A 49,451-nucleotide genomic window follows, 5' to 3' on the forward strand; every position below is an offset into this window, starting at 1 on the left:
CAGCCGGACCAGCCGGACCAGCCGGACCAGCCGGACCAGCCGGACCAGCCGGACCAGCCGGACCAGCCGGACCAGCCGGACCAGCCGGACCAGCCGGACCAGCCGGACCAGCCGGACCAGCCGGACCAGCCGGACCAGCCGGATCAGGCTGATCCTCCTCAGGTCACCTGAAGCTCCAGAATCCGGTCGTCCCCGCCCTCCGGGGACCCTCTGCCGTCCGTCTCGCTCGTCACCAGCCACAGCTTGTCGCCGCCCGCCGACACGACGGTACGGAGCCTGCCGTACTCGCCCTCCAGGAACGCCTGCGGGTCGGCCGCGGTCTCCGTGCCCTTCAGGGGGACACGCCACAGGCGCCGGCCCTTGAGCCCCGCCATCCATATCGAGCCCTCGGCGTACGCGATGCCACTGGGGGACGCGTCGTCCGGGTGCCACTGGGCGACGGGGTTCTGGAACGCGGTGTCGTCGCCCTTGCCCTCCGCCTCGGGCCAGCCGTAGTTGGCGCCCGGCTTGATCCGGTTCAGCTCGTCCCAGGTGTCCTGGCCGAACTCCGAGGCGAACAGACGCTGCTTCGAGTCCCAGGCGAGGCCCTGCACATTGCGGTGGCCGTAGGAGTACACCGGGGAGTCGGGGAAGGGGTTGCCCGGGGCCGGTTCGCCCTCCGGGGTCAGGCGCAGGATCTTGCCGCCCAGCGAGGACCTGTCCTGGGCCAGCCCGGTGTCGCCGCTCTCGCCCGTGCCCGCGTACAGCATCTTGTCCGGGCCGAAGGCGATCCGGCCGCCGTTGTGGATATAGCCCTTCGGGATGCCCCGGAAGACCGTGTCCGGGGCGCCCAACTGCTCGCCCGCCGGCTTCTCCTCCTGGTACAGCATCCGGGCGATGCGGTTGTCCGACTCCGTCGTGAAGTACGCGTAGACCATGTGGTCCGACGCGAAGGAAGGGGACAGCGCGAGGCCCAGCAAGCCGCCCTCACCGGCCGCCGAGACGCCCGGCACCTCGCCCACCTCGGTCTTCGCGCCCGTCTCCGTGTCGACCCGGGTGATCGTGCCCTCGTCCCGGGAGGAGACCAGCAGACCGCCGTCCGGCAGCGAGGCCAGACCCCAGGGCGTCTTCAGGCCCTCGGCGACCGTGCGCACCACCTTCACCGAGCCCTTGGCCGGCGGGACGTCCTCGGTGGCCTGCGCGGACGGCGACGAGTCCGGACCCGTACGATCCGGCGATGCGCTGTCGCTGCTGCCGCCCGAGCCGCCGCCGTCCCCTCCCTCGTCGGAGGAGCAGCCGGCCGTGAGCAGGAGCGTGGCCGCGGCCAGTACGGCCGTCACAGCTCTACGTTGCACGATCATGGTCCCTTCGACGCGACGGGTTCTTCTTGTCATACACCGCTCGCGCCCCACGAGTTCCCGATCCCCGCAGGCCGATTCCCCGGAGCCCGATTCCGGCGTCAGTCCCACGACCCCTGTGCCCTGGGCAGTCCCGCCACCTCGGCCAGGTCCTCCGCCGACAGCCGCAGCGGCGCGGCCCCCGCGTTCTGGGCCACCCACCGTTCCTGCTTCGCCCCCGGTACGGGCACCACGTGCCGGCCCTGCGCGAGTACCCACGCCAGCGCCACCTGGGCGGGGACGACGTCCGGACCGATCCGTCGCGCCACCCGGCGCAGGCCCGCCACGATCGGCTGGTTGGCGGCCATCATGTCGGCCGTGAAGCGGGGATGGCGGGCGCGGATGTCCTCCGGTTCGAAGCCCTCGCCCGGGGTCAGCGTCCCGGTCAGGAAGCCGTTGCCCAGGGGCATCGCCGCCAGGAAACCGACCCCGCGCGCCGCGCACCAGGGCAGCAGCGCGTCCAGCGCCTCCCTCGACCACACCGACAGCTCGGCCTGCACCACGCTGACCGGAAACACCTGCTGCACCCGCTCCAGTTGGCGGATCGTCGTGTCGTGCAGCCGCGCCCCCGGCCGGCGCCCGGACCGCGCGCCCATCGCCGACAGCCCCAACGCCCGTACTTTTCCCGCCTGTACGAGTTCCGCCAGCGCGCCCCAGGTCTCCTCGACGGGTACCTCCGGGTCCGCGCGGTGCAGTTGGTAGAGATCGATGACGTCCGTCTGCAGGCGGCGCAGCGAGGCGTCGCACGCCCGTTTCACGTATCCCGGGCGGCCGTTGGCCACGATGTGCTGATCGCCGACCAGCAGACCGACCTTCGTCGACACGAAGGCGTCCCGGCGTCGCTCCTTCAACACCCGTCCCACCAGCAGCTCGTTGGTGAACGGGCCGTACATGTCGGCCGTGTCCAGGAGCGTCGAGCCCTCGTCCAGGGCCCGGTGCACGGCCCGCAGAGACTCCTCGCCCCGCCGCCGGGAGGCGCTGTACGCCCAGCTCATCGGCATGCACCCGAGGCCAACGGCCCCCACTTCGAGCGCCGCCGCGCCGATCGTCCTGCGCTCCACCTGGTCGTGAACCTCTCTCTCCTTGCCCCCCAAACCTAACCTCTGTACGCACAGGGGTTCGCCTACGCTCGTGACCATGACTGCTGACGTGTGGCTCCCCATCCCGCCGGAGGAGATCGCGGGCCTGCCCGAAGGGCCCGGCTACCTCTTCTGGAACGGCGATCACGACTACCCGGGGGACCCGGCCGACTGCGCGTTCTACGTCGTGCCGTACATGAAGCCCGTCGAGGTCTGCGTACGTCCCCTGCCGGACATGACCGGCGTCCAGGTGCTGCAGACGCTGTCAGCGGGCGTCGACAACATCCAGCCCGGGCTCGGGCAGCTGCGCCCGGGAGTGCAGCTGTGCAACGCGCGTGGCGTGCACGAGGCGAGCACCGGTGAGCTGGCCCTCGCCCTGATCCTGGCCTCGCTGCGCGGCATCCCCGACTTCGTGCGGGCGCAGGACAAGGGGGAGTGGCGGGGCGGGTTCCGGCCGGCGCTCGCCGACAAGAGCGCCCTCATCGTCGGCTACGGATCGATCGGCGCCGCCATCGAGGACCGGCTCGCGCCCTTCGAGCTCGCGCGGGTGGCGCGCGTCGCGCGCTCTGAGCGCACCACGGCGCGCGGACCGGTGCATCCGCTCACCGAACTGCCCGCCCTGTTGCCCGAAGCCGACATCGTGATCCTCGCCACACCCCTCACCGATCGGACAAGAGGGCTGGTGAACGCCGATTTCCTGGCCCGGATGAAGGACGGCGCACTGCTCGTCAACGTGGCCCGCGGGCCCGTCGTCGACACCAAGGCGCTGCTGGCCGAGCTGGAATCCGGGCGTCTCACGGCCGCCCTCGACGTCACCGATCCGGAGCCGCTGCCTCCGGGCCACCCCTTGTGGCAGGCGCCGGGCGTGCTCATCAGCCCGCACGTCGGCGGCCCGACCTCCGCGTTCCGGCCGCGCGCCGAGAGGTTGCTGGCGGACCAGTTGAGTCGTTTCATGAACCAGGAGCCGTTGCGGAACGTGATCCTTACTACGGGGACGGTCGACGCGTAGTCCGGTTCGGGCACCCTCCGCATTCCCCCGTATGCGGGGTGTGTCGGCATCGCCGTCGACCGTTACGGAGAGTAGAGGAACTATGTCCCTGAGTGACGAGACTGGTGTATCGTCCCGACAGGGGCTGCGCCGCGTACCGTTCGGCGCCGGGGATGGACATTGCAGACTGTGAGGGGGGCGACGGGCGATGCACGGCCTATGGACGAACGATCCGACGCGGCGGGGCCGCCGACGGCGACCCTGGTGCACGGCAGCGCGCAGACGCGGCCACAGCAGCCATCATCAGCACCGTCGGCACAGCGGTCGCCGGAGGCACACCCACACCGTGCCTCCAGCACCCGGCGCGCACCCGGCGCAGTGGGTCGCGCGGGACACGGTCGCGGTGCGGGCCCGGAGTGTCCGGTGAGTTCCCCCGGGGCACTGCTGGCCCGCCGACCGGATTTCGGCGGCGGGACGAACCTGGTCTCGCAGCTCACGCTGGCCCTGGTGTGCGCGGGATACGCCGTCGGTTCCGCGCTCGGCTGGGGTTCTCCCCGACTTGCCCTGATCATGGGCGACTTCGGGCTGAGTGTCGCGGCGGGTGCCGCGGCCGTGTCCTGCTTCCTCTATGCGCGTCGCCGGATCCGCTTCCGGCCCGCCTGGCTGCTGTTCGCGCTGTCGTCCGCCATGGCCTGCCTGGGCAACCTCGTCTGGGGCTGGTACGAGGTCGTGCTCGACCAGGCCGTGCCCAGCCCCAGCTTCGCCGACCTGTTCTTCCTGTGCTTCGCCCCGCCCGCCATCGTGGGGCTCCTGGTCCTCGCCAAGCGGCCGGTGACGAAGGCCGGCTGGGTCTGCATGGTCCTCGACGCCTGGCTGATCGGCGGCTCGCTGCTCACCTTGTCCTGGAGCCTCGCCCTGGCGCAGGCGGCGAAGGCCGACGGGCCGAGCGTCGCGCACACCGCGCTGTCGCTGGCCTACCCGCTGCTCGACATCGCCCTCGTCAGCATGGTCCTCGCGCTGCACTTCCGGCGCTCCTCCACGAACCGCTCCGCCGCGAACACCGCCATCGGCGCGCTCGCCCTGACCGTGGGCTGCGACGCCCTGTTCACCTCGCCCCTGCTGCACAACAACTACCACTCGGGTCAGCTGCTCGACGCGGGCTGGTTCGCGGGCTCGCTGCTGCTGGCGTACGCCCCATGGGTCGGTTCCGGGCACGGCGGCCAGGGCGAGTCCGTCGGGCACACGCGCGTGGTGCACGAACACCGCCCCGGGCGGCAGCACCCGGGCAGGCCCGAGGGACGCCGGCCCGCACCCCGCCAGGGCCGGGCGCCCGCCCCCGGGCAGGGGCACCCGCCCGTACCGGGAGGCGATCACGGCCGGTATCCGTTCACCCGGCCCATCACCGGCTCCCTGGCCGCGCTCACGCCGTATCTGGCCGCCGCCGTGTGCACGCTGGGCGTCCTCTACAACGTTCTCAACGGCCGCAGCCCCGACCGCGTGGTGCTCATCACCGCGGGCGGCGTCGTCCTCGCGCTGGTCGTGCGCCAGGGCATCATGCTGCTCGACAACATCACCCTCACCCAGGAGCTGGCCCAGAAGGAGAACCACTTCCGCTCTCTGGTGCAGGGCTCGAGCGACGTCATCATGATCGCCGCTCCGAACGGGATGCTCCGGTACGTCAGCCCGGCCGCCGCCGGGGTCTACGGGCGGTCCGCGGAGGAACTCGTGGGCACCGAGCTGGCCCATCTCATCCACCCGGAGGACCTGGGCTGCGTGGTGCACGAAGTGCGCCGCTTCCTCGCCGCCAGCCCGGACGAGGAACCCACCACCCGCATCGAGTGCCGCTTCAAGGCCGGCGGTGGGGGCACCTCCCGCTCCGGGGGCACCTCCCGGCCGGAGGCTGGGGGAGAAGTCGAGAGCGGGGGGGGCTGGCTGAACGTCGAGTCCACCGTCAACCGTCACCACGGCGGCCTCATCTTCAACAGCCGGGACGTCACCGAACGGGTGCGGCTCCAGGCCCAGTTGCAGCACAACGCCGAACACGACCCGCTCACCGACCTGCCCAACCGCGCCCTGTTCACCCAGCGCGTGCAGCAGGCACTGTCCGGCCGCCGCTCCACCGACCGCGGCACGGCCGTCCTGTTCATCGACCTCGACGGCTTCAAGGCCGTCAACGACACGATCGGACACCAGGCCGGCGACGAACTGCTCGTCCAGGCCGCCCGCAGGCTCCAGGACTCGGTCCGGTACGGGGACACCGCCTCCCGGCTCGGCGGCGACGAGTTCGCCGCCCTGATCGTCGGAGACGGCACCCGGGACCGTGCCGCGCGCGAACTCCAGATAGGGGAGCTGGCCGACAGGCTGCGGCTCACCCTCTCCCAGCCGTACGACATCGACGGCAACGATGTCCGCGTCAACGCCTCGATCGGCGTCGCGTTCGCCGAGCCCGGCCTCGGCGCGGGCGAGCTGCTGCGCAACGCCGACCTGGCGATGTACCGGGCCAAGGCCTCCGGCAAGGGCCGCGTCGAGCTCTACGCGCCCCAGATGCAGCAGGACGTCGTACGGAAGGCGGAGCTGGCCACGCGTCTGCGTGCCGCGCTGCACGACGGCGAGTTCGTGCTGCTGCACCAGCCCGTGGTGGCGCTGGACAGCGGCCGGATCACCTCGGTCTCCGCCCAGGCGCGCTGGCGCTCCTCCCAGGGAGTGCTCTTCACGCCCGCCGAGTTCCTGCGCGTCACCGAGGACAGCGACAAGACCGCCGAGCTGGACCGCTGGATGCTGGAGGAGGCTGTCGAACAGGCCGCCGAACGCGCCGCGACCGGGCTCGCCGTACCCGTCGGCGTCCGGATGAGCGCCCGGCGGCTCCTCGACCGCTCCCTGCCCCTCGGGTCGATCGAGACCCTGCTGACCCGCCACGGGCTCCCCACCGGTGCCCTGGAGATCGAACTGACGGACACCGACCCGCGGGTCTCCCTGGACGAGCTGGAGCGCCGGCTGAACGCCTTCAGGTGCCTCGGCGTACGGATCGCGCTGGACGGTTTCGGCAGTGGCTACGCGCCGATCACGGCACTGCGGCGGCTCCCCGTCGACGTACTGAAGCTCGACCGCGGTCTGGTCGAGGGCGTCGTCGAGTCCACGCGGCTGCACAAGATCACCGGCGGGCTGCTCAGAATCGCGGGCGACCTCGGGCTGCAGTCCGTGGCCGAAGGCGTGGACCTGCCCGAGCAGGTGGTCGCCCTGCGCGCGATGGGCTGCACGCACGGGCAGGGCATGGCCTTCTCCGGGCCGCTGGACGAATACCGGCTGCGCCGGGCACTGTCCACCGGACGCTATCCGGTGCCGAACGGTTCGGCCGAGCCCGCGTTCGCGGGCGGCGGTTCCGGGGTGTACACAAGTACAGGTGTGCCCGCTGTTTTCGGAGGCGGAACGGCCCTCCGTTCACATAATGAGACTCCCGTCCCACCCACTTGACAGTCGGTGTGTGCCGGGGAGAGGGTCGACCCCATGCGCACCCGAATTCTCGTACTTGGAAAGCGCGTCGGCTGACGCTGGTGAACGTTTCGGACGGACCCGGAACTTCCAGCGACCGCATCCGGCGCGCTCCCCTCGCTTGCCTCACGGCACGAGGGGTTTTTTGTTGCACCGGCGCAGGTCGGACCGCAACGCACACCGTACAAAACTCGCAAAAACCCTCAGCATCGAGAAGAGAATGCCGATGACCGAGCAGGCCACCGGGGCCCATCACCCGCAGCCGCGGCCCCGTTCCGGAGGACACCAGTCCGCCCCCGAGTACGTGACGGGTGCGAAGTCCCTCATCCGCTCGCTTGAGGAGGTCGGGGCCGAGACGGTATTCGGCATTCCAGGGGGCACCATCCTGCCGGCGTACGACCCGATGATGGACTCCACGCGGGTGCGCCACGTGCTGGTCCGCCACGAGCAGGGCGCCGGCCACGCGGCCACCGGTTACGCGCAGGCCACCGGCAAGGTCGGCGTCTGCATGGCGACCAGCGGCCCCGGCGCCACCAACCTGGTGACCCCGATCGCCGACGCGCACATGGATTCGGTGCCGCTCGTGGCGATCACCGGACAGGTCGTGTCCAAGGCGATCGGTACGGACGCCTTCCAGGAGGCGGACATCGTCGGCATCACCATGCCGATCACCAAGCACAGCTTCCTGGTCACCAAGGCGGAGGACATCCCCCGGGCGATCGCGGAGGCGTTCCACATCGCCTCCACCGGCCGCCCGGGACCGGTCCTGGTCGACATCCCCAAGGACATCCTCCAGGCCCAGACCGTCTTCCAGTGGCCGCCCGTCACCGACCTCCCCGGCTACCGCCCGGTGACCAAGCCGCACGCCAAGCAGATCCGCGAAGCCGCGAAGCTGATCACCGCCGCCAAGCGGCCGGTGCTGTACGTCGGCGGCGGTGTCATCAAGGCCGGTGCCACCGCCGAGCTGAAGGTCCTCGCAGAACTCACCGGAGCGCCCGTCACCACCACCCTGATGGCGCTCGGCGCATTCCCCGACAGCCACCCGCTGCACGTGGGAATGCCGGGCATGCACGGTGCGGTCACCGCCGTCACCGCGCTGCAGAAGGCCGACCTGATCGTCGCCCTCGGAGCCCGCTTCGACGACCGTGTCACCGGCAAGCTGTCCAGCTTCGCCCCGCACGCCAAGATCGTCCACGCCGACATCGACCCGGCGGAGATCGGCAAGAACCGCGCCGCCGACGTCCCGATCGTCGGGGACGCCCGTGAGGTCATCGCCGACCTGGTGCAGGCGGTGCAGAAGGAGCACAGCGAGGGTCACGCCGGCGATTACACCGCCTGGTGGAAGGACCTCAACCGCTGGCGCGAGACCTACCCGCTGGGCTACGAGCAGCCGGACAACGGCTCGCTCTCCCCGCAGCAGGTCATCGAGCGCATCGGACAGCTCGCCCCCGAGGGCACGATCTTCACGGCGGGCGTCGGCCAGCACCAGATGTGGGCCGCGCACTACATCCAGTACGAGAAGCCCGCGACCTGGCTGAACTCCGGCGGCGCCGGAACGATGGGGTACGCGGTCCCGGCCGCGATGGGTGCCAAGGCGGGGCAGCCGGACCGGACGGTCTGGGCGATCGACGGCGACGGCTGCTTCCAGATGACCAACCAGGAACTCACCACCTGCGCGCTCAACAACATCCCGATCAAGGTCGCCATCATCAACAACGGCGCCCTCGGGATGGTCCGCCAGTGGCAGACCCTGTTCTACAACCAGCGGTACTCCAACACCGTCCTGCACTCCGGGCCCGACGACGTGAATCCGCAGGCCAGGGGCACCCGTGTCCCCGACTTCGTGAAGCTGTCCGAGGCGATGGGCTGCTACGCGATCCGCTGCGAGTCCCCCGACGACCTCGACAAGGTCATCGAGGAGGCTAACTCGGTCAACGACCGCCCCGTCGTGATCGACTTCATCGTCCACGAGGACGCCATGGTGTGGCCGATGGTCGCCGCAGGCACCTCCAACGACGAGATCATGGCCGCCCGGGACGTCCGCCCCGACTTCGGCGACAACGAAGACGACTGAGCGAGAGAGACCCCTCAGACATGTCCAAGCACACCCTCTCCGTCCTCGTCGAGAACAAGCCCGGTGTCCTCGCCCGGATCACGGCTCTGTTCTCCCGGCGTGGATTCAACATCGACTCGCTCGCCGTCGGCGTCACCGAGCACCCCGAGATCTCCCGCATCACCATCGTGGTCAACGTGATCGAGGCGCTTCCCCTCGAACAGGTCACCAAGCAGCTCAACAAGCTCGTCAACGTGCTGAAGATCGTCGAACTGGAATCCGGCTCGGCGGTTCAGCGTGAACTCGTTCTGGTGAAGGTGCGCGCGGACAACGAGACACGCTCCCAGATCGTCGAGATCGTCCAGCTCTTCCGCGCCAAGACGGTCGACGTCTCCCCGGAGGCCGTCACCATCGAGGCCACCGGCAGCACCGACAAACTGTCCGCGATGCTCAAGATGCTGGAGCCGTACGGCATCAAGGAACTGGTGCAGTCCGGCACCATCGCGATCGGCCGCGGCGCGCGCTCGATCACGGACCGGTCGCTGCGGGCCCTCGACCGGTCGGCATAGCCGGCGTCAAGCTCTGCGGACTCGGGCGGTCGGGTGATACCGGCCGCCCGTATACCGAGACCCCCGAACCTCACTTCCGCCCGCCGTCATACGGTGGGACGCAACACCTGCACCCAAGGAGAGAACCCAAAGTGGCCGAGCTGTTCTACGACGCCGACGCCGACCTGTCCATCATCCAGGGCCGCAAGGTCGCGGTCATCGGTTACGGCAGCCAGGGCCACGCCCACGCGCTGTCGCTCCGCGACTCGGGTGTCGACGTCCGCGTCGGTCTGCACGAGGGCTCCAAGTCGAAGGCGAAGGCCGAGGAGCAGGGCCTGCGCGTCGTGACCCCCGCCGAGGCCGCCGCCGAGGCCGACGTCATCATGATCCTCGTCCCGGACCCGATCCAGGCCCAGGTCTACGAGGAGTCCATCAAGGACAACCTCAGCCCGGGCGACGCGCTGTTCTTCGGCCACGGCCTGAACATCCGCTTCGACTTCATCAAGCCCCCGGCCGGCATCGACGTCTGCATGGTCGCCCCCAAGGGCCCGGGTCACCTCGTGCGCCGCCAGTACGAGGAGGGCCGCGGCGTTCCGTGTATCGCGGCCGTCGAGCAGGACGCGACCGGCAACGCCTTCGCGCTGACCCTCTCGTACGCCAAGGGCATCGGTGGCACCCGCGCCGGCGTCATCAAGACGACGTTCACCGAGGAGACCGAGACCGACCTGTTCGGTGAGCAGGCCGTTCTCTGCGGTGGTACGGCCGCGCTGGTCAAGGCCGGTTTCGAGACGCTGACCGAGGCCGGCTACCAGCCGGAGATCGCGTACTTCGAGTGCCTGCACGAGCTGAAGCTGATCGTCGACCTCATGTACGAGGGCGGCCTGGAGAAGATGCGCTGGTCGGTCTCCGAGACCGCCGAGTGGGGCGACTACGTCACCGGCCCGCGGATCATCACCGACGCCACCAAGGCCGAGATGAAGAAGATCCTCGCCGAGATCCAGGACGGCACGTTCGCGCGTGAGTGGATGGCCGAGTACCACGGCGGTCTGAAGAAGTACAACGAGTACAAGTCGCAGGACGAGAAGAGCCTCCTGGAGACCACGGGCAAGGAGCTGCGCAAGCTCATGTCCTGGGTCGACGACGAGGCGTAGGTCTTGAGGGACGGGGCCGCGGCGCATGCTGCGGCCTCATTGCCGAACCCCCGGTAAGGCCTTGTCCGGGCTGACCCGTCACGGATGAGTGATCCTTCCGCAGGGGCGGGAGCCGCCCTTCGCCGCGCCACTACACTGCCGTACTACCAACGCGTCAGGCCCACAGCGTCGTGCGTCTTCCACGCGGTAGCACCTCCACCGCCTGCGGCCGTCGGGACGGCCGTCCGCATAGGACTGAGTGAGGACCTCACGTGAGCTCGAAACCTGTCGTACTCATCGCTGAAGAGCTGTCGCCCGCGACCGTCGACGCGCTTGGCCCGGACTTCGAGATCCGGCACTGCAACGGAGGGGACCGAGCCGAACTGCTCCCCGCCATCGCCGACGTCGACGCGATCCTGATCCGTTCGGCCACCAAGGTCGACGCCGAGGCGGTCGCCGCCGCCCGCAAGCTGAAGGTCGTCGCACGAGCCGGCGTCGGCCTGGACAACGTGGACGTCTCCGCCGCCACCAAGGCCGGCGTGATGGTCGTCAACGCGCCCACCTCGAACATCGTCACCGCCGCCGAGCTGGCCTGCGGTCTGCTGCTGGCGACCGCACGCCACATCCCGCAGGCCAACACCGCGCTCAAGAACGGCGAGTGGAAGCGCAGCAAGTACACGGGCGTCGAGCTCGCGGAGAAGACCCTCGGTGTCGTCGGCCTCGGCCGCATCGGCGCGCTGGTCGCGCAGCGCATGTCCGCGTTCGGGATGAAGGTCGTCGCCTACGACCCCTACATCCAGCCCGCGCGGGCCGCCCAGATGGGCGTCAAGATCCTGTCGCTGGACGAGCTCCTCGAGGTCTCCGACTTCATCACCGTGCACCTGCCGAAGACTCCCGAGACCGTCGGTCTCATCGGTGACGAGGCGCTGCACAAGGTCAAGCCGAGCGTGCGCATCGTGAACGCCGCGCGTGGCGGGATCGTCGACGAGGAGGCGCTGTACTCGGCGCTCAAGGAGGGCCGCGTCGCCGGCGCCGGTCTCGACGTGTACGCGAAGGAGCCCTGCACGGACTCCCCGCTGTTCGAGCTGGACCAGGTCGTGTGCACCCCGCACCTCGGCGCGTCCACGGACGAGGCGCAGGAGAAGGCCGGTATCTCCGTCGCCCGCTCGGTCCGCCTCGCGCTCGCCGGTGAGCTGGTCCCGGACGCGGTGAACGTCCAGGGCGGCGTCATCGCCGAGGACGTCAAGCCGGGTCTGCCGCTCGCCGAGAAGCTCGGCCGTATCTTCACCGCGCTCGCGGGCGAGGTCGCGGTCCGTCTCGACGTCGAGGTGTACGGCGAGATCACCCAGCACGACGTGAAGGTGCTCGAACTGTCCGCGCTCAAGGGCGTGTTCGAGGATGTCGTCGACGAGACCGTGTCGTACGTCAACGCCCCGCTGTTCGCCCAGGAGCGCGGCGTCGAGGTGCGGCTGACGACCAGCTCGGAGTCCGCGGACCACCGCAACGTCGTGACCGTGCGCGGCACGCTCAGCAGCGGCGAGGAGGTGTCGGTCTCCGGCACCCTGGCCGGCCCCAAGAACCACCAGAAGATCGTCGCGGTCGGCGACTACGACGTCGACCTCGCGCTCGCCGACCACATGGTCGTGTACCGGTACGCGGACCGGCCGGGCGTCGTCGGCACGGTCGGCCGGATCTTCGGCGAGGCCGGGATCAACATCGCCGGGATGCAGGTTTCCCGGTCGGTGGCGGGCGGCGAGGCGCTGGCCGTCCTGACCGTCGACGACACGGTTGCCCCCGGCGTATTGGCGGAAGTGGCCGAGGAGATCGGGGCGACGTCGGCTCGATCGGTGAACCTGGTCTGAGGTGAGCGTGTCTCTGGGGGCTCCGCCCCCAGACCCCCGTTCGCCCTGAACGGGCTTGTCCTCAAACGCCGGACGGGCTGAAAACGCCTGGGCGCTGCTCGCACATCGACGCGGGCCGACTGAGAAACCTCAGTCGGCCCGCGTGTTTCGTTGCCCTCAGGCGCAGCAGCCCTCCGTCTCCGCCTCCTTCGCGACCGTCTCCCGCACAGTCACCCCGCGGAGCGCCCGCGCCGCCAGCACCGCCGCCCCCAGGAGCAGTACCACCCCCGCGATCGCAGCCGCCTGCATTCCGTGGGTGTACGCCTCCCTGGCTGCCGTGGCCAGCGCGTCTCCCGTGCGCGCCGGGAGCTGCTGGGCCACCGCCAGCGCACCGCCGAGGGTTTCCCGGGCCGGGGCGGGCGCCGAGGCCGGGATGTCGTGGCGGTAGACCGCCGTACCGATCGAGCCCAGTACGGCCATGCCCAGCGCGCCGCCGAACTCCGCGCCCGTCTCCAGCAGGGAGGCGGCGGCGCCCGCCTTGTCGAGGGGGGCGGTGCTCAGGCCCAGGTCCATCATCTGGGACATCACGACGACGATGCCGGCCGCGAGGACGCCCGCCCCGGCCAGTACCAGCCACAGCGAGTCCGTGCCGACCAGGGCCAGCAGCCCGTATCCGCAGGCCGCCGTGACGAAGCCGCCGGCGACGACATGGGCGCGCTGCGCACCCCGCTGGACGAGGGCGGCGGCGACGGGGGCCGCGATGCCGACCAGGACCGTCGGCAGCAGGCCCCACAGCGCCGCCTCGATGGAGCTCTTGCCGAGCACCGACTGGAGGTACTGCGTGGTGAAGTACGCCGAGCCCATCATCGCGAACGCCGAGAGCAGGTTCAGGGTGACGGCCGGGCCGAAGCCGCGGCCCCGGAACAGCGCGGGGGAGATGAGGGGCGAGGCCGTCGTGCGCTGGCGCTGGACGAAGAGGTACGCGAAGAACAGGCCGACGGTCACCGAGAGGACGTACTCCGTGTGCCAGCCCTCCGACGGGATCTCCTTGAGGCCGTAGATCACGGGGAGGACTGCCGCCATCGAGAGCGGGACGCTGAGGAGGTCGAAGCGGCCCGGGTCCGGGTTTTTCGACTCGGGGAGCAGGACCGGGCCGAGGACCAGCAGCAGTGCCATCGCGGGCAGGTTGACCAGGAAGACCGAGCCCCACCAGAAGTACTCGACCAGCAGTCCGCTCATGACCGAGCCGAGGGCGATGCCGCCGGTCATCACGCCGGACCACATGGCGATCGCCTTGGCGCGCTGGCCGGGGTCGCGGAACATCGTGCGGACCAGGGCCATCGTCGACGGCATCAGGGTCGCGCCGCCGATACCGAGGACCGCGCGGGCCGCGATCAGGGTCTCGGCGCTGTTCGCGTAGGCGGCGAGCAGCGAGCCCGCGCCGAAGGCGGCGGCGCCGATGAGAAGGAGCCGGCGGCGGCCGATGCGGTCGCCGAGCGAGCCCATCGTCATCAGCAGACCGGCCAGGACGAAGGCGTAGATGTCGAAGATCCACAGCTGCTGGGTGCCGGTCGGCTCCAGGTCCGCGCTGATCGCCGGAACGGCGAAGTAGAGGACGGAGACGTCCATCGAGACCAGCAGCAGCGGCAGCATCAGCACGCCCAGCGCGGTCCATTCGCGGCGGCCGGCACGGGTGCCGGGGGAAACGGTCGTGCTCGTCGGGTTCGTCATGCCAGGGAATATACGGCTGTGTTAAACGACTGTCTAGAACGCTCGTGTAATTCGTCTGTCTAGGACGGTCGTATGGATCGCGGGTAGGGTGGCCGCATGGGACATCGCGAGGATCTGCTCGAAGGCGCCAAGCGCTGCCTGCTGGAGAAGGGCTTCGTGCGCACGACCGCGCGCGACATCGTCAAGGAGTCGGGGACCAATCTGGCGTCGATCGGCTATCACTACGGCTCGAAGGACAAGCTCCTCGCGGATGCGTACGTCTCCCTGGTGGAGGGGCTCTCCGACGACTTCACCCCCGCCGTGGAGACGGCCGGCGGCACCGGGCCCGGCTCGCTCGACCGGTTCCAGGAGGTCTGGTCGAACATCATCGCCACCATGCGGCAGCCGGGTTCGCTGTGGCGCCTGAGTGTGGAGATCGTGGCCATGGGAGACCAACTGCCCACCGTCCGCGACCACTTGGCGCAGGCCCAGCGCGAGGCGGCGCGCGGCCTCATCCCGCTGTTCCTCGGGGGCAGGGAGGAGGACGTGTCGGAGGACGACGTCGACTCCGTCGGCCAGTTCTACAACGTCCTGATGACCGGGCTCATCTGCCAGTACGTCTTCGACCCGACGAAGGCACCGACCGCGGACCAGCTCACGGAAGGGCTCCGCCGGGTCATCGGGGAAGCTCAGGCCTAGGGATTGCGCTGAAGTCGCGCACCCTTCAACGCCATGTGCAGCAGCAGGCGGTCCTCGCCGTCGTCCAGGTCCAGGCCCGTCAGCTGCTCCACCCGGGACAGGCGGTAGTACAGCGTCTGGCGGTGGATGCCCAGCTCGGCCGCGGTGCGGCCCGCCTGGCCGGCCCGGTCGAGGTAGACCTCGGCGGTGCGGGCCAGTTCCTGGTGGGCGGGGGCGAGCAGGGTGCGTACGGCGGGGTCCTGGGCCGTGTCCGACGGGAGCGCCGTAAGGAGACGGTACGGGCCGATCGCGCCCCACTCCGCGACCGGGCCGAGGTGCGGTTCCGCCAGGGCCGCGCGGGCCGCCGCCGAGGCCTCCTGCCAGCCGGTGCCCAGACCGGCGAGGCCGGTGCGCGGGGCGCCGACACCGGCCGCTGCCCGACCCTCCGTCTCCTTCAGCAGCCGGGCCGCCGCCGTCAGCGCCGGGACGGGTACGTCCGTCGCCCGCAGCCTGATCAGCAGCGCCAGACTCTGCGCCGCCGTGCCCCACGGCACCGTGCACACCGCCGTCGCGTGCGGCACCGTACGGGCCGACGGAGCGTCGTCCGGATCCGCCGACGGCCACGGCGCCACGCACACCACCGCGTGCGGGCCCTCGCCGCGCGCTCCCAGAGCCGAACGCAAGGCCGCCACCGCCATGTCCCGCTGCCAGCCGCGCTCGGCGGTCAGCACCGACCGGAACTCGCGGGTCAGATCGGCCCCCGCCTGCGCCTCGTCCGCGAGCAGCGCGCCGATCCGGTCCGCCACCTCCATGGCCGCCGCCAACTGCTCCGCCGGGGGCCCCGGATCGTCGTCCAGCAGCCAGACGTAACCGAGTACGACACTCCGATGGCGTACGGGGAGACAGATCCGCCCCCGGAACACCCCCGCCTCCGGGGTGGGCGGGATACGGACCGGGCCGGTCGCGCGCGTGATGCCGAAGCCCTCGAACCACGCGCGCACCGCCGCCGTCGAGCGGCGGGTCAGGATCGAGCGGGCGCGCACCGGGTCCAGCGCCGACGCGTCCAGTTCGCCCTCGCTGTCGTACGTGCCGAAGGCGAGCAGTTCGAAGTCGCGGTTCTCCAGCGTCGCGGGGGCGCCGAGGAGCTCCGAGATGTCGTCCACCAGTTCCTGGTAGTCGCCGTGATGGTCGCCGCTCGCCTGGCTCATGGGGGCATTCTCGCGCATTCCGGCACCGTCTTCAGACATCTGTATGAGATCTGGGGCACGGATGCGTGACAGCTGTCGATGGCCCACGATCGGAAGGATCCCTAGGTTTCACGGTGGTTCTCCGGTTGTCCGGTTCTCCGGTTCTTCGTTTGCCGGCCTTTTGTGGAGGTGCCCCGTGCTGGGTCCCGTGATTCTCGCCGCCTCGCGCAGCGACCGGCTGCGCCGACTGATCTCGGCCGCCCCGGTGACCAGGCCGGTCGTCGACCGCTTCATCCCCGGCGAGACGGTCGACGACGTGGTGCCGATCGTCCAGGACCTCACCGACCGGGGCCTGGAAGTCACCCTGGACGTGGTCGGCGAGGACATCACCAACCCCGAGCAGGCCGCCGCCGCCCGGGACGCCTATCTGGAGCTGGTCGAGCGGCTCGGGGAACTCGAGCTGGGCACCCGCGCCGAGATGTCCGTCAAGCTGTCGCTGTTCGGGCAGGCGTTGGACGGTGGCCACGAGCTGGCCCTCGCCAACATCCGGCCCGTCGTCGAGGCAGCCGCCGCGATCGGTACGACGGTCACGCTCGACGCCGAGGACCACACCACCCTCGACTCGATGTTCGCGATCCACGAGGAACTCCGGAAGGACTTCCCGCAGACCGGCTGCGTCATCCAGGCCTACCTGTACCGCACCGAGGCCGACGCCCGCCGCCTCGCCGACAGCGGCAGCCGCGTACGGCTGGTGAAGGGCGCGTACAAGGAGCCCGCCGAGGTCGCCTACCAGCAGAAGGCCGAGACGGACAAGGCGTACGTCCGCATCCTGCGGATCCTGATGGAGGGCGAGGGGTACCCGATGATCGGGTCCCACGACCCACGCCTCATCTCCATCGCCCAGGAACTCGCCCGGCGCGCGAGCCGCAAGCCCGACGAGTACGAGTTCCAGATGCTGTACGGGATCAGGAGCGACGAGCATCTGCGCCTCGCCGCCGAGGGACACCGGATGCGTGTCTACACCGCGTACGGGACGGACTGGTACGGGTACTTCATGCGGCGGCTGGCCGAACGCCCCGCCAACCTGCTGTTCTTCGGCCGCTCGATCCTCACCAAGGGCTGAATCGTTGATGGCGAGCGGTAGCTGTCGGCACCCGGGTGCTCCCTGGGTAACGGCAGCTACCGCCCATCGGCCGGCTGTGCCGACCCGTGTCCGGAAAGGAGATTCGGACACAGTGACTCCGCCCCCGTGGGGGCTTCTCACTCGCCCGCCGCAGCGAGTTGATGACGGTCAAGCCCTGACCGCCGCCAAACATACGTAGACGGCTTTGGCTCGCGCGGGCCGAAGCCAGATACTCACTCGGAAGAGGTAGCTCATGGACGCCGTCACCCAGGTCCCCACCCCCGTCAACGAGCCGGTGCACGGATACGCCCCCGGGTCGCCCGAGCGGGCCCGCCTGGAGGCCAGGCTCAAGGAGCTCGCCGAGAACCCCGTCGATCTGCCGATGACCATCGGCGGCGCGCGGCGCATGGGCGGCGGCGAGCGATTCGACGTCGTGCAGCCGCACCACCACAAGGCCCGCCTCGGCACCTACGCCAACGCCACCCGGCAGGACGCCCAGGACGCGATCGACGCGGCCCTCGCCGCCGCGCCCGCCTGGCGCGCGATGGCGTTCGACGACCGTGCCGCGATCATCCTGCGCGCCGCCGAACTGCTGGCAGGGCCCTGGCGCGAGACCCTCGCCGCCTCCACGATGCTCGGCCAGTCGAAGACCGCCCAGCAGGCCGAGATCGACTGTCCGTGCGAGCTGGTCGATTTCTGGCGCTTCAACGTCAAGTACGCGCGCGACCTGCTCGCCGAGCAGCCGCCCGCCAACTCCCCGGGCGTCTGGAACCGTCTCGACCACCGCCCCCTCGAAGGGTTCGTCTACGCGATCACCCCCTTCAACTTCACGGCGATCGCGGGCAATCTGCCCACCGCGCCCGCCCTCATGGGCAACGTGGTGGTGTGGAAGCCGTCGCCGACGCAGACCCACTCCGCCGTGCTTCTCATGCAACTGCTGGAGGAGGCCGGGCTGCCCAAGGGCGTCATCAACCTCGTCACCGGTGACGGCATCGAGGTCTCCGAGGTGGCTCTGGAGCACCGGGACCTGGCCGGCATTCACTTCACGGGTTCCACCAAGACCTTCCAGTACCTGTGGAAGACGGTCGGCGCGAACATCGAGAAGTACCGCTCGTACCCGCGTCTCGTCGGTGAGACCGGCGGCAAGGACTTCGTCGTCGCCCACCCGAGCGCCGACCGGGCGGTCCTGAAGACGGCCCTCACACGCGGTTCCTTCGAGTACCAGGGGCAGAAGTGCAGCGCGACCTCCCGCGCCTACATCCCGGCCTCCATCTGGAACGACGGGTTCCGCGAGGAGTTCGCAGCCGAGGTCGACCACCTGACCATGGGTGACGTCACCGACCTCACCAACTTCATCGGCGCGGTCATCGACGAGCGTGCCTTCGCCAAGAACAAGGCCGCCATCGACCGCGCGCAGTCCGACCCGACGTGCACGATCGTGGCGGGCGGCTCCTACGACGACTCGGTCGGCTGGTTCGTCCGCCCGACGGTCGTGGAGTGCACGGACCCGGCCAACCAGGTCTTCACCACCGAGTACTTCGGCCCGCTCCTCGCCGTGTACGTGTACGACGACAGCTCGGCCGACACGTACGACGCCATGCTGACCCAGATGGAGTCCGTGTCCGACTACGCGCTGACCGGCTCGGTCATCTCCGGCGACCGCGCGGCAGCCGCGTACACGATGGAGAAGCTGCGCTACGCGGCCGGCAACTTCTACATCAACGACAAGTCGACCGGCGCGGTCGTCGGGCAGCAGCCGTTCGGCGGCGGGCGCGCGTCCGGCACCAACGACAAGGCGGGCGCCCCGCAGAACCTGATGCGCTGGACCCTGACCCGCGCCATCAAGGAGACCCTGGTCGCGCCGACCGACTACCCGTACCCGCACATGGGCTGACCTCCACCCTTGAGGTTCCGGGCCAGGAAGTCGCCGATCAGTTCGGCGGCTGCCTGGCCCGCGGCAGCTCGTGCGAGAGGGCAAGAGGGCGAGCGGGCCCACCGCGTCCGGAGTCGCGTTTCAGCGGGTCGACGCGTGGACGCCGGGCAGGTCGTCGAAGGCCGCCTTGCCGTCCGTGGTGAGCAGGATCCGAGCCGTGGTGGCGGCGGTGGCAGCGATGATCAGGTCGTGGGCATCACGTGGCTTGCCTTCCTTGCGCACATGGGCAAGGAGACGCGCGTGGACCCGAGCCACGTCTGCCGTGTAGTCCTCGACCGGGATCAGCGCAGGGTTCTGAGGCTTGATGTAGGGGTGTGACTCAGTCCACCGTCTCAGATAGTAGGAAGTCCGAGTAAGTGTGGAGACAGATGCCCTGTCCTCACCTAGCTTGGTAGGAGCCGAACGTCTCGCTGGACCAAGCGAATGACGGTCTTGAGCCGGTACCCCGTGCAGGCAACCCCTGCGGTACCGCCGCTCCCCGTCCCACCCGGCGTCTCGAATCCCCCTGCCGTACTCCCGGATTCCTTGAAGGAGTCGATTTCCCATGGCCGAGACGACCGTCCGCCGCCGAGTCCGCCACGTCTCCCCGACGAGCGAGTCCGACCGCAAGAACGCCGCCGCAGCCCTCCAGCGCGCCCTCGACCGCCGGGACAACGGCGGCCAGACGGGTCACTGAGGACCCTCGTCGGGTCATCGCGGGTGAGGTCGCCTCACCCGCGCCGCACCTCGAAGTGGTCGATCCGCTCCCCGCTCTGCGCAAGTGCCGACACCGTGAGCCGGGGAGCCGTGCCCGGCACGCCCGCCTCCGCCTCCACGGAGAGGAACGAGTAGCCGGTGTAGCGCACCCGTGACCACTCCACCGTGTCCTCGTGCCGTTCCTGCGACCTCGTCCAGTGGTAGGTCTCCACCGACTCCCGGTCGGCGGCCTTCCCCTCGAAGCTGTCCTTCACCCCGTAGGGGAAGCTGTACAGGCTCTGGCCCGCGCCTCCCGCCGTGACGTACACGGTGCCGTCCCGCGTCGGGTCGGTCGCCGCGCCGACCGGCACCTGTCGGCCCACCCGGCCGCCCCTGAGGGCGTCCGTCCGCTCGTACACGTGGTTGTGGCCGTTGATCACCAGGTCCACCTGGTGCTTGTCGAACAGCGGCAGCCAGGCGTCCCGTACGCCGCCGTCGGAGGCGTGGGCGGACGTCGTCGAGTACGCGCAGTGGTGGAAGAAGACCACGACGAAGTCGATCGCGTCCGACGCCCGCAGCTCGGCCAGCCGCCGGTCCAGCCACGCCGTCTGGCGGCCGTCCGTGTGGCCCAGGTTGGCCGGGATCTCGTACGACACGTCGTTCGCGTCGAGTGCCACGATCCCGACATTGCCGTACGTGAACGAGTAGGCGCCCGGTGTGTTCCGGGCGTCGAAGCCGTTGTCCGGGAGTGACCAGCGGGCCGACTGGCCGCCGTACCCGTTCGGCGAGTACCAGGCCTCCATGTCGTGGTTGCCGGTCGTCACCATCCACGGCACCGACCTCGCGACCGTCTCCGTCTGCTTCAGGAACAGGTCCCAGGCGGTCGGGTCGTAGCTGTCCGACTTCTCGCCGTGGCCGGTGACGTCCGCATAGCAGATGTCACCCGCGTGCAGGTGGAAGGCGGGGTTCCGGCCCAGGAGCACCTTGTCGTTGGCCAGCGCGTCGGGCGTGACGCCCTGGTCGCCGAAGGCCGTGAACACGAAGCTCGCGGGGGCGGTCGCCGGGGCTGTGCGGAACGAGTTGAGGGTCGACTTGTGCGCGCCGGACGTCGGGTCGAAGCCCTCGTGGCCGACGCCGTAGTAGTACGTCGTCCCGGGGCGCAGGCCGTCGAGCGCCGCGTGCACGTAGTACTGGTCCAGGTCGAGGCGTACGCCTGTCACGCCAGGCGTGTGCAGCGGGCGGACCTCGGCCTCGATGCGGCGGCTCAGGTCGCCGGGCGTCGGCCCGACGCGTACGTACGGCTTCCGCACCGCGAACGGGACCTGCCAGGAGATCCGCATCTGCGTCTTAGGGTCGGCGCCGAAGGCGAGGTGGCGGCCGAAAGGGGTGACGGCGGAGCCGGGGACCTTGCTGGTCGCCGGGTTCGCCGTACCCGTGCCCGACGAACAGCCGGTGAGCAGGCCGCCGCCGGCCAGCGCGCCCGCCGTCACCAGCGCGCGGCGCCGGGTGAGGCGCGCCCGCAGGTACTCGTACTGCTCCGCCATGCTCATCCGGCGGGCCAGCCGCGGCGGGATGCCGACGTCGGGGGTGTCCGGGGGACTGTCCATGGGAGGGAACTTCCCAGCAAACCCCAACGTCCGCCATACATACAGGTGAACGCCGGTCGAAGAGCGGTGGCCGTCCGGCGCCCCATGTCCGTATCGCGGACACGGCGTGTCATCCCATGGGACCCGGAGTACGGTGCCGGTATGTCTCGCAGCATCAATCTCGCAGTGATTCCCGGTGACGGCATCGGCCAGGAGGTCGTGGCCCAGGGGCTGAAGGTGCTCTCCGCCGTCCTTCCGCAGGATGTGAAGCTGGAGACCAAGGAGTACGACTTCGGCGCCCGGCGTTACCGCGCCACCGGTGAGACCCTCACCGAAGCCGACCTGGACGCGCTCAAGAAGCATGACGCCATCCTGCTCGGCGCGATCGGTGACCCGAGCGTGCCCTCCGGTGTCCTGGAGCGCGGCTTCCTGCTGAAGCTCCGCTTCGCCTTCGACCACCACGTCAACCTGCGTCCGTCGAGGCTGCTCCCCGGGGTCGCGACCCCGCTGGCCGGGCAGCCGGAGATCGACTTCGTGGTCGTCCGCGAGGGCACCGAGGGCCCGTACACCGGCAACGGCGGCACCATCCGGCAGGGCACCCCGCACGCGGTCGCCACCGAGGTGTCGCTGAACACCGCCTTCGGTATCGAGCGGGTCGTCCGCGACGCCTACGCCCGCGCCCAGGCCCGCCCCCGCAAGAAGCTGGCGCTCGTCCACAAGAACAACGTGCTCGTGCACGCCGGTCACCTGTGGACGGACATCTTCAACAAGGTGGGCGAGGAGTTCCCCGACGTCACCACCGAGTACATGCACGTGGACGCGGCGACGATCTACCTCGTCACGCAGCCCGAGCGCTTCGACGTGATCGTCACCGACAACCTGTTCGGCGACATCATCACCGACCTCGCCGCGGCCGTCTCCGGCGGCATCGGCGTCGCCGCGAGCGGGAACATCAACCCGTCCGGCGAGTTCCCCTCGATGTTCGAGCCCGTGCACGGCTCGGCCCCGGACATCGCCGGTCAGGGCAAGGCCGACCCCAGCGCCACCGTCCTGTCCGTCGCCCTCCTGCTGCGCCACCTCGGCTACGAGTCCGAGGCCGCCCGCATCGAGGAAGCCGTCACCGCCGACCTCGCGGAGCGCGGCACCACGGCCCGTACGACCGAAGAGATCGGCGACGCCCTCGCCGTACGAGTAGCCGGCTGACCCGCGGCGCTCCACTCGAAAACTTTCGAAGCCGCCGGGTCGCTTACGCACCCGGCGGCTTCTCTTATGTCCCCGCCGGGTGTCACCATCATCCCCTGGGTCGCATTCACGCCCTTTTCGTCCGTGGCCCCCTTCGCGCGATAATCGAACGCGGAGCCGCGGACCGAGGGAATGCTCGGACGTCCTAACACCGGCCGCCAGTCAGTCACTGGCGACCGGTCACGGGCAGTCATGGGCGTGGGTCGCGGCCCGTCACACACAAAACCGGTGAAGGACACCCACTCATGACGACGCCCACGATCGAGCTCAAGCCCTCGGCCTCGCCACTTTCCGGCGCGGAGCGCGAGGCGATCCTGGCCAGCCCCGGCTTCGGCCGCCACTTCACCGACCACATGGTGACGATCAAGTGGACCGAGGGCCGCGGCTGGCACGACGGACAGCTCGTCCCGTACGGCCCGCTCTCCATCGACCCCGCGAACATGACCCTGCACTACGCGCAGGAGATCTTCGAGGGCCTCAAGGCCTACCGCCGGCCCGACGGCTCCGTCGCCACCTTCCGGCCGGAGAAGAACGCCCTGCGTTTCCAGCACTCCGCGCGCCGTCTCGCGATGCCCGAGCTGCCCGTCGAGACGTTCATCGGCGCGATCGACGCGCTGGTGAGCCAGGACCGGGACTGGGTGCCGGCGCACGGTGGCGAGGAGTCCCTCTACCTGCGCCCCTTCATGATCGCCACGGAGGTCGGCCTCGGCGTCAAGCCGGCCAACGAGTACCTGTTCCTGGTGATCGCGTCCCCCGCCGGCGCCTACTTCCCCGGTGGCGTGCAGCCCGTCTCCATCTGGCTCTCCGAGGACCGCGTCCGCGCCGTCCCCGGTGGCATGGGTGACGCCAAGACCGGCGGCAACTACGCGGCCTCCCTCCTCGCCCAGGCCGAGGCCGCCGAGCACGGCTGCGCCCAGGTCTGCTACGTCGACGCCGTCGAGCACAAGTGGATCGAGGAACTCGGCGGTATGAACCTGTACTTCGTGTACGGGGACCGCATCGTCACCCCCTCCCTCACCGGCTCCATCCTGGAGGGCGTCACCCGCGACTCCCTCCTCACCGTCGCCCGCGATCTCGGCTACACCGCCGAAGTGGGCCGCGTCTCCGTCGACCAGTGGCAGCGGGACGCCGAGAACGGCACGCTGACCGAGGTGTTCGCCTGCGGTACGGCGGCCGTCATCACCCCCGTCGGCACGGTCAAGCGCACCGGCGTCGAGTGGCAGCAGAGCGGCGGCGAGCCCGGCGAGGTCACGCTGCGGCTGCGCGAGGCACTCCTCGACATCCAGCGCGGCACGGCCGAGGACAAGCACGGCTGGATGCACCTGCTGGGCTGAGTCCAGTCCGCCCAGAGCGTTGCCCCGTCGCGCGTAGCGCGTTCCCCCGGTGGGTATCCACTCATTCCACCGGGGGAGGGGAACACATGACCGCACGGCCGCCGCGCCGCTCACGTCTGCGCGGTCTCCTGCGTGAACTACGCAAACCCCGGCGCCCGCAGAGCCTCTCCGTCCTCGTCCTGCTGGCCGCCCTGGCCGGATTCCTGCTCTGGAACAGCTCAGGCATGGACAACTACGGCCAGAACCTCGCGCTCAACCTCGGCACCGACATCCTGGGAGTCGCGGTCACCGTCTTCGTGATCGGTCCGCTGATCAGCCGCGCCCAGGAGGGCCGGGTCCGCGAGCACACCCGTCTCGACTACGAGTGGTTCAGCGCCCAGGTGCACGGTTCGAACTCCAACGTGAAGATCCTCGACACCTTCTCCAACGTCTTCGGCCCCCAGTTCTCCGAGCGCCTCTTCCGCGGCATCCGCTCCGCCACGGCGCACGGCGCCCGCGTACAGATCCTGCTCCTCGACCCCGACTCCCTCGCCGTCATCCTGCGCGGCCAGGAACTGGGTGAACGGCATGCCGACATCCGCCGGGACATCCTGCGCAATCTCCGCACCCTGCACTCCTTCCGGGACCGCCTCGACGACCACGCCCGCACCCTGCTCGACGTACGGCTGTGCTCGACCTCGCCCGGCGTGACCCTCTACCGATGGGACGGCCACTCCCTCGTCTCCTTCCTCACCGTCGGCCGCCTCTCCGGTGAGGGCGTCCAGCTGGAAGTCGCCGTCCGCTCACCGCTCGGCGCGTTCATCGAGCAGCGGTTCGACGAACTGTGGCAGCAGAGCAAGCCCATGGAGCGCTTCACCCACATGCCGGTCATCCTGGTCGACGAGGCCGCCACCCGGCGGGAGTTCACCTGCCGGTTCGTGATCGTCGACGAACGGTGGTACGTCGCCGGACACGACCTCGTGTCCTACCTGGCCCGCCACCGCCTCGACCAGCTCGCTGCGTACAGCGACGCCTTGGGAACGCCCTCGGCCGCGTACGAGGTCATCGTGGTCGACGACGAGACCGAGCTGCACACGCAACTCACCACGTTCTACGCGGAGAAGTACGATGCACCAGCGGCGGCATTTGTCTGGCTGCGACCGCCGGCCCTGGTCACGGAATAGAGGCCCCAGCACAGCATGAGCTCAGCGCACGACCCGGCCCCGCGCGGCGGCCCGAGATTCCGCGCCCTCACCCCGCGTGACCTGGACGGCCTGCTCCAGCGCGTCGGCTCCTTCTCGCCTGCCGACCGGCTGGCGCTGCGTGCGGTCGCGACGGTGCTGCCCTTCCGTACGAACTCCTACGTCGTCGACGAGTTGATCGACTGGTCGGCCGTACCCGACGGCGACCCGATCTTCCGGCTCACCTTCCCGCAGACGGGAATGCTCCCCGCGCCCGACGTGCGGGAGATCGCGGACCTGCTGGCGACCGCCGCCCCGGCCCGCGAACTCCAGCGCGCGGCCCATGAGATCCGGATGCGCCTCAACCCGCATCCCTCCGGCCAGTTGGACGCCAACGTGCCCGTGCACGAGGGCGTCCGGTTGCCCGGCCTCCAGCACAAGTACCCCGAGACGGTGCTGATCTTCCCGCGTCAGGGCCAGACCTGCCACGCCTACTGCACGTACTGCTTCCGCTGGCCCCAGTTCGTCGGCGAGTCCGAACTCCGCATCGCCACCGACGACATCGCCACCACCACGGCCTACCTCCGCGCCCACCCCGAGGTCAGCGGCGCGCTCATCACCGGCGGCGACCCGCTGGTGATGAGTACGGAGGTACTGAGCCGGTACGTCGACCCGCTGCTGGAGATCGATCACCTCCGCTCGATCCGCGTCGGCACCAAGTCCCTCGCCTTCTGGCCCTACCGCTTCACCACCGACCGGGACGCCGACGACCTGCTACGGCTGTTCGAGAAGGTCGTGGCGAGCGGTCGTCACCTCGCCCTGATGGCCCACTTCACGCATCCGCAGGAACTGCGCCCGGCCGTCGTACGCGAGGCGATGCGGCGGGTGCGCGACACAGGCGCGGTGATCCGCTGCCAGGGGCCGCTGGTGGCCGGGATCAACGACAGCGCCGACGCCTGGGCCGAGTTGTGGGAGGAGACGACGACACTGGGCGCGGTGCCGTACTACCAGTTCGTGGAACGGGACACGGGCCCGCAGGGCTACTTCGGAGTCCCGCTGGTCCGCGCCCACCGGATCTTCCGGGACGCCCACTCCCGGGTCTCCGGCCTCGCCCGTACCGTGCGCGGCCCGGTGATGTCGGCGATGCCCGGCAAGGTGAGCGTGGACGGTGTCGCGGAGGTGGCCGGGGAGAAGGTCTTCGTGCTGCACCTGATCCAGGCGCGCGATCCCGCCCTGGTCGACCGCCCGTTCTTCGCCGCGTACGACGAGGACGCGACCTGGTTCACCGACCTCAAACCGGCGTTCGGGGCGGGGGAGTTCCTGCCCGGGCTGGAGGCGGGGTGAGGCGTGGCGACGCCGTCCGCCGCCCGCAGGTTCCCGGGTCCGACGAGGACCACACGGACGCGTGAACTCCCGTCCAGGTTGTACGTAATAGGACTGATTGACCCGTACCGTGAGATGCGTTTGCATCGAGGTGAGCCCTCGGTACGGGGCCGGGGGAGCAGTGCACAGGGGGAACGGGGAACACATGACCAGCAGAGCCATGCGGTTCGTGCGCGCGACGACCATCGCCGCGCTCGCCGCCGGCACACTCGCACTTCCCGCGACCACGGCGTCGTCGGCGCCCGGGAAGGCGCCGCGACCGGGCGTCACCGAGCGGGTCACCGTGTCGGCCGCGGGCGTGCAGTCCGACGGCGACTCGGGCGGGCCGACTCTCAGCGCCGACGGCCGCTTCGCCGCGTTCGCCACCTACGGCACCACCATCGTGCCGGGCGACACCAACGGGGACGTGGACGCGTTCGTGCGCGACCTCCGCACCGGAAAGGTGACCCGCGTCAGCGTCGCCTCGAACGGCACCCAGTCCGAGGGCGGCGACACGCAGGGCGCGACCATCAGCGGCAACGGCCGGTACGTTGTCCTCACCTCCGACGCGACGAACCTCGTCGACTGGGGCGGAAAGCCGCCGACCGGCTACTCCCACACGGACGTGTACGTCCACGACCGCCGCACCGGCCGCACCGAACGGGTGAGCACGACACCCGACGGCGGGACCGCCAACGCGTACGGCAGCGTCGGGATCTCCGACGACGGCCGGTACGTCGCCTTCAACGCACCGATCGCCCGGATGGAAGGCGGGACGAGCTACTACCTCGCCGCGTACGTCACGGACCGCCGCACCGGCAAGGTCACGCGGATCAGCCACGACCACCCGGAGTGGACGGTCTACAGCACCGGAATCAGCGGCAACGGCCGCTACGTCGAGTACGTCATCCGCCACCCGCGCGGCGGGCGGAGCGAGTTGATGGTCTTCGACCGCCGGACCGGCAAGGAGGAGCAGGCCAACGTCGACAACGCCGGCGCACCGTCGCAGGCCGACGCCGGCCTCGTCGGCGGGTCGCTCTCGGACGACGGCCGGTACATCGCCTTCAGCTCCCTCACCGACCTGGTGGGCGACCCGACTCCGAACGGCTTCCACCTCTTCGTACGGGACCTGCGCAAGGACGTCACCCGCCGCGTCCACCACGAGGGCCCGGGGGAGCGGAACCTGAGCGGCAACGTCCTCAGCGGCGACGGCCGGTACCTGGCGTACAACTTCCCGGTGCGGACGCCGGGCGGCGACTACGTCGACAACGTCTATCTGCACGACCTGCGCACCGGAGCCACCCGGCTCGTCAGCAGGACGATCACGGGAGGCATCGCGACGGAGCCGGAGGGCTACAGCGCGCCCTCGGCGCTCAGTCGCGACGGGAGGATCGTGGGCTTCCTGTCGTCCGCGACCGACATCGTGCGGGGCGACACCAACGGTCACTCCGACGGGTTCGTGCGCCGTATGCGCTGAGCACCCGGGGTTCGCATACTGAGACACCTGTGAGCGCGGGGGCAGTGCTGTGCAAGACTGCCTCCGTGCTCTCGTTCGCCACGATTATTGGCAGCAGGCGCGCCGGTCCGCAGTGACCGCCTCGTACTACCAGGTACGGGCGGCCATCGTCGTCTTCGACCCGCGCGCAGACCTCTCGCACCCGCGAGGGGTTTTTCGCTTTTCTGGCCCACCTTCAGCCGGAGAGCGAGTGCGAGGGATCATTGGGGGACGGTGGAGCCGGTCATTCCGGTACAGACCGAGATCGACATCCTCAGGAGCCTTGAGATCATGACGGAACCCAGCGAACCCAGCGAACTCGACGACTCGTTCCACGTCTTCGACACCACCCTGCGCGACGGCGCCCAGCGCGAGGGCATCAACCTCACCGTCGCCGACAAGCTGGCGATCGCACGGCACCTGGACGACTTCGGCGTTGGCTTCATCGAGGGCGGCTGGCCGGGCGCCAACCCGCGCGACACCGAGTTCTTCGCCCGCGCCCAGCAGGAGATCGACTTCAAGCACGCCCAGCTGGTGGCCTTCGGCGCCACCCGCCGGGCCGGTGGCAAGGCGAGCGAGGACCCGCAGGTCAAGGCCCTCCTCGACTCCGGTGCGCCGGTCGTCACCCTGGTCGCCAAGTCCCACGACCGGCACGTCGAGCTGGCGCTGCGCACGACCCTCGACGAGAACCTGGAGATGGTCCGCGACACCGTCGCCCACCTGCGCGCCCAGGGCCGCCGTGTCTTCGTCGACTGCGAGCACTTCTTCGACGGCTACCGCGCGAACCCCGAGTACGCGAAGGCCGTCGTCCGGGCGGCGTCCGAGGCCGGCGCCGATGTCGTCATCCTCTGCGACACCAACGGCGGCATGCTGCCGGCCCAGGTCCAGGCGGTCGTCGCCACGGTCCTCGCCGACACCGGCGCCCGTCTCGGTATGCACGCCCAGGACGACACGGGCTGCGCGGTCGCCAACACCCTCGCCGCCGTCGACGCGGGCGCGACCCACGTCCAGTGCACGGCGAACGGCTACGGCGAGCGCGTCGGCAACGCCAACCTGTTCCCGGTGGTGGCGGCCCTGGAGCTGAAGTACGGCAAGAAGGTCCTGCCCGACGGCGCGCTGCGCGAGATGACCCGCATCTCCCACGCCATCGCCGAGGTCGTCAACCTGACGCCGTCCACGCATCAGCCGTACGTGGGAGTCTCGGCCTTCGCCCACAAGGCGGGCCTGCACGCCTCGGCCATCAAGGTCGACCCCGACCTCTACCAGCACATCGACCCCGAGCAGGTCGGCAACACCATGCGGATGCTGGTCTCCGACATGGCGGGCCGCGCGTCGATCGAGCTCAAGGGCAAGGAACTCGGCGTCGACCTCGGCGACGACCGCGAGCTGGTCGGGCGGGTCGTGGCGCGAGTCAAGGAGCGCGAGCTGCAGGGCTACACGTTCGAGGCGGCCGACGCGTCCTTCGAGCTGCTGCTGCGCGCGGAGGCCGAGGGCAGGGCCCGCGTGTACTTCGAGGTCGAGTCCTGGCGTGCGATCGTCGAGAACCGCCCCGACGGCAGCCACGCCAACGAGGCCACGGTCAAGATCTTCGCGAAGGGCGAGCGGATCGTCGCGACGGCGGAGGGCAACGGCCCGGTCAACGCCCTCGACCGCGCGCTGAAGGTGGCCCTGGAGAAGATCTACCCGGCGCTCGCCAAGCTGGAGCTGGTGGACTACAAGGTCCGCATCCTGGAGGGCAAGCACGGTACGCAGTCCACGACCCGCGTCCTGATCTCCACCACGGACGGCAAGGGCGAGTGGTCGACGGTCGGCGTCGCCGACAACGTGATCGCCGCGTCCTGGGAGGCCCTGGCGGACGCCTACACGTACGGGCTGCTGCGGGCGGGCGTGGAGCCCGCCGAGTAGAGGACCGGTTTCGGGCAGAGTGGCGCGAGGCGGTTTCGCACCTTGACGGCTCAAAGGGGCACTTGTTGACTCGCGGCGTGTTCCCAGCCGTGAGTACACGCGAGGTGTTCAAGTGGACTCAAGGACTCAAGGACTGATTTCACCCCGAGAGCCGAGGGAAGGTCCATGCGACGAACCGCCCTGCTCGTCTGCGCCACTTTGCTGACCGGGCTGCTGCCCCTGGCCGCCGCGGGCACGGCGGCCGGGGCGGACGACCCCGCCCCCGTCCCGGTGGACCGCTTCGAGGGCGAGGTCCCCTTCGCCTCCCCGCCCGCCGGATCCATCTTCACCTGGGGCGGCGACAGCGACGACCCACCCCAACTCGCCCTCACCGAAAGGGCGGACGCCCCCGAGGGCGCCAAGGTCCTCACCGGCACCTACGACATCAGCGGCTACGGCGGCTTCACCCATGACTTCGCCTTCGCCGAGCCCGCCCACGACTGGTCGGCGAGCAAGGGCGTCCGCTTCTGGTGGGAGGGCCGGAACAACGGCAGGAAGGTCAGCTTCGAGCTGAAGGACGGCGGCGCCAACGGCGAGGCCTCCGAACTCTGGACGACCTCCTTCACCGACGACTTCACCGGCTGGAAGCGGATCGAGATCCCCTTCACCGACTTCGTGTACCGCACGGACTACCAGCCGGTCGGCAGTATCGACCAGATCCTCGGCCTCACCGAGACCTGGGGGTACGCCCTCACGCTCCCCGTCGGGATCAGCGACCGGTTCGCCATGGACGGCGTCGAGTTGTACGGCAAGGCGGACCAGTCGCTGCGCGCGTCCGTCACCACCGACGCCGCCGTGTACCCGGTGAAGGAGGGCGGCCCGGCGAAGGTCGGCGTCACCCTCGGCACGACCGGTTCCGCCCCGCTCACCGACCCCGTGACCGTCACCTACGAGACGACGACCGGCGGTACGGCATCGGACGGCGCCGACTACACCCCCGTCCGGGGCGAGTTCACCTTCCCCGCGGGCACCGCCTCCGGCACCTCCCGCACGATCCAGGTCCCCACCCGCAAGGACAGGGCGGCGGAGTCCGCGGAGACGATCCCCCTCAAGCTCACGGTCACCGGAGCCAGGGCCCCGGCCGAGACCCCGCAGATCGTCATCGACGCGCACGGACTCCCGTATCTGAACGGCAAGTTGCCGGTGAAGCAGCGGGTCGCCGACCTCGTCTCCCGGATGTCCCTCGCGGAGAAGGTCGGCCAGATGACCCAGGCCGAGCGCGGCGCGGTCGCGGCGACGCCCGGTGACATCGCCTCCTACGACCTCGGCTCACTGCTCTCCGGCGGCGGTTCGACGCCCACGCCCAACACCCCGGCGGCCTGGGCGAAGATGGTCGACGGCTTCCAACTCCGGGCGCAGGCAACGCGATTCCAGATCCCGTTGATCTACGGGGTGGACGCGGTGCACGGCCACAACAACCTCACCGGCGCCACGATCCTGCCGCACAACATCGGCATCGGGGCTGCCCGAGACCCCCAACTCGCTTACGGAGCAGGGAAGGTGACGGCGGCCGAGGTCCGGGCCACGGGCATCTCCTGGGACTTCGCACCCTGTCTCTGCGTGGCCCGTGACGAACGCTGGGGGCGGACCTACGAGTCGTTCGGTGAGGACCCGGCGCTCGTCGAGTCGATGGAGACGGTGATCCAGGGCCTCCAAGGGCGCGCGAACGGGACGGAGTTGAAGAGGAACGACAAGGTCCTCGCCACCGCCAAGCACTTCGTGGGCGACGGAGGCACGACATACGGCTCCTCCACCACCGGCTCGTACACCCTCGACCAGGGCGTCACCGAGGTCACCCGGCAGCAGCTGGAGGCGGTCCACCTGGCCCCCTACCAGGACGCCGTCGACCGGGGAGTCGGCTCGGTCATGCCGTCCTACTCCTCCCTCGACATCGCGGGGGACGGACAGGGCCCGGTGAAGATGCACGCCCGCGCCGACATGATCAACGGCGTGCTGAAGGGCCGTATGGGCTTCGACGGCTTCGTCATCAGCGACTGGCAGGCCATCGACCAGATCCCCGGCGACTACGCCTCCGACGTCCGTACGTCCGTCAACGCGGGCCTCGACATGATCATGGTCCCGTACGCCTACAAGGACTTCCGCACCGCGCTCGTAGCCGAGACGACCGCCGGCCGGATCACCGGGAAGCGGATCGATGACGCGGTCTCCCGCATCCTCACCCAGAAGTTCAAGCTCGGCCTGTTCGAGCACCCGTACGCCGACACGAGCGGCGCGGCCGACATCGGCTCGGCCGAACACCGTTCGGTGGCACGGCAGTTGGCGGCGAAGTCGCAGGTGCTGCTGAAGAACGCCGACAGTGTGCTGCCCCTCGGCAAGTCCCAGAAGGTGTACGTCGCCGGGTCCAACGCCGACGACATCGGCAACCAGACCGGCGGCTGGACCGTCACCTGGCAGGGCTCCTCCGGCGACATCACCGAGGGCACGACCGTCCTTGCGGGCATGCGGAAGGCCGGCGGCGACCTCACCTACTCCAAGGACGCCTCCGCCCCGACAGCCGGTTACGACGTGGGTGTGGTGGTCGTCGGCGAGACCCCGTACGCCGAGGGCGTCGGAGACGTCGGCAACGGCAACGACCTGGCGCTGAGCGACGCCGACAAGGCGGCGGTCGACAGGGTGTGCGCGGCGATGAGGTGCGCGGTACTGGTGGTCGCCGGGCGCCCCCAGCTCATCGGCGACCGGCTCGGTGACATCGACGCCCTGGTCGCCTCCTGGCTGCCGGGCACCGAGGGTGACGGCGTCGCCGACGTGCTCTACGGCAGGCGCGCGTTCACCGGTCAACTCCCGCTGACCTGGCCGAAGTCGGAGGCCCAGCTGCCGATCAACGTGGGTGACGCGACGTACGATCCGCAGTTCCCGTACGGCTGGGGTCTGACGACGGGGACCAAGATCCCGGAGGGCGGCGAAAAGACCCTGAAGGCGCTGACGGCCGCGGCGGCCGTGGCTGAACGGGTGCACGACGGGAAGGCGGGACGCGCCCTCGTCACCAGGGCACGGTTGATCGTGCAGCAGAAGATCGGGCAGGCCATCACGTCGGCCGCCGCCAAGCCCTTCGCGGACGCCGACCATCTGCTGCTGACCGGGCGGTACGGCGCGGCCGTGGAGAAGCTGAGGGCCGCGTACCGGGCGGCCTGAGTGGTCCGGGAGCGATGCTGGTGAGGGCAAACCCTCACGGGCACGGGGGTACGGGGTACGGGCACGGGCCCGGCGCTGGATGCGCCGGGCCCCTGCCCGTCGTACGGAGGGTGCTGCGGAGACACGTCAGAGAGTTGACGCCGCCGAGGCGATGGCCGAGGCGAAGGTCGAGACCTCGGAGTAGACGCCGGGGGCGTTGGCGCGGGCGCAGCCGTCGCCCCAGCTGACGATGCCGACCTGGACGAACGCACCGGCGTTGTCCTTGCGGAACATCGGGCCGCCGGAGTCGCCCTGGCAGGTGTCGACGCCGCCCGACGCGAAGCCGGCGCAGATCTCGTCGCCGGCGACGAGCCCGCTGTAGCTGCCGCCGTACGCCTTACAGGTGGCGTCGCTGATGAACGGCACCGTGGCCTTGAGCATGTAGCGCTGCTGAGCGCCGCCCTCACGGGCCGCACCCCAGCCCGCGACGGTGAAGTCACCGGTGTTGTACTGCGTGGTGGTGGCGATCTTCAGCGTCGGCAGGTTGATCGGCGTGGCGAGCTTGATGAGAGCCCAGTCCTTGCCGGTGCCGGTGTAGCCGGGAGCCTGGAGCACCCGGGTGGACTTGACCTGGACCCGGCCGGTGGTGGACTGGAGGTCCACGACACCGGCGGTGGCCGTGATGCTCGTGTTGGCGCCCGAGCCGCTCACACAGTGCGCGGCGGTGAGCACGATCTGCTGCGTGTACAGCGCGCCGCCACAGCCCATGGAGAGCCGGACCATGAACGGGAACTCGCCCTGCGCCGCACGGGTTCCGCCGACGACGGGCGCCGGAGCGGCCTGCGCGGAGGTGAGGGGCTGCAGGCTGATGATCGCGAGCGCGGCGGCGCCGGCGGCCGCGGCTCTCTTGAACGCGGTGATGAGCTTCTTCAACGTGATGCCTTCCGTGGGGGGTTGGACATACGCAGAAATGTCAGGCCCATGCCAAATCAACAGAAAGAACTCGTGCTTTTGCTGGCATGAGCTGGTCAAAATCTGTTGAAGGATTATGAGAACGCTGTGAGTGCGTCCACAAGGGGCGAATTCAGGCCGCCCCTAACAAGCCGCAGGGTCGGATCGGGGTCGAAAGCCGGTGCCCGGTGCCCGGTGTCCGGTGTTATTCGGCGGCGTCGGGCAGCCGCAGCCACTCCGCCCAGGACAGTTCACGCCCGATGTACCGAGGCTTCACGAAGGGCCAGTCGTCGGCGATCCACTGCGGTACGAGAGCGTCCAGGGCCTGCTCCACCGCGCCCCCCACGGCGCTGTCCACGACCCACCAGGAGATCTCGGCGTCGGCGCCGGCCTTCTCGGGCGGATCGATGTAGACACACCCGAGTTCGACGGTCTCGTCGTCGTTGAGCAGCACGTAGTTGAAGGACTCGTGAGCGTCGGCCTCGGCGGCGTGCCGCTCCAGATCGGCGAGATTCGCCTCGTACGTGATGGTGTCGGCGGGCCACCCCCAGGCCTCCCCGAAGATGCTCCACAGCCGCTCGCGCGAGCCCATGACCGTCGGGTGGTCGAGGTCGGCGTCGGCCCCGCGAATCGGCCGCAGGTGAAACCCGCCGGGCACGTCGACGTGCAGCGGGTGGGCGAAATCAGGGGGGAGCCAGGTCATGGACGGAGGCTAACTCGCGGGCGGGGGCCCCGCATCGGGTTATTCACACCGGGTTGTTCTGGGGGAAGCGGGCCACCGGCGGCCGTACCGTTCCCCGGCGGCGTGCCACCAGCCGGGCGGTGAGACGCCGTTGCCGCGTACGCCTTGCCCGCGACTTCACCCGCGAGACCCTCACCGACTGGGGCACCCCCGAGCGCACTGACGACGTGCTGCTCTGCGTGAGCGAACTGACCATGAACGCCCTCCTGCACGGCGTACCGCCGGGCCGTGGCTTCCTCCTCCAACTGGCCCTGGCCACCGACCGGGTACTGCGCGTCGAGGTCCACGACAGTGGTCCGGGCGAGATCCGCACGCCGGACCCCGGTCCGGAGGCCGAGGAGGGGCGGGGGCTGCTCATCGTGGCGCGGCTGGCGGACAGGTGGGGGGTGGGGGAGCGGGGGCCCGGGAAGGTGGTGTGGTGCGAGTTCGGATTGTGGCGTGACTCACCAGGTGCCGGTTCGTTAAGGGAAACGTACTTCCGGGAAACGTAGTTCCTTAAGTGACCTCGCTGGAGGCCCGCCATGCCCCGCCCGACCCGTGAACTGCCCAAACCCGCCGACATGTTCGACCGCGACTGGGAGTGGAGCGAACTGACGGCCTTCGCGTCCGACACCGGCCCGGAAGCCACCCTGGCCGTCGTCTCCGGGCGTCGCCGCCAGGGCAAGTCCTTTCTCCTCGACTCGCTCGCCCGTGCTGCCGGTGGCTTCTACTTCTGCGCGTACGAGGCGACGGAGGCCGAGTCGCTCCGTCGGTTCGGCGAGGAGCTGGGCCAGCACACCGGAACCGTCGCCCCCATGCGCTTCGACCGCTGGGAACAGGCGATCGACGCTCTCCTCGCCCTGGGCAGGGAACACCCCCTCCCCGTTGTCATCGACGAGTTCCCGTACCTGGCCCGGGCCACTCCCGCCCTCCCCTCCATCATTCAAGTCGCCTACGGACCACGCCGACCGGAGCGACTGAACTCCCGTACCCGCCTGCTCCTCTGCGGCAGCTCGCTCTCGTTCATGGGCAAGCTGCTCAGCGGCACGTCACCCCTGCGCGGCCGAGCCGGGCTCGAACTGGTCGTCCATCCCCTCGACTTCAGGCAGGCAGCCGCCTTTTGGGGCATCGAAGACCACCGCCTCGCGCTCCTCGTGCACAGCGTTGTCGGCGGAACTCCCGCCTACCGAAGGGAGTTCGTACGCGACGACGTTCCCGTCGACCTGGCCGACTTCGACGCCTGGGTCTGCCGTACGGCGCTGTCCCCGCGCTCCCCGCTCTACCGCGAGGCCCGCTATCTCCTCGCCGACGAGTCGGATCTGCGGGACCGGGCCCTCTACCACTCCGTCCTCGCCGCACTCGCCTCAGGGAACGCGACGGCAGGCCGGATCGCCGGTTGCCTGGAGCGCCCCATCAGCGACATCACGCATCCCCTGACAGTTCTCCAGGGCTGCGGACTCGTACGGAAGGAGGCGGACGCGTTCCGAGGCAACCGCAGCGTCTACCGGGTGGGCGAGCCGCTCATCACCTTCGATCACGCCGTCTCCCGGCCGAAGCTCGCCCTCCTGGACCGGGGGATGGCCGAGTACGTCTGGGAGACCGCCCGGCCGCGTTTTCTCTCCGCAGTCGTCGGCCCGCACTTCGAACAGATCTGCCGTGAGTGGGTGGCCCACTTCGCGGCGCCGGACACCTTCGGCGGCATGCCGATCGACGTCTCGTACGGGACGGTTCCTGACCGGACGGCCCGTACGAGCCATGAGATCGACGTGGTCGTACGCGGCGCGGTGGGGCAGGACAACGGCGTACTCCTCTCCCTGGGAGAGGCCAAGTGGGACCAGGTGATGGGGATGGGGCACCTTGAGCGCCTGCGGCAGGCCGAACGGCTGCTGGCGGAACGCGGAGTCGACACGACCGCCGTGCGGCTCGCCTGCTACAGCGGGGCCGGATTCACCGGCGATCTGCGGGCTGCCGAGGGGCGGGGAGAGGTGCTTCTGGTGGATCTGGCGCGGTTGTACAGCGGGGAATGACCCCGCGAAAGGGCGACGCGGCCAGGGTTGCGACCTGCTGGTCCATCTCACAGAACACCCCGTCGGCCCCGGGCCGACGGTTAGGATCACGCGTGAGGTGCGGGGACTTCGGAGAGGGCGCCTGTGGGTGGGATGGTGGGTCTTGGACGCCGGGAGATCCTCGGGCTCGGAGCGGCGGTGACGCTGCTCGCGGCGTGTACGGCATGCACGGGAACCAAGAAGGGCGAAGAGGCGGACGCGGACGGCGCCAAGGTCCGCACCGATCTGGAGCCCCTTGAGCGCAGGTTCGCCGGACTCGGCCCGCTGTCGGGTGCGCACTGGCTGGGCATCGGACTGGGCGCCGATACGCGGGGGTCGGTTCCGGGTCCCACCGATGTGCGTGTCGTCGGGACCGCCCAGCTGAAAGCGGGTGCGGTCGCCGCCATCACCGGGGTGTCGCTGCAGAGCTTTCAGCCGGAGACGCCGCCCCGACTCCCGGAGGAAATCGCCGAGTTCGTGCCCGAAGGCGCACGGTGGGTTCGGAGTGACGCCTTCGACCGCGGCATGACGGCCGGGACCTACACCGGCGGGTTCTACCTCGACCCAGGCACGGACACGGTCTACTTCGACACCACCAATCCAAGTGTTCCCGCCGACGGCTAAGGGCCTCCTCCGACCGCTGACACGGGACCCGGCCATCTAGGACAGATTCCGTCCTATTCCCTGCCTACTGTGTCCCCATGACCACCCCCGACAAAGCAGCCCACGAACTCGACGCGCCCGATGCGCCCGACGTACTCGGCGGCCTGCCGGTCGAGTCCTTCGCCGACGCGCCCGCCCTCGACGCCTGGCTGACCGCGCACCAGCCTCCGGACACCCTCGGCCTCTGGGTGAAGGTCGCGAAGAAGGGCTCGGGTCTGGCCTCCGTCACAGCCGGCGAGGTCAACGACATGGCCCTCTGTCACGGGTGGATCACCGGGCAGCGCAAGAGCCTCGACACCGCACACTTCCTGCAGAAGATCACCCCGCGTCGGCGGGGCAGCGTGTGGTCGATGGTCAATGTGCGGAGGGTGCCGGAGCTCGCGGCGGCCGGGCTGATGCGGCCCGGCGGCTTCGCGGAGGTCGACTCGGCCAAGGCGGACGGGCGTTGGGAGGCGGCGTACGAGTCGCAACGCAACGCCTCCGTCCCGGACGACCTCGTCGCCGCGCTGGAGCGTGACCCTCGCGCCAAGGCGGCCTTCGAGGCGCTCGGCAGGACGGACCAGTACCAGGTCGTACTGCCGCTGCTCAAGGCCCGTACGCCGGACGTCCGGACCGCGCGCATCGCGGCGGCCGTCGCCGCACTGGCGGAAGTGGCGTCAAGTCCGCGAGCGTGAAAGGGAGTTGGGGAGGAAGTCGGGGCGGGAGTCGTGGCGTCGACACACGTCCGCCCGCCTGGTCGGGGAACGACCGGCGGGCGGTTCGTCTCCGCTCCGTGCCGGCGTCGCGGCATCCGGAGCGGCACGCTTCGTGTCACGCGTTCCTGATGGCCGAGATGTCGAAGTTCAGCTTGATCTTGTCCGACACGAGTACCCCGCCGGTCTCCAGCGCCGCGTTCCACTTCAGGCCCCAGTCCGAGCGCAGGATCTCCGCCTTGCCCTCGAAGCCCACGCGCTCGTTGCCGAACGGGTCCTTCGCCGCGCCGTTGAACTCCAGGTCGATGGAGATCGGCTTGGTGGTGCCGAGGATCTCCAGGTCGCCGGTGATGCGGTAGTCGGCGCCGCCCAGGGACTCCGCCTTGGTGGAGCGGAACGTCATCGTCGGGAACTCGTCGGTGCGGAAGAAGTCCGCGCTCTTCAGGTGACCGTCACGGTCGGCGGAGCCCGTCTCGATGCTGTTCATCGTGATGTCGAGGGAAGCCGTCGAGTTGGCGGGGTCGGTGCCGTCGAGGTGCAGGGTGCCCTCGAACTCCTGGAAGCTGCCCTTGACGTTCGTCACCATGGCGTGCCGGGCGACGAAACCGATGGTCGTGTGGGACGGGTCGATCGTGTAGTCGCCGGTCAGCGCGGCGAGTTCGGGGGCCACCGCGGTTGCCACGGACGAGGTGGCGGCGTCGCTGTCGGCGGTGGTCTTGCGGCCGAAGATGCTCATGACGGGACTCCTTGGGGACGGGTTATTGAATCTTTAATCAGTCCAACGAGATGAACCGTAGCCCTATTCCGTTCAATGTTCAACATTATCCGCAGGGTGTTCACGACGTTACTTCGAGTGGCGTAGTCCCGCTCGGTGAGCTCCGGAGGGCCGTTACGCTGCTCGCGCCCGACTCGGCGTTCGCTCGATGGCTTTGTGGAATCCCTACAACGCGCATGCCCTCTGAGCAGTCGGGTCGCCTGCATGCCGAGGTCGTTCTGTTCAGGGGTACCAGGAAAACGTGCCGGAGACTGTACGGAGTCGACGGCCCGGTTTTGCGGCTCGGCTTCGTATGGTCGCTACATGACCGTTTTGGATGAGGCGCAGGGTGAGTCCACGGGCGAGCCGACGGGGGAGCCGACGGACGCACGCGGGCGCGTGGCCGAGCTGCACCAGATCCGTGCGCAGGCTCTGGCCGGGCCCAGCGAGAAGGCCACCGAGGCACAGCACGCCAAGGGCAAGCTGACCGCCCGGGAGCGCATCGACCTGCTCCTCGATCCGGACTCCTTCAACGAGGTCGAGCAGCTGCGCCGGCACCGGGCGACCGGCTTCGGCCTGGAGGCCAAGAAGCCGTTCACCGACGGTGTCATCACCGGCTGGGGCACGGTGGAGGGCCGTACGGTCTTCGTGTACGCCCATGACTTCCGTATCTTCGGCGGCGCGCTGGGCGAGGCCCACGCCACGAAGATCCACAAAATCATGGACATGGCCATCGCGGCCGGGGCCCCGCTGGTGTCGCTCAACGACGGCGCCGGCGCCCGTATCCAGGAGGGCGTCTCGGCCCTGGCCGGGTACGGCGGCATCTTCCAGCGCAACACCAAGGCCTCCGGCGTCATCCCGCAGATCAGCGTGATGCTCGGCCCGTGCGCGGGTGGCGCGGCCTACTCGCCCGCTCTCACCGACTTCGTCTTCATGGTCCGCGAGACCTCGCAGATGTTCATCACCGGCCCGGACGTCGTCAAGGCGGTCACCGGCGAGGAGATCACCCAGAACGGCCTCGGCGGCGCCGACGTCCACGCCGAGACCAGCGGCGTGGCGCACTTCGCGTACGACGACGAGGAGACCTGCATCGCCGAGGTCCGCTACCTCCTCGCGATGCTCCCGCAGAACAACCGTGAGAACCCGCCGCGCGTCGATTCCGAGGACCCCGCCGACCGGCGCGGCGACATCCTGCTGGACCTCGTCCCGGCCGACGGCAACCGGCCGTACGACATGACCAAGGTCATCGAGGAGCTCGTCGACGACGGCGACTACCTCGAGATCCACGAGCGTTGGGCCCGCAACATCATCTGCGCGCTCGGCCGGCTCGGCGGCCAGGTCGTCGGCATCGTCGCCAACCAGCCGCAGAGCCTCGCCGGGGTCCTGGACATCGAGGCATCGGAAAAAGCTGCACGTTTTGTCCAGATGTGTGACGCTTTTAACATCCCGATCGTCACGCTGCTGGATGTCCCCGGCTTCCTGCCGGGCGTCGACCAGGAGCACGGCGGAATCATCCGGCACGGCGCGAAGCTGCTCTACGCCTACTGCAACGCGACCGTTCCGAGGATCTCGCTGATCCTGCGCAAGGCGTACGGAGGCGCGTACATCGTCATGGACAGCCAGTCCATCGGCGCCGACCTCACCTACGCCTGGCCGACGAACGAGATCGCCGTGATGGGCGCCGAAGGTGCCGCCAACGTCATCTTCCGCCGCCAGATCGCGGATGCAGAGGACTCCGAGGCGATGAGGGCTCGGATGGTCAAGGAGTACAAGTCCGAGCTGATGCACCCCTACTACGCCGCCGAGCGCGGTCTGGTCGACGACGTCATCGACCCGGCCGAGACCCGCTCGGTGCTCATCAGGTCGCTGGCGATGCTGCAGACCAAGCACGCCGACCTGCCCTCGCGAAAGCACGGCAACCCCCCTCAGTGATCCCCGCCCGGTAACCCGGCGGATCCTTCGCGGTACATCCGCGGAAACCTCTCTCACGGAGACTGTGACCTATGAGTACCTCTGACATTCGCGTCGAGAAGGGCCACGCCGAGCCCGAGGAGGTCGCCGCCATCACGGCGATCCTGCTGGCCCGTGCGGCAGCGGCACCGACGGCGGCCCCGGCCCACCGCGGACGCCCGAAGGCCGGCTGGCGCCGCCTGGAGCGCGAGGGCGGCTTCCGCGCCCCGCACAGCTGGCACTAGCCCTACAGCACGACAAGAAAGAAGGGCCCCTCTCAAGAGAGAGGGGCCCTTCTGCGTGCCTGGGGGCGCGGGAAGCGCGAACGGCCACCGAATCTGCCCGCAGACGGCCTACGACCGTCAGAGGCAGCCCAGTGGCCGCACAAGCACCTGCCTACCGCAGACGAGCCATCAGCGCGTGCTCCACAAGCGTGATCAGCGCCGACTTCGCGTCCGCACGGTGACGCGCGTCGGTCGTGATGATCGGCGTGTCCGGCCCGATCTGCAGAGCCTCCCGCACCTCGTCCGGGTTGTACGGCTGACTGCCGTCGAACCCGTTCAGCGCGATCACGAACGGCAGGCCGCTGTTCTCGAAGTAGTCGACCGCCGGGAAGCAGTCCGCGAGGCGCCGAGTGTCCACAAGGACGATCGCGCCGATCGCGCCACGCACCAGGTCGTCCCACATGAACCAGAAGCGGTCCTGGCCGGGCGTACCGAAGAGGTACAGGATCAGGTCCTGGTCCAGGGTGATACGGCCGAAGTCCATGGCGACGGTCGTCGTCGTCTTGTCCCCGGTGTGCGTCAGGTCGTCGATGCCCGCGGACGCGGACGTCATGACGGCCTCGGTACGCAGCGGATTGATCTCCGAGACGGCCCCGACGAACGTGGTCTTGCCCACGCCGAAGCCGCCCGCTACCACGATTTTCGCGGACGTGGTGGAGCGGGAAGGCCCTCCGCTAGAGCTTGCGAAGTCCACTGAGCACCCTTTCGAGCAAAGTCACGGCTGGCTGCCCGCCGGCGCTCTCGTCGCCGCCGGGCTGATGAATGGCGACCAGGCCTGCCTCCGCCAAGTCGGCGACGAGGATCCTGGCCACGCCGAGGGGGATGGTCAGCAACGCCGAGATCTCGGCCACCGACTTGATCTCTCGGCAGAGGTTGCAGATGCGCTGATGCTCGGGCAACTGGCCCTGCATCTGGTGCGGCTGCGCAGTGGTGTGCACCAGCGCCTCGATGGCGAGCTGGTAACGCGGGCGCGTCCGGCCGCCGGTCATGGCGTAAGGACGCACCAGGGGACTACTCGCGCCCCCGGCGGGCGACGGCTCCGGATAACGGCGCTGCGGCTTCACGGGCTGGATGCGCGGCGCCGGCGGCTGGTCGTACGGCGACGGCCCGGGACCCTGCGGGTTCTGGGGCGCGTACGGCTGCTGCCGACGGTGGCTCGGTGCGGAGGGGAAGTTGTACCGGTTCTGGTCACCCTGGTCCTGACCCTGGCCAGGGCCGTACGACCAATTGCCCGAGGGCGAACCGCCTGGGGGTGTTGCCACTTTCTTCTCCTCCTCCGACTGCGCCGGGCACCGCATCACTGTGGCGCCGCGTCCGAAACCTACCGCCCCGGGACGCCAAAACGCACCGTCTGACTGTTAGTTGAGAATGCTCCCTTGGAGCTCCGCACGCAGATCGGGTGTCAGGACCGTGCCGGCACGGTCGACCAGAAGTGCCATCTCGTACCCGATGAGACCGATATCGGCCTCGGGGTGAGCGAGCACAGCGAGGGAGGAACCGTCGGAAACGGACATGAGGAAGAGGAACCCCCGCTCCATCTCCACCACTGTCTGGTTCACACTCCCGCCCTCGAAAATACGCGAGGCACCCGCGGTGAGGGAGGTCAGACCGGAGGCGACAGCGGCGAGCTGGTCCGCACGGTCTCGCGGAAAGCCTTCGGACATCGCCAGAAGGAGTCCGTCGGCGGAGACCACCACTGTGTGCGACACCCCGGGGGTGTTGTCCACGAAGTTGGTGATCAACCAGTTCAGGTTCTGCGCCGCCTGGCTCATCGGACTCACACTAACGCTCCTGGTTGTAGGTGCTGTCAGGCCCACCGTGATGGTTCCTGGTGGCCTGGCCGTTCGTCTCACTGCCTGCCGTGCGTCCCCGTTGGACGCCCCGGCGCAGGTTGCTCAACCTGCCCCGGATGTCCTCGGGAGCGCGCGAGACCGACGGGCCGCCCTGGAGAGTCGCTTCCGCGGCACCCTCGATCAGGTTGGCCTTCGGTACCCGGCGCGGCAGGCCTGAGGAGGTCACTCCGCCCGCCTTGGGCTTGCGGAGCTGTGCGGCCTGCTGCCAGCGCTCGTCGTTGGCCGAGCGCCAGTCGTCGGGACCCGTTCCGTTCCCGTTCGCGGTGCCGTTCTGCTCCGCGGGGACGGAAACGGGGGCCGGTGCTTCCTGGCCCACGTGCTGCCGGGAGACGCCGTTTCCAGTGCCGTTGCTGGTGCCGCTCGTGGTGGATCCACGCCGGGGGAGCCCGGCATCGGTGAGCGCATGGGCGGCGGAGGGCGCCGGTCCCGGACGCTCGAAGCCTACGTGATTTCGCTCACTCACGTCAGCGGCCTGCGCGGATTCCGTTTCCGGAGCGTACTCGGAGCTGTGCCCGTTCTGGTAACCGTCCGGCTGCGGCCAGTCGTCCTGGTACCGCCGCTCCTCGAAGGCCGAGAAGCTCTCCGGGGCGGAGGCGTGGGCCGGGGCGGGCTCTTCCTGGACGGGCTCCGCGTACGCGGGCTCCGGGTAGCCGCCGTTCGTCGACGGGTACTCGCTGCCGGTCGACGTGAAGTCGTCCGTCCGCTGGAAGCCGTTGCTCCCGTTTCCGTTCCCGTTCCCGTTGAAGTACGGCTGCTCCTCGTACGACGGCTGCTGCCGCTCCTCGTACGCGGTCTGCTGGTCGTAGCCCGCGAAGGGCTCCTCCAGGGCCGACGGCCGGCCGTTCGGCGCGCTGAAGTCATCGCCGTACGCGGGGACCTCGTTGGCCTCCTGTGGGCCCGACTCGGGGTGCGCCTGGGCCTCGAGCTGCGCCCTGCGCTCCTCACGCATCAGGGAGCGGCCCACCGGGTCCAGCTCGCGGATGTCGTCGGGGACCTCGGTGTAGCGGCTGTCGTCGAAGCCGAGCTCGGCCGCCGTACGCATCGGCTGCATCTGGGCGCTCTGGAAGTTCTCGCCGACGTACTGCTGTTGCTGCTGCTCGGGGATGATCTGCGAGACGGTGAACTCGTCGCGCTGCATCTGCTGCTCGCCACCGCCACCGTGGGTGATGGCGTCCGGGAGCATGACCAGCGAGGTCGTACCGGCCTGCTCGCCCGAGGGGCGGAGCTGGACGCGGATGCCGTGCCGGTCGGACAGGCGGCCGACCACGAACAGGCCCATGCGCTGGGAGATCGCGGCGTCCACGGTCGGCGGGTTGGCCAGCTTGTGGTTGATGTCCGCGAAGTCCTCGGCCGTGAGGCCGATGCCCTTGTCGTGGATCTCGACCATGATGCGGCCGTCGGGGAGACGGGTCGCGGTGACGCGGACCTTGGTCTGCGGGGAGGAGAACGTGGTGGCGTTCTCCAGCAGCTCGGCGAGCAGGTGCACGAGGTCGGTGACCGCGCGGCCGTGGATCTCGGCCTCCGGTACGCCCGACAGCTCGACGCGCTCGTACTGCTCCACCTCGGAGGAGGCGGCGCGCAGGACGTCGACCAGCGGGACCGGCTGGTCCCAGCGGCGGCCCGGCTCCTCGCCGGCGAGGACGAGGAGGTTCTCGCCGTTGCGGCGCATACGGGTCGCGAGGTGGTCCAGGCGGAAGAGGTTCTCCAACTGGTCCGGGTCGGCCTCGTTGTTCTCCAGGTCGGTGATCAGGGTCAGCTGGCCCTCGATCAGGGACTGGTTGCGGCGCGACAGGTTGGTGAAGATCGCGTTGATGTTGCCTCGGAGCATGGCCTGCTCGGCGGCCAGCCGGACCGCCTCGCGGTGGACCTGGTCGAAGGCGCGGGCGACTTCGCCGATCTCGTCCGTGGTGTTGATGGGGATGGCGGCGACACGGGTGTCGACGCGTCCGGGGTCGGTGCGCGAGAGCTGGTCGACCAGCATCGGCAGGCGCTGCTCGGCGATACCGAAGGCGGCGTTGCGCAGCTGGCGCATCGCGCGGCTCATCTGGCGGGCCACCATGCCGGCCAGGATGAACGCGGCGAGCAGGGCGACCACGACGGCCGCTCCCACGATGAACGCGTCGCGCTTGGCGTCGTCGGAGATGGTCGCCGCCTCGTCCACCGCGCTCTGCGAGAGGTTCGTCTCCAGCTTCAGGTACATGTTGTATTTGAGCGTGTTGACCGCCCACCAGTTCTGCGGCGTGATCCCGCTCGCCGCGAGGTTGGCGCGGTCACTGGCGTCGGTCGAGGACAGCGCGGCGAGGCCGGCGATCATCTTGCTGGGGTCGGAGGGCGGCGCGACATACGTCTCGCCCTTGGCCGCGGCGGCCTGGGTGGCCTGCGCGGCCATCTCCTTGCCCTGGGCGGTGACCTGTGCGCTGGCGTCCTGAAGCTTCTTGGCGTCCGCTTCGGTACCGCCGCCGATGTACTCGGCGATGGCGATCCGCTCCAGGTACGCGTACGAGGAGAGGGCGATGCGCTGGCCCTGGAAGCTGGCCGGGTCGGGGCCGGGCTTGATCAGCAGGTGCATGCCGATGGCACGCTCCAGCGACAGCGCGGCCTTGGTGAGCGAGAGGGCGTAGACGACACGGCCGTAGGAGGTCGAGTACGTCTTGTTGCCCGTGCCCAGTCCCAGCTCGTTGGAGAACTCGCTCAGGGTGTGCGTGAGGGCGGTGTAGCTCTCCTCGGACTGCACACCGGTGAGCTTCGAGGTGTAGGCAGCGGCCCGGATCGCTTGCAGCTGGGGCTCGACCTCGCGGAACAGCTCCAGGCGGCGCTCCAGGCTCGCCCGCTGCGGGATGTTCTGCGCGGCGGCGTCGAAGGCGTCGGCGGCCTTGTCGGTGACCGCGCGGGCCTTGACGACCGTCTCGTCGTCCTCGCCCTTGCCCTGGAGCAGGGGGGCCGCGGTGATGTCGCGCTCCTGGTAGAGGGCGTCGCTGTAAACCAGGGCGGCCTGAACGATGCGCGCGGTCTTCTCGGCGTCCTCGGCCTGCTGCCAGGTGTCGATCGAACTCTTCACCTGGAAGCCGCCCATGATCAGGCCGACGACCACGGGTATGAGCAGGATCGCGTTCAGCCTGGTCGGCACGCGCCAGTTGCGCGGAGAGAAACGGCTGCCGCTCGGGGGGAGTGGCGCCATCGGCTCCGAGCCGGGCACAGGGCCGGACGTCACTCCGCGCGGCGGCGGGGTGAAGTTGCCCCGCGCCGACGGCTCGGGACCGTTCTTGCTTCGCCTCACTCGACCAACAACCTCTCGGCGGAAGGCACCAACGTTGTGCCGCAGTCTTTCAGAGCCGGTAAGTCAAAGCCCCTCCGTGGAGGTACGTCTTTGACTATTAGGCAGTTCAGGCATTCCAGCACGTGAGCCTTCGCTCTTCCAAACGTCGGAATGCGAAGATCCATAACGATGTAAGCCCCAGATAAAACGGTCATAAAGAACGAGCCCCGTCAAAAGACGGGGCCTATGTGAGCGCAGCGAGACCAGGCGACCGCGACGCGTGGCCATACCACCAGATATCTCTGTCGAAACGTTATGAACACCAGGGCCGACCGTGTCAAAGGCCACAGTCGGCTCCGGTGTATCTACGACAACTGCCGTAGGGCATGGTTGTTCCGGCTACCGCAGGCGTGCCATGAGCGCGTGCTCGACCAGCGTGATCAGCGCACTCTTCGCATCCGAGCGGTGCCTGGCGTCCGTCGTGATGATCGGAGCGTCCGGCCCGATCTGCAGAGCCTCACGCACCTCTTCGGGGTTGTACGGCTGGTGCCCGTCGAAGCCGTTGAGGGCGATGACGAAGGGCAGGCCGCTGTTCTCGAAGTAGTCGACCGCGGGAAAACAGTCCGCGAGCCGACGGGTGTCGACCAGGACCACGGCACCGATCGCGCCGCGCACCAGGTCGTCCCACATGAACCAGAAACGGTCCTGACCCGGCGTACCGAAGAGGTACAGGATCAGGTCCTGGTCCAGGGTGATACGGCCGAAGTCCATGGCCACCGTGGTGGTGGTCTTGTCCCCGGTGTGGGTGAGGTCGTCGATGCCCGCCGAGGCCGATGTCATGACGGCCTCGGTACGCAGCGGGTTGATCTCCGAGACGGCGCCCACGAACGTGGTCTTGCCGACGCCGAACCCGCCCGCGACCACGATCTTCGCGGAGGTGGTCGCCCGGCCCCCGTCAGAGCTTGCGAAGTCCACTGAGCACCCTTTCGAGCAGTGTCACCGCTGGTGCACCGCCGTTGTTCTCGTCGCCGCCCGGCTGGTGGATGGCGACCAGTCCGGCCTCGGCGAGGTCCGCGACGAGGATGCGGGCCACACCGAGGGGCATGGCCAGGAGCGCCGACACCTCGGCCACCGACTTGACCTCACGGCACAGGTGGCAGATGCGCTGGTGCTCAGGCAGCAGACCCATCAGCTGGGCCGGGTCGGCCGTCGTGCTGATCAACGCCTCGATGGCGAGCTGGTAGCGCGGCCGGGTCCGGCCGCCGGTCATGGCGTACGGCCGGACCAACGGCTGGTCGCCCTCGTCCTCGTACGTATGAGCGTACGGATCATGAGAGGCGGTGGGCGGGGTCATGAATCCTCCGGGCGGGACAGCGTCGGTCAGTCGTGCCGTCTGACAGGGCCGGTGGGGGAGATGTGGCGGCCGGACGGTGTTTTGGTGAGGCGGGTGGATCAGAAGCGGTCAGTGGAGCAGACTGCCCTGCAGTTCGGCACGCAGGTCGGGGGTGAGCACTGCGCCCGCCCGGTCGACCAGAAGCGCCATCTCGTAGCCGACAAGGCCGATGTCGCACTCGGGGTGGGACAGGACCGCCAGCGACGATCCGTCCGAGACGGACATGAGGAAGAGGAAGCCCCGCTCCATCTCGACGACCGTCTGGGCCACCGTGCCGCCCTCGAAGATGCGCGAGGCACCCGCGGTGAGCGAGGTGAGCCCGGACGCCACGGCGGCGAGCTGGTCGGCGCGGTCCCGGGGGAACCCCTCCGACATCGCCAGAAGGAGGCCGTCGGCGGACACGACGACGGTGTGGGACACACCGGGGGTGTTGTCCACGAAGTTGGTTATCAACCAGTTGAGGTTCTGTGCCGCCTGGCTCATCTGGCTCAACTATCGCTCCTGCTGGTGAGTGGGGCTGGGGAAGCTGCCCGTCTGGTCGGGGCCGGAACCGGCCTGTCGACCTTGGGCGATGCCCCTACGGAGATTGGTCAGTCGGCCGCGCACGTCATCGGGCGCACGCGAGACCGCCGGACCGCCTTGGTGCTGTTGCTGCTGAGCCGTACCCGGTACGAGGTTCGCACGCGGGACCCGGCGCGGAAGGCCGGAAGTAGTGACGCCACCGGCGGCCGGCTGGCGGACGCCGGCGGCCTGCCGGACCAGCTCGTCGTTCGGCGAGGTGCGCCAGGAGCCGGTCGTCGAGGCCGGCGAGGTCGCCGGACGCGGGGGAGCCGGCACGGAGGACGGCTGCGAGAGCACCGAACCGTTGCCGTTGGTGCTGCTCCCGTTACCGCTGCCGTTGGACGGCGGCTGACCCTGCCCGTGGAACCAGTTGGTCTCCAGGGTGTCGTACAGCGGTGTCCGTCCGTCACCGGGACCGCTCGCCGGCGGCAGTGCCTCCGGCTGCGGCGGGCGCGGCGGGACCGGCGGACGGGAGACGCCGAAGTCGGCGGGACCACGGCCCGCGCCAGGCTGCGGGCGCTCGAACTGGCCGGTGGACGACGGGTCCTGCGGACGGCGGGGCACCGGGCCCCGGCCGTCGAGCCCGGAGGGCGCGGGGAACTGGCCGGTCGAGCCGGAGTCGTACCCGGTCGGCGCGGGGAACTGCCCCGTCGAACCGCTGTCGTACGACGACGGCGTGAACTGCCCGTTGTTCTGCGGGTTCTGGGGGCTCTGCGGTCCGCCGGGCGGGGTACCGAAGACGTCCGAGCGGACGTACGACCCGTTGTTCTGCTGGCCGTTGGTGTCGCCGGAGCCGTTGTAGCCGGGCAGCGGGAACTGGCCGGTGTCCGAAGGACCGCCAGGACGGGGCGCGTTGAAGTCGGGGCGGGCGAACTCGGAGGTGACACCCGGGTTCTGGAGATCGTCGAGGCGGGGAATCCGTGAAGTGGAGTCCGGCTCCTCGTGACCGCGCGGGGTGTCCAGCGAGGCACGCGGCACCGGAGGCTGCGCGTTCTCGTCGCTCCAGCTCGGACGCGACGGCGCGTTGCCACCGGGCAGCTCCGGACGCGTCGCACCGCCACGCGGCGGGAGCTGCGGACGGCGCCCGCCGCCCTGTCCCTCCCCGCGCTGCGGCGGTACGGGGCCACGCGAGCCCCCGAAGCCGTCCTGACGGCCTGCGTTGTTGCCGAAGGCGTCCTGGCCCTGACGGGCGCCGGCGCTGTCACCGAAGCCGCCGGCGGCCTGCAGGCCCTGCGGGGCACCCGGCGCCTGACCGCCGAAGCC

Annotated in this window: 39 protein-coding genes and 1 pseudogene; 23 read left to right on the forward strand and 17 right to left on the reverse strand. The window is 69.7% G+C overall.

What is annotated here, in order from left to right; translation table 11 throughout:
• Positions 1–158: 158 nt before the first annotated feature.
• Together G3I71_RS40170 and G3I71_RS40175 are read right to left on the reverse strand one after the other, a co-directional pair.
• The gene (locus tag G3I71_RS40170; protein ID WP_239149638.1) at positions 159–1,340 is read right to left on the reverse strand and encodes a sorbosone dehydrogenase family protein; all 1,182 of its coding nucleotides are present in this window, start codon (positions 1,338–1,340) and stop codon (positions 159–161) included.
• Positions 1,341–1,438: 98 nt separating this feature from the next.
• The gene (locus G3I71_RS40175; protein ID WP_164323008.1) at positions 1,439–2,437 is read right to left on the reverse strand and encodes an aldo/keto reductase; all 999 of its coding nucleotides are present in this window, start codon (positions 2,435–2,437) and stop codon (positions 1,439–1,441) included.
• Positions 2,438–2,513: 76 nt separating this feature from the next.
• On the opposite strand from G3I71_RS40175, the gene G3I71_RS40180 reads away from it, so the two are divergent.
• The 6 genes from G3I71_RS40180 (at position 2,514) to serA (ending at position 12,525) form a co-directional block, all read left to right on the forward strand.
• Positions 2,514–3,464: a 2-hydroxyacid dehydrogenase gene (locus G3I71_RS40180; RefSeq protein WP_164323010.1), complete on the forward strand. Its 951-nt coding sequence runs from the start codon at positions 2,514–2,516 to the stop codon at positions 3,462–3,464.
• A gap of 402 nt (positions 3,465–3,866) precedes the next feature.
• On the forward strand, positions 3,867–6,914 hold the full coding sequence (locus G3I71_RS40185) for an EAL domain-containing protein (RefSeq protein WP_343243221.1): 3,048 nt from the start codon (positions 3,867–3,869) through the stop codon (positions 6,912–6,914).
• A gap of 244 nt (positions 6,915–7,158) precedes the next feature.
• A complete protein-coding gene (locus tag G3I71_RS40190; RefSeq protein WP_203732615.1) occupies positions 7,159–9,006 on the forward strand; it encodes an acetolactate synthase large subunit in 1,848 nt (615 codons plus the stop codon).
• Positions 9,007–9,026: 20 nt separating this feature from the next.
• A complete protein-coding gene (gene ilvN / locus G3I71_RS40195) occupies positions 9,027–9,554 on the forward strand; it encodes an acetolactate synthase small subunit (RefSeq protein ID WP_164323015.1) in 528 nt (175 codons plus the stop codon).
• 131 nt (positions 9,555–9,685) lie between these two features.
• Entirely contained in the window at positions 9,686–10,684 is a 999-nt protein-coding gene (gene ilvC, locus G3I71_RS40200; RefSeq protein ID WP_164323017.1) for a ketol-acid reductoisomerase, read from the forward strand.
• Between the two features lie 251 nt (positions 10,685–10,935).
• Positions 10,936–12,525, forward strand: coding sequence for a phosphoglycerate dehydrogenase (gene serA / locus G3I71_RS40205; protein ID WP_164323018.1), 1,590 nt, complete (start codon positions 10,936–10,938; stop codon positions 12,523–12,525).
• 156 nt (positions 12,526–12,681) lie between these two features.
• Here serA and G3I71_RS40210 read toward each other — a convergent pair whose 3' ends face one another.
• Positions 12,682–14,235, reverse strand: a complete 1,554-nt coding sequence (locus tag G3I71_RS40210) for an MFS transporter (RefSeq protein WP_164323020.1) — start codon at positions 14,233–14,235, stop codon at positions 12,682–12,684.
• A gap of 96 nt (positions 14,236–14,331) precedes the next feature.
• Here G3I71_RS40210 and G3I71_RS40215 point away from each other — a divergent pair, with 96 nt between their 5' ends.
• Entirely contained in the window at positions 14,332–14,913 is a 582-nt protein-coding gene (locus tag G3I71_RS40215) for a TetR/AcrR family transcriptional regulator (protein WP_164323022.1), read from the forward strand.
• On the opposite strand, the gene G3I71_RS40220 is transcribed toward G3I71_RS40215, so the two are convergent.
• Positions 14,910–16,118, reverse strand: coding sequence for a CdaR family transcriptional regulator (locus tag G3I71_RS40220; protein WP_164323024.1), 1,209 nt, complete (start codon positions 16,116–16,118; stop codon positions 14,910–14,912). The two genes, G3I71_RS40215 and G3I71_RS40220, sit on opposite strands and share 4 nt — an antisense overlap.
• A gap of 157 nt (positions 16,119–16,275) precedes the next feature.
• Between G3I71_RS40220 and G3I71_RS40225 the strand changes: the two genes are divergently transcribed.
• Together G3I71_RS40225 and pruA are read left to right on the forward strand one after the other, a co-directional pair.
• Positions 16,276–17,202, forward strand: coding sequence for a proline dehydrogenase family protein (locus G3I71_RS40225; RefSeq protein WP_164323026.1), 927 nt, complete (start codon positions 16,276–16,278; stop codon positions 17,200–17,202).
• Positions 17,203–17,455: 253 nt separating this feature from the next.
• Positions 17,456–19,096 (forward strand): L-glutamate gamma-semialdehyde dehydrogenase, encoded by a 1,641-nt coding sequence (gene pruA / locus G3I71_RS40230; RefSeq protein WP_164323027.1) that lies wholly within the window; start codon positions 17,456–17,458, stop codon positions 19,094–19,096.
• 120 nt (positions 19,097–19,216) lie between these two features.
• Here pruA and G3I71_RS40235 read toward each other — a convergent pair whose 3' ends face one another.
• Complete coding sequence (locus G3I71_RS40235) at positions 19,217–19,390, reverse strand: hypothetical protein (RefSeq protein ID WP_239149639.1); 174 nt, start codon at positions 19,388–19,390, stop codon at positions 19,217–19,219.
• Between the two features lie 289 nt (positions 19,391–19,679).
• Between G3I71_RS40235 and G3I71_RS52445 the strand changes: the two genes are divergently transcribed.
• Entirely contained in the window at positions 19,680–19,811 is a 132-nt protein-coding gene (locus tag G3I71_RS52445) for a hypothetical protein (RefSeq protein WP_006374903.1), read from the forward strand.
• 34 nt (positions 19,812–19,845) lie between these two features.
• Here G3I71_RS52445 and G3I71_RS40240 read toward each other — a convergent pair whose 3' ends face one another.
• Positions 19,846–21,417: a metallophosphoesterase family protein gene (locus G3I71_RS40240; RefSeq protein ID WP_164323029.1), complete on the reverse strand. Its 1,572-nt coding sequence runs from the start codon at positions 21,415–21,417 to the stop codon at positions 19,846–19,848.
• A gap of 141 nt (positions 21,418–21,558) precedes the next feature.
• Between G3I71_RS40240 and G3I71_RS40245 the strand changes: the two genes are divergently transcribed.
• The 7 genes from G3I71_RS40245 (at position 21,559) to G3I71_RS40275 (ending at position 33,086) form a co-directional block, all read left to right on the forward strand.
• Entirely contained in the window at positions 21,559–22,599 is a 1,041-nt protein-coding gene (locus G3I71_RS40245) for a 3-isopropylmalate dehydrogenase (protein ID WP_164323030.1), read from the forward strand.
• A 284-nt stretch (positions 22,600–22,883) separates the two neighbouring features.
• Positions 22,884–23,972, forward strand: a complete 1,089-nt coding sequence (locus G3I71_RS40250; protein ID WP_164323032.1) for a branched-chain amino acid aminotransferase — start codon at positions 22,884–22,886, stop codon at positions 23,970–23,972.
• A gap of 86 nt (positions 23,973–24,058) precedes the next feature.
• Entirely contained in the window at positions 24,059–25,135 is a 1,077-nt protein-coding gene (locus tag G3I71_RS40255; protein WP_164323034.1) for a hypothetical protein, read from the forward strand.
• A gap of 15 nt (positions 25,136–25,150) precedes the next feature.
• Positions 25,151–26,476, forward strand: coding sequence for a KamA family radical SAM protein (locus G3I71_RS40260; protein ID WP_164323035.1), 1,326 nt, complete (start codon positions 25,151–25,153; stop codon positions 26,474–26,476).
• Between the two features lie 184 nt (positions 26,477–26,660).
• Positions 26,661–27,971 (forward strand): PD40 domain-containing protein, encoded by a 1,311-nt coding sequence (locus tag G3I71_RS40265; RefSeq protein WP_164323037.1) that lies wholly within the window; start codon positions 26,661–26,663, stop codon positions 27,969–27,971.
• A gap of 309 nt (positions 27,972–28,280) precedes the next feature.
• On the forward strand, positions 28,281–29,894 hold the full coding sequence (gene cimA / locus G3I71_RS40270; RefSeq protein ID WP_164323038.1) for a citramalate synthase: 1,614 nt from the start codon (positions 28,281–28,283) through the stop codon (positions 29,892–29,894).
• A 165-nt stretch (positions 29,895–30,059) separates the two neighbouring features.
• A complete protein-coding gene (locus tag G3I71_RS40275) occupies positions 30,060–33,086 on the forward strand; it encodes a glycoside hydrolase family 3 N-terminal domain-containing protein (protein WP_164323040.1) in 3,027 nt (1,008 codons plus the stop codon).
• A 126-nt stretch (positions 33,087–33,212) separates the two neighbouring features.
• On the opposite strand, the gene G3I71_RS40280 is transcribed toward G3I71_RS40275, so the two are convergent.
• Positions 33,213–33,998 (reverse strand): trypsin-like serine protease, encoded by a 786-nt coding sequence (locus G3I71_RS40280; protein WP_164323042.1) that lies wholly within the window; start codon positions 33,996–33,998, stop codon positions 33,213–33,215.
• Between the two features lie 223 nt (positions 33,999–34,221).
• A complete protein-coding gene (locus G3I71_RS40285; protein WP_164323043.1) occupies positions 34,222–34,719 on the reverse strand; it encodes a GNAT family N-acetyltransferase in 498 nt (165 codons plus the stop codon).
• Between the two features lie 119 nt (positions 34,720–34,838).
• Here G3I71_RS40285 and G3I71_RS40290 point away from each other — a divergent pair, with 119 nt between their 5' ends.
• The 4 genes from G3I71_RS40290 (at position 34,839) to G3I71_RS40305 (ending at position 38,119) form a co-directional block, all read left to right on the forward strand.
• Positions 34,839–35,249: an ATP-binding protein gene (locus tag G3I71_RS40290; protein ID WP_164323045.1), complete on the forward strand. Its 411-nt coding sequence runs from the start codon at positions 34,839–34,841 to the stop codon at positions 35,247–35,249.
• 30 nt (positions 35,250–35,279) lie between these two features.
• On the forward strand, positions 35,280–36,764 hold the full coding sequence (locus tag G3I71_RS40295) for an ATP-binding protein (RefSeq protein ID WP_239149640.1): 1,485 nt from the start codon (positions 35,280–35,282) through the stop codon (positions 36,762–36,764).
• Between the two features lie 132 nt (positions 36,765–36,896).
• A complete protein-coding gene (locus tag G3I71_RS40300) occupies positions 36,897–37,406 on the forward strand; it encodes a hypothetical protein (protein ID WP_164323047.1) in 510 nt (169 codons plus the stop codon).
• Positions 37,407–37,483: 77 nt separating this feature from the next.
• The gene (locus G3I71_RS40305; RefSeq protein WP_164323049.1) at positions 37,484–38,119 is read left to right on the forward strand and encodes a YdeI family protein; all 636 of its coding nucleotides are present in this window, start codon (positions 37,484–37,486) and stop codon (positions 38,117–38,119) included.
• Positions 38,120–38,255: 136 nt separating this feature from the next.
• Here G3I71_RS40305 and G3I71_RS40310 read toward each other — a convergent pair whose 3' ends face one another.
• On the reverse strand, positions 38,256–38,873 hold the full coding sequence (locus G3I71_RS40310; RefSeq protein WP_164323051.1) for a YceI family protein: 618 nt from the start codon (positions 38,871–38,873) through the stop codon (positions 38,256–38,258).
• A 342-nt stretch (positions 38,874–39,215) separates the two neighbouring features.
• Between G3I71_RS40310 and G3I71_RS40315 the strand changes: the two genes are divergently transcribed.
• Both G3I71_RS40315 and G3I71_RS40320 read left to right on the forward strand, forming a co-directional pair.
• Positions 39,216–40,823 (forward strand): acyl-CoA carboxylase subunit beta, encoded by a 1,608-nt coding sequence (locus G3I71_RS40315; RefSeq protein WP_164323053.1) that lies wholly within the window; start codon positions 39,216–39,218, stop codon positions 40,821–40,823.
• A gap of 71 nt (positions 40,824–40,894) precedes the next feature.
• A complete protein-coding gene (locus G3I71_RS40320) occupies positions 40,895–41,086 on the forward strand; it encodes an acyl-CoA carboxylase epsilon subunit (protein WP_164323054.1) in 192 nt (63 codons plus the stop codon).
• A 151-nt stretch (positions 41,087–41,237) separates the two neighbouring features.
• Here G3I71_RS40320 and G3I71_RS40325 read toward each other — a convergent pair whose 3' ends face one another.
• The 8 genes and pseudogenes from G3I71_RS40325 to G3I71_RS40360 form a co-directional block, all read right to left on the reverse strand.
• Positions 41,238–41,819: an ATP/GTP-binding protein gene (locus G3I71_RS40325; protein ID WP_006375305.1), complete on the reverse strand. Its 582-nt coding sequence runs from the start codon at positions 41,817–41,819 to the stop codon at positions 41,238–41,240.
• Positions 41,800–42,387 carry a DUF742 domain-containing protein gene (locus tag G3I71_RS40330; protein WP_164323056.1) on the reverse strand — a complete coding sequence of 196 codons (588 nt, stop codon included), beginning with the start codon at positions 42,385–42,387 and terminating at the stop codon, positions 41,800–41,802. The genes G3I71_RS40325 and G3I71_RS40330 overlap by 20 nt, the downstream gene beginning before the upstream one ends.
• Before the next feature lie 96 nt (positions 42,388–42,483).
• A complete protein-coding gene (locus G3I71_RS40335; RefSeq protein WP_164323062.1) occupies positions 42,484–42,897 on the reverse strand; it encodes a roadblock/LC7 domain-containing protein in 414 nt (137 codons plus the stop codon).
• A 10-nt stretch (positions 42,898–42,907) separates the two neighbouring features.
• Positions 42,908–46,255 (reverse strand): nitrate- and nitrite sensing domain-containing protein, encoded by a 3,348-nt coding sequence (locus G3I71_RS40340; protein ID WP_164323058.1) that lies wholly within the window; start codon positions 46,253–46,255, stop codon positions 42,908–42,910.
• 378 nt (positions 46,256–46,633) lie between these two features.
• Positions 46,634–47,209: an ATP/GTP-binding protein gene (locus G3I71_RS40345; RefSeq protein ID WP_006375318.1), complete on the reverse strand. Its 576-nt coding sequence runs from the start codon at positions 47,207–47,209 to the stop codon at positions 46,634–46,636.
• The gene (locus G3I71_RS40350; protein ID WP_006375303.1) at positions 47,190–47,588 is read right to left on the reverse strand and encodes a DUF742 domain-containing protein; all 399 of its coding nucleotides are present in this window, start codon (positions 47,586–47,588) and stop codon (positions 47,190–47,192) included. Before G3I71_RS40350 ends, G3I71_RS40345 begins: the two co-directional genes overlap by 20 nt.
• Before the next feature lie 108 nt (positions 47,589–47,696).
• A complete protein-coding gene (locus G3I71_RS40355) occupies positions 47,697–48,110 on the reverse strand; it encodes a roadblock/LC7 domain-containing protein (protein WP_010984127.1) in 414 nt (137 codons plus the stop codon).
• Positions 48,111–48,119: 9 nt separating this feature from the next.
• Positions 48,120–49,451: pseudogene (locus G3I71_RS40360) on the reverse strand (hypothetical protein); the annotation flags it as partial.

It is taken from the genome of Streptomyces sp. SID12501, assembly GCF_010550245.1.
GTDB lineage: Bacteria > Actinomycetota > Actinomycetes > Streptomycetales > Streptomycetaceae > Streptomyces.

Bases quoted from the DNA above. Each gene is read 5' to 3' on its own strand.
- G3I71_RS40315 (WP_164323053.1), top strand. From the start codon at position 39,216: ATGACCGTTTTGGATGAGGCGCAGGGTGAGTCCACGGGCGAGCCGACG.
- G3I71_RS40250 (WP_164323032.1), top strand. From the start codon at position 22,884: ATGACGACGCCCACGATCGAGCTCAAGCCCTCGGCCTCGCCACTTTCC.
- ilvN (WP_164323015.1), top strand. From the start codon at position 9,027: ATGTCCAAGCACACCCTCTCCGTCCTCGTCGAGAACAAGCCCGGTGTC.
- G3I71_RS40305 (WP_164323049.1), top strand. From the start codon at position 37,484: ATGACCACCCCCGACAAAGCAGCCCACGAACTCGACGCGCCCGATGCG.
- G3I71_RS40190 (WP_203732615.1), top strand. From the start codon at position 7,159: ATGACCGAGCAGGCCACCGGGGCCCATCACCCGCAGCCGCGGCCCCGT.
- G3I71_RS40350 (WP_006375303.1), bottom strand. From the start codon at position 47,588: ATGACCCCGCCCACCGCCTCTCATGATCCGTACGCTCATACGTACGAG.
- G3I71_RS40260 (WP_164323035.1), top strand. From the start codon at position 25,151: ATGAGCTCAGCGCACGACCCGGCCCCGCGCGGCGGCCCGAGATTCCGC.
- G3I71_RS40215 (WP_164323022.1), top strand. From the start codon at position 14,332: ATGGGACATCGCGAGGATCTGCTCGAAGGCGCCAAGCGCTGCCTGCTG.
- G3I71_RS40335 (WP_164323062.1), bottom strand. From the start codon at position 42,897: ATGAGCCAGGCGGCGCAGAACCTGAACTGGTTGATCACCAACTTCGTG.
- pruA (WP_164323027.1), top strand. From the start codon at position 17,456: ATGGACGCCGTCACCCAGGTCCCCACCCCCGTCAACGAGCCGGTGCAC.
- G3I71_RS40170 (WP_239149638.1), bottom strand. From the start codon at position 1,340: ATGATCGTGCAACGTAGAGCTGTGACGGCCGTACTGGCCGCGGCCACG.
- G3I71_RS40295 (WP_239149640.1), top strand. From the start codon at position 35,280: ATGCCCCGCCCGACCCGTGAACTGCCCAAACCCGCCGACATGTTCGAC.
- G3I71_RS40245 (WP_164323030.1), top strand. From the start codon at position 21,559: ATGTCTCGCAGCATCAATCTCGCAGTGATTCCCGGTGACGGCATCGGC.
- G3I71_RS40300 (WP_164323047.1), top strand. From the start codon at position 36,897: ATGGTGGGTCTTGGACGCCGGGAGATCCTCGGGCTCGGAGCGGCGGTG.
- G3I71_RS40275 (WP_164323040.1), top strand. From the start codon at position 30,060: ATGCGACGAACCGCCCTGCTCGTCTGCGCCACTTTGCTGACCGGGCTG.
- cimA (WP_164323038.1), top strand. From the start codon at position 28,281: ATGACGGAACCCAGCGAACCCAGCGAACTCGACGACTCGTTCCACGTC.
- G3I71_RS40355 (WP_010984127.1), bottom strand. From the start codon at position 48,110: ATGAGCCAGGCGGCACAGAACCTCAACTGGTTGATAACCAACTTCGTG.
- G3I71_RS40240 (WP_164323029.1), bottom strand. From the start codon at position 21,417: ATGGACAGTCCCCCGGACACCCCCGACGTCGGCATCCCGCCGCGGCTG.
- G3I71_RS40310 (WP_164323051.1), bottom strand. From the start codon at position 38,873: ATGAGCATCTTCGGCCGCAAGACCACCGCCGACAGCGACGCCGCCACC.
- G3I71_RS40180 (WP_164323010.1), top strand. From the start codon at position 2,514: ATGACTGCTGACGTGTGGCTCCCCATCCCGCCGGAGGAGATCGCGGGC.
- G3I71_RS40255 (WP_164323034.1), top strand. From the start codon at position 24,059: ATGACCGCACGGCCGCCGCGCCGCTCACGTCTGCGCGGTCTCCTGCGT.
- G3I71_RS40210 (WP_164323020.1), bottom strand. From the start codon at position 14,235: ATGACGAACCCGACGAGCACGACCGTTTCCCCCGGCACCCGTGCCGGC.
- G3I71_RS40285 (WP_164323043.1), bottom strand. From the start codon at position 34,719: ATGACCTGGCTCCCCCCTGATTTCGCCCACCCGCTGCACGTCGACGTG.
- G3I71_RS40265 (WP_164323037.1), top strand. From the start codon at position 26,661: ATGACCAGCAGAGCCATGCGGTTCGTGCGCGCGACGACCATCGCCGCG.
- G3I71_RS52445 (WP_006374903.1), top strand. From the start codon at position 19,680: ATGGCCGAGACGACCGTCCGCCGCCGAGTCCGCCACGTCTCCCCGACG.
- G3I71_RS40220 (WP_164323024.1), bottom strand. From the start codon at position 16,118: ATGCGCGAGAATGCCCCCATGAGCCAGGCGAGCGGCGACCATCACGGC.
- G3I71_RS40320 (WP_164323054.1), top strand. From the start codon at position 40,895: ATGAGTACCTCTGACATTCGCGTCGAGAAGGGCCACGCCGAGCCCGAG.